At 40.9% G+C, this 57,671-nt stretch carries 50 protein-coding genes and 4 tRNA genes; 8 read left to right on the forward strand and 46 right to left on the reverse strand.

Annotated features, from left to right (window positions below; genetic code table 11):
* The coding region (locus ACFWE9_RS04710; RefSeq protein WP_377355861.1) for an IS3 family transposase at positions 1-88 on the forward strand (88 nt) is incomplete at its 5' end.
* Between the two features lie 66 nt (positions 89-154).
* Here ACFWE9_RS04710 and rbsB read toward each other — a convergent pair.
* The 12 genes from rbsB to ACFWE9_RS04770 form a co-directional block, all read right to left on the reverse strand.
* Complete coding sequence (gene rbsB / locus ACFWE9_RS04715; RefSeq protein WP_230161660.1) at positions 155-1,075, reverse strand: ribose ABC transporter substrate-binding protein RbsB; 921 nt, start codon at positions 1,073-1,075, stop codon at positions 155-157.
* Between the two features lie 15 nt (positions 1,076-1,090).
* Positions 1,091-2,035, reverse strand: coding sequence for an ABC transporter permease (locus tag ACFWE9_RS04720; protein ID WP_141992385.1), 945 nt, complete (start codon positions 2,033-2,035; stop codon positions 1,091-1,093).
* 1 nt (position 2,036) lies between these two features.
* Positions 2,037-3,518, reverse strand: coding sequence for a sugar ABC transporter ATP-binding protein (locus ACFWE9_RS04725; protein ID WP_377355819.1), 1,482 nt, complete (start codon positions 3,516-3,518; stop codon positions 2,037-2,039).
* 15 nt (positions 3,519-3,533) lie between these two features.
* A complete protein-coding gene (gene rbsD, locus ACFWE9_RS04730; protein ID WP_230161658.1) occupies positions 3,534-3,926 on the reverse strand; it encodes a D-ribose pyranase in 393 nt (130 codons plus the stop codon).
* On the reverse strand, positions 3,923-4,807 hold the full coding sequence (gene rbsK / locus ACFWE9_RS04735) for a ribokinase (RefSeq protein ID WP_230161657.1): 885 nt from the start codon (positions 4,805-4,807) through the stop codon (positions 3,923-3,925). Before rbsK ends, rbsD begins: the two co-directional genes overlap by 4 nt.
* A complete protein-coding gene (locus tag ACFWE9_RS04740; RefSeq protein ID WP_230161663.1) occupies positions 4,804-5,790 on the reverse strand; it encodes a LacI family DNA-binding transcriptional regulator in 987 nt (328 codons plus the stop codon). The genes rbsK and ACFWE9_RS04740 overlap by 4 nt, the downstream gene beginning before the upstream one ends.
* Before the next feature lie 342 nt (positions 5,791-6,132).
* Positions 6,133-7,944: an IucA/IucC family protein gene (locus ACFWE9_RS04745; protein ID WP_377355822.1), complete on the reverse strand. Its 1,812-nt coding sequence runs from the start codon at positions 7,942-7,944 to the stop codon at positions 6,133-6,135.
* A gap of 22 nt (positions 7,945-7,966) precedes the next feature.
* Positions 7,967-9,295 carry a lysine N(6)-hydroxylase/L-ornithine N(5)-oxygenase family protein gene (locus tag ACFWE9_RS04750; RefSeq protein ID WP_377355824.1) on the reverse strand — a complete coding sequence of 443 codons (1,329 nt, stop codon included), beginning with the start codon at positions 9,293-9,295 and terminating at the stop codon, positions 7,967-7,969.
* Complete coding sequence (locus tag ACFWE9_RS04755) at positions 9,270-9,854, reverse strand: GNAT family N-acetyltransferase (protein ID WP_230161654.1); 585 nt, start codon at positions 9,852-9,854, stop codon at positions 9,270-9,272. The genes ACFWE9_RS04750 and ACFWE9_RS04755 overlap by 26 nt, the downstream gene beginning before the upstream one ends.
* Entirely contained in the window at positions 9,844-11,649 is a 1,806-nt protein-coding gene (locus tag ACFWE9_RS04760) for an IucA/IucC family protein (protein ID WP_377355826.1), read from the reverse strand. The genes ACFWE9_RS04755 and ACFWE9_RS04760 overlap by 11 nt, the downstream gene beginning before the upstream one ends.
* A 2-nt stretch (positions 11,650-11,651) precedes the next feature.
* On the reverse strand, positions 11,652-13,160 hold the full coding sequence (locus ACFWE9_RS04765) for a pyridoxal phosphate-dependent decarboxylase family protein (RefSeq protein ID WP_377355828.1): 1,509 nt from the start codon (positions 13,158-13,160) through the stop codon (positions 11,652-11,654).
* Positions 13,161-13,167: 7 nt separating this feature from the next.
* Positions 13,168-14,520 (reverse strand): aspartate aminotransferase family protein, encoded by a 1,353-nt coding sequence (locus tag ACFWE9_RS04770; protein ID WP_230161651.1) that lies wholly within the window; start codon positions 14,518-14,520, stop codon positions 13,168-13,170.
* 257 nt (positions 14,521-14,777) lie between these two features.
* Between ACFWE9_RS04770 and ACFWE9_RS04775 the strand changes: the two genes are divergently transcribed.
* The 5 genes from ACFWE9_RS04775 to pepT all read left to right on the forward strand — a co-directional run bounded on the left by ACFWE9_RS04775 (position 14,778) and on the right by pepT (position 21,280).
* A complete protein-coding gene (locus ACFWE9_RS04775; RefSeq protein ID WP_377355830.1) occupies positions 14,778-15,461 on the forward strand; it encodes a polyphosphate polymerase domain-containing protein in 684 nt (227 codons plus the stop codon).
* 36 nt (positions 15,462-15,497) lie between these two features.
* Positions 15,498-16,190: a DUF4956 domain-containing protein gene (locus tag ACFWE9_RS04780; protein ID WP_377355832.1), complete on the forward strand. Its 693-nt coding sequence runs from the start codon at positions 15,498-15,500 to the stop codon at positions 16,188-16,190.
* Between the two features lie 69 nt (positions 16,191-16,259).
* Positions 16,260-17,996 (forward strand): CotH kinase family protein, encoded by a 1,737-nt coding sequence (locus ACFWE9_RS04785; protein WP_377355833.1) that lies wholly within the window; start codon positions 16,260-16,262, stop codon positions 17,994-17,996.
* A gap of 425 nt (positions 17,997-18,421) precedes the next feature.
* Positions 18,422-19,885: an alpha-amylase gene (locus tag ACFWE9_RS04790; RefSeq protein ID WP_230161645.1), complete on the forward strand. Its 1,464-nt coding sequence runs from the start codon at positions 18,422-18,424 to the stop codon at positions 19,883-19,885.
* Between the two features lie 159 nt (positions 19,886-20,044).
* A complete protein-coding gene (gene pepT, locus ACFWE9_RS04795) occupies positions 20,045-21,280 on the forward strand; it encodes a peptidase T (RefSeq protein ID WP_377355835.1) in 1,236 nt (411 codons plus the stop codon).
* A gap of 65 nt (positions 21,281-21,345) precedes the next feature.
* Here the strand turns inward: pepT and ACFWE9_RS04800 are convergent, their stop codons facing one another.
* Entirely contained in the window at positions 21,346-23,415 is a 2,070-nt protein-coding gene (locus ACFWE9_RS04800; RefSeq protein WP_230161640.1) for a catalase, read from the reverse strand.
* 379 nt (positions 23,416-23,794) lie between these two features.
* Positions 23,795-25,243, reverse strand: a complete 1,449-nt coding sequence (locus ACFWE9_RS04805) for a DEAD/DEAH box helicase (RefSeq protein ID WP_230161638.1) — start codon at positions 25,241-25,243, stop codon at positions 23,795-23,797.
* A gap of 298 nt (positions 25,244-25,541) precedes the next feature.
* On the opposite strand from ACFWE9_RS04805, the gene ACFWE9_RS04810 reads away from it, so the two are divergent.
* The gene (locus ACFWE9_RS04810; RefSeq protein ID WP_230161636.1) at positions 25,542-25,874 is read left to right on the forward strand and encodes a heme oxygenase; all 333 of its coding nucleotides are present in this window, start codon (positions 25,542-25,544) and stop codon (positions 25,872-25,874) included.
* A gap of 110 nt (positions 25,875-25,984) precedes the next feature.
* On the opposite strand, the gene rlmN is transcribed toward ACFWE9_RS04810, so the two are convergent.
* The 25 genes from rlmN to ACFWE9_RS04935 all read right to left on the reverse strand — a co-directional run bounded on the left by rlmN (position 25,985) and on the right by ACFWE9_RS04935 (position 48,585).
* Entirely contained in the window at positions 25,985-27,052 is a 1,068-nt protein-coding gene (gene rlmN, locus ACFWE9_RS04815; protein WP_230161634.1) for a dual-specificity RNA methyltransferase RlmN, read from the reverse strand.
* Between the two features lie 81 nt (positions 27,053-27,133).
* Positions 27,134-27,613 (reverse strand): 23S rRNA (pseudouridine(1915)-N(3))-methyltransferase RlmH, encoded by a 480-nt coding sequence (rlmH, locus tag ACFWE9_RS04820; protein ID WP_230161633.1) that lies wholly within the window; start codon positions 27,611-27,613, stop codon positions 27,134-27,136.
* Between the two features lie 518 nt (positions 27,614-28,131).
* Positions 28,132-28,293, reverse strand: coding sequence for a CxxH/CxxC protein (locus tag ACFWE9_RS04825; protein WP_230161662.1), 162 nt, complete (start codon positions 28,291-28,293; stop codon positions 28,132-28,134).
* Between the two features lie 176 nt (positions 28,294-28,469).
* Positions 28,470-29,690 carry a S1C family serine protease gene (locus ACFWE9_RS04830; protein ID WP_230161629.1) on the reverse strand — a complete coding sequence of 407 codons (1,221 nt, stop codon included), beginning with the start codon at positions 29,688-29,690 and terminating at the stop codon, positions 28,470-28,472.
* A gap of 262 nt (positions 29,691-29,952) precedes the next feature.
* Complete coding sequence (locus tag ACFWE9_RS04835; protein ID WP_230161628.1) at positions 29,953-30,747, reverse strand: MBL fold metallo-hydrolase; 795 nt, start codon at positions 30,745-30,747, stop codon at positions 29,953-29,955.
* A 6-nt stretch (positions 30,748-30,753) separates the two neighbouring features.
* The gene (locus tag ACFWE9_RS04840; protein WP_377355839.1) at positions 30,754-31,551 is read right to left on the reverse strand and encodes a two-component system regulatory protein YycI; all 798 of its coding nucleotides are present in this window, start codon (positions 31,549-31,551) and stop codon (positions 30,754-30,756) included.
* Positions 31,538-32,878, reverse strand: a complete 1,341-nt coding sequence (locus ACFWE9_RS04845; protein WP_230161624.1) for a YycH family regulatory protein — start codon at positions 32,876-32,878, stop codon at positions 31,538-31,540. The genes ACFWE9_RS04840 and ACFWE9_RS04845 overlap by 14 nt, the downstream gene beginning before the upstream one ends.
* Positions 32,875-34,707 (reverse strand): cell wall metabolism sensor histidine kinase WalK, encoded by a 1,833-nt coding sequence (walK, locus tag ACFWE9_RS04850; RefSeq protein ID WP_377355841.1) that lies wholly within the window; start codon positions 34,705-34,707, stop codon positions 32,875-32,877. Before walK ends, ACFWE9_RS04845 begins: the two co-directional genes overlap by 4 nt.
* A gap of 5 nt (positions 34,708-34,712) precedes the next feature.
* Positions 34,713-35,420 carry a response regulator YycF gene (yycF, locus tag ACFWE9_RS04855; protein WP_034316131.1) on the reverse strand — a complete coding sequence of 236 codons (708 nt, stop codon included), beginning with the start codon at positions 35,418-35,420 and terminating at the stop codon, positions 34,713-34,715.
* A gap of 280 nt (positions 35,421-35,700) precedes the next feature.
* Entirely contained in the window at positions 35,701-37,116 is a 1,416-nt protein-coding gene (locus ACFWE9_RS04860) for a peptidoglycan DD-metalloendopeptidase family protein (RefSeq protein WP_230161620.1), read from the reverse strand.
* Between the two features lie 411 nt (positions 37,117-37,527).
* A tRNA-Phe gene (locus tag ACFWE9_RS04865) sits at positions 37,528-37,600 on the reverse strand.
* Positions 37,601-37,630: 30 nt separating this feature from the next.
* Positions 37,631-37,706, reverse strand: a tRNA-Asp gene (locus tag ACFWE9_RS04870).
* Positions 37,707-37,734: 28 nt separating this feature from the next.
* Positions 37,735-37,806, reverse strand: a tRNA-Glu gene (locus tag ACFWE9_RS04875).
* A 9-nt stretch (positions 37,807-37,815) separates the two neighbouring features.
* Positions 37,816-37,891, reverse strand: a tRNA-Lys gene (locus ACFWE9_RS04880).
* Between the two features lie 259 nt (positions 37,892-38,150).
* Positions 38,151-39,443, reverse strand: coding sequence for an adenylosuccinate synthase (locus ACFWE9_RS04885; RefSeq protein WP_230161618.1), 1,293 nt, complete (start codon positions 39,441-39,443; stop codon positions 38,151-38,153).
* 293 nt (positions 39,444-39,736) lie between these two features.
* Positions 39,737-41,101, reverse strand: a complete 1,365-nt coding sequence (dnaB, locus tag ACFWE9_RS04890; RefSeq protein WP_230161616.1) for a replicative DNA helicase — start codon at positions 41,099-41,101, stop codon at positions 39,737-39,739.
* Between the two features lie 149 nt (positions 41,102-41,250).
* Positions 41,251-41,700, reverse strand: a complete 450-nt coding sequence (gene rplI, locus ACFWE9_RS04895) for a 50S ribosomal protein L9 (protein ID WP_230161614.1) — start codon at positions 41,698-41,700, stop codon at positions 41,251-41,253.
* The gene (locus tag ACFWE9_RS04900) at positions 41,697-43,667 is read right to left on the reverse strand and encodes a DHH family phosphoesterase (protein WP_230161612.1); all 1,971 of its coding nucleotides are present in this window, start codon (positions 43,665-43,667) and stop codon (positions 41,697-41,699) included. Before ACFWE9_RS04900 ends, rplI begins: the two co-directional genes overlap by 4 nt.
* A gap of 36 nt (positions 43,668-43,703) precedes the next feature.
* Positions 43,704-44,651 carry a YybS family protein gene (locus ACFWE9_RS04905; RefSeq protein WP_377355844.1) on the reverse strand — a complete coding sequence of 316 codons (948 nt, stop codon included), beginning with the start codon at positions 44,649-44,651 and terminating at the stop codon, positions 43,704-43,706.
* Between the two features lie 248 nt (positions 44,652-44,899).
* Complete coding sequence (gene rpsR, locus ACFWE9_RS04910) at positions 44,900-45,139, reverse strand: 30S ribosomal protein S18 (protein WP_230161608.1); 240 nt, start codon at positions 45,137-45,139, stop codon at positions 44,900-44,902.
* A 47-nt stretch (positions 45,140-45,186) separates the two neighbouring features.
* A complete protein-coding gene (gene ssb, locus ACFWE9_RS04915) occupies positions 45,187-45,717 on the reverse strand; it encodes a single-stranded DNA-binding protein (RefSeq protein ID WP_230161606.1) in 531 nt (176 codons plus the stop codon).
* Between the two features lie 69 nt (positions 45,718-45,786).
* Positions 45,787-46,071, reverse strand: coding sequence for a 30S ribosomal protein S6 (gene rpsF / locus ACFWE9_RS04920; protein WP_034316153.1), 285 nt, complete (start codon positions 46,069-46,071; stop codon positions 45,787-45,789).
* A gap of 190 nt (positions 46,072-46,261) precedes the next feature.
* The gene (ychF, locus tag ACFWE9_RS04925) at positions 46,262-47,362 is read right to left on the reverse strand and encodes a redox-regulated ATPase YchF (RefSeq protein WP_230161604.1); all 1,101 of its coding nucleotides are present in this window, start codon (positions 47,360-47,362) and stop codon (positions 46,262-46,264) included.
* 168 nt (positions 47,363-47,530) lie between these two features.
* Complete coding sequence (locus ACFWE9_RS04930; RefSeq protein WP_230161602.1) at positions 47,531-47,728, reverse strand: DUF951 domain-containing protein; 198 nt, start codon at positions 47,726-47,728, stop codon at positions 47,531-47,533.
* A 20-nt stretch (positions 47,729-47,748) separates the two neighbouring features.
* Positions 47,749-48,585 carry a mechanosensitive ion channel family protein gene (locus tag ACFWE9_RS04935; RefSeq protein WP_377355847.1) on the reverse strand — a complete coding sequence of 279 codons (837 nt, stop codon included), beginning with the start codon at positions 48,583-48,585 and terminating at the stop codon, positions 47,749-47,751.
* Positions 48,586-48,979: 394 nt separating this feature from the next.
* Here ACFWE9_RS04935 and yyaC point away from each other — a divergent pair, with 394 nt between their 5' ends.
* Positions 48,980-49,612: a spore protease YyaC gene (yyaC, locus tag ACFWE9_RS04940; protein ID WP_230161598.1), complete on the forward strand. Its 633-nt coding sequence runs from the start codon at positions 48,980-48,982 to the stop codon at positions 49,610-49,612.
* A 56-nt stretch (positions 49,613-49,668) separates the two neighbouring features.
* Here the strand turns inward: yyaC and ACFWE9_RS04945 are convergent, their stop codons facing one another.
* The 7 genes from ACFWE9_RS04945 to mnmE form a co-directional block, all read right to left on the reverse strand.
* On the reverse strand, positions 49,669-50,370 hold the full coding sequence (locus ACFWE9_RS04945) for a DUF554 domain-containing protein (protein ID WP_230161596.1): 702 nt from the start codon (positions 50,368-50,370) through the stop codon (positions 49,669-49,671).
* Positions 50,371-50,435: 65 nt separating this feature from the next.
* The gene (locus tag ACFWE9_RS04950) at positions 50,436-51,296 is read right to left on the reverse strand and encodes a ParB/RepB/Spo0J family partition protein (RefSeq protein ID WP_230161594.1); all 861 of its coding nucleotides are present in this window, start codon (positions 51,294-51,296) and stop codon (positions 50,436-50,438) included.
* Entirely contained in the window at positions 51,289-52,050 is a 762-nt protein-coding gene (locus ACFWE9_RS04955; protein ID WP_230161592.1) for a ParA family protein, read from the reverse strand. The genes ACFWE9_RS04950 and ACFWE9_RS04955 overlap by 8 nt, the downstream gene beginning before the upstream one ends.
* 264 nt (positions 52,051-52,314) lie before the next feature.
* Entirely contained in the window at positions 52,315-53,175 is an 861-nt protein-coding gene (gene noc, locus ACFWE9_RS04960; RefSeq protein WP_230161590.1) for a nucleoid occlusion protein, read from the reverse strand.
* Between the two features lie 408 nt (positions 53,176-53,583).
* A complete protein-coding gene (rsmG, locus tag ACFWE9_RS04965) occupies positions 53,584-54,300 on the reverse strand; it encodes a 16S rRNA (guanine(527)-N(7))-methyltransferase RsmG (protein WP_230161588.1) in 717 nt (238 codons plus the stop codon).
* Positions 54,301-54,330: 30 nt separating this feature from the next.
* On the reverse strand, positions 54,331-56,217 hold the full coding sequence (mnmG, locus tag ACFWE9_RS04970) for a tRNA uridine-5-carboxymethylaminomethyl(34) synthesis enzyme MnmG (RefSeq protein WP_230161586.1): 1,887 nt from the start codon (positions 56,215-56,217) through the stop codon (positions 54,331-54,333).
* Positions 56,218-56,238: 21 nt separating this feature from the next.
* Positions 56,239-57,624: a tRNA uridine-5-carboxymethylaminomethyl(34) synthesis GTPase MnmE gene (gene mnmE, locus ACFWE9_RS04975; RefSeq protein ID WP_377355851.1), complete on the reverse strand. Its 1,386-nt coding sequence runs from the start codon at positions 57,622-57,624 to the stop codon at positions 56,239-56,241.
* Positions 57,625-57,671 lie beyond the last annotated feature (47 nt).

A 57,671-nucleotide genomic window follows, 5' to 3' on the forward strand; every position in this document is an offset into this window, starting at 1 on the left:
CCATTACTACAATCATCAACGAATCAAGGTAAAATTAAAAGGCATGAGCCCGGTAGATTACCGGATTCATGCCCTCAAGGCTGCCTAATTAAATACAGTGTCTAACTTTTTGGGTTCACTTCAAAGTTCCGGCTCTCTTTTTGTTTGCAAACAATCATTCTTTGGTGACCAATTTCAATGGAACCGATATTGTGTCATCCACTTTGTCACCTTTTAAGATTTTTTCAGCCGCATTAACCGCTTCTTCACCGATAAGTGCCGGTTGTTGGGCGATTGTAGCTTTTAGTTCACCTTTTTCAACTGCTTTCAATGCATCATCATTTCCGTCAAAACCAACCACGATAATGTCTTTTCCTGCTGCCTTGATTGCTTCAATGGCTCCTAGTGCCATTTCGTCATTATGAGCGAACACCGCTTGGATGTCTTTATTACCTTGCAGGATATTTTCCATGACGTTAAGACCTTTTGTCCGGTCGAATTCTGCCGTTTGACTTGTCAGAACATCTAATTGCTTGTCCGCAATATTGTGGAAGCCTTCCCCGCGTTCACGAGTTGCAGATGCTCCAGATACCCCTTCAAGCTCCACTACTTTCGCTTTTTCGCCAAGCTCTTTAACTAGATATTCTGCAGCCATTTCACCGCCAGCCACATTGTCGGAAGCGATGAACGTTTCAATGTCACCTTCGTCTGAAGAACGGTCAATCGTGATAACGGGAATGCCCGCATCATTTGCATCTTGAACGGCTGAAGTTATTGCCGCAGAGTCAGTAGGATTCACAAGAAGGACATCAACCTCTTGAAGAATTAAATCTTCAATTCCGCTAATCTGTTTTGCTGTATCATCTTGGGCGTCAACAACTGTAACTTTCATGCCTTTTTCTTTTGCTTCTTTTTCAATACCATCTTTTAAGGAAACGAAGAATGGATTGTTTAAAGTTGAGATGCTGACTCCGACTTTCACGTCTTTCATGGAGTCTTTCTTTTCTTTTTTATCATCTTTTAGACCAGAATCCATTGAACAGGCAGCTAAGACCATTAAAGAAAGAACCATGATGATCGATACTATTTTTTTCATTGATTACACCTCTTCTTATGATTTTTTACGGTCAAGTAAGACCGCGATTAATATAACTGCACCTTTTACCACTTGCTGGTAAAAAGAGGATACACCAAGTAAATTCATGCCGTTATTCAAGGTACCGATGATCAGGACACCCACCAGCGTACCGAACAACCGCCCTTTACCGCCTGAAAGGCTCGTTCCACCTAGCACCACGGCTGCGATGGCATCCATTTCATAGGATTGGCCTGCCGTTGGCTGTGCCGAATTCAGACGGGATGTTAAAATGGCACCGGCAATTGCTGCCATCGTACCGGCCAGACCGTATATGGCCACTTTGACTCGGTCCACTTTAATCCCCGAAATACGGGAAGCCCTTTCATTTCCGCCAATGGCATATGTTTTACGGCCAAATGATGTTTTATGAAGCAGGAACCATAGGATGAAAAAAGCGATAACCATCACAACGGCTGGTACAGGCAGTCCGAGGAAGTAACCTCTCCCAAGCATTTGGAACATTTCAGAATCACCAATTCCAGTAATTGGCTTACCATCGGTATATACAAGCGTTAATCCACGGAAAATCGTCATGGTGGCCAGTGTTACGATGAAAGGGGCCATTTTCCCTTTTGAAACGAGAATCCCATTGATTACACCCATTATTGCACCTAGTAGAATGCCTACTAATATTGCTAAAATCGGATCTAATCCCGAGACCATCATACCAGCCATAAGTGCGCTGGATAGAGCTAAAATGGAACCGACGGACAAGTCGATGCCACCTGTCAATATGATAAAGGTCATCCCAAATGCAATAAGTGCATTGATGGAGGTTTGACGCAATAAATTCAAAATATTATTCGGTTCCATGAATGATGGATTTAAAACGGTTATTACGATGAATAATAGTACCAAGGCGAGTAAAGGTCCAAATTTCTGCCAAATCCCGCTTTTCCCTGTTGCCTCAAGTTTCATCCTAGTTCCCTCCTGTCGCCAATGCCATAATTTTTTCTTGCGTCGCTTCCTGCTTTAACAATTCCCCAGCAATCTCACCTTCGTGAACCACAAGGATTCGATCACTCATTCCAATGATTTCCGGAAGTTCTGACGAAACCATGATGACTGCGATGCCTCGCTCCGTCAATTCATTCATCAACTCGTAAATTTCACGTTTTGCACCAACATCTATGCCTCGGGTCGGTTCATCCATAATTAAAACTTTAGGGGAGGTGCCGATCCATTTGGCTATTACCACCTTTTGTTGATTTCCTCCGGATAGATTGCCGATGATCGTTTCAGCAGAAGATGTCTTCACATGAAGTCGCTTGATCATCATTTCGGCAAAGTTTATTTCATCTTCCGTTTTTACGATTCCGCTAGGAGCAAAACTCTTGAGATTCGGCAAGCCAATATTTTCCCTTACAGAAAAGTCCAGGATCAATCCCTCTTCTTTACGATTTTCCGTAATGAAAGCCAGGCCGTGTCGAACTGCATCCGTTGGTTTTCGTATGGAAACTTTCTTGCCTTCAATGGTAATTTCACCGCTGTCTATTTGGTCGACCCCGAACAGGGCGCGCATTATTTCTGTTCTGCCTGCTCCCATTAATCCGGCTACACCGACAATCTCACCTTGCCGAACCGCGAAATGGATATCTTCAAAAAGCCCCTTTTTAGTTAAACCTTTTACATCGAGGACTATGTCGCCAGGATTCGCTTCACGATGAGGAAAACGATCCTCCAGCTCCCGCCCGACCATTTTTTGCACGACTTCATCAAAATTTGTATCTGCAATTCTTTTCGTATCGACTGTTTTTCCGTCACGCATTACAGTGATCCTGTCACAAATGGCGAATATTTCTTCCATTCGGTGAGAAATATAAACAAGCGATACACCCTTATTGGTAAGTCCCTTCATCACTTCAAAGAGCTTTTCTATTTCTCTATCAGTTAAAGCTGCTGTGGGCTCGTCCATGATGATGACTTCCGCATCCGTCATCAACGCCTTGGCGATTTCAATCATTTGCTGTTCCCCGACAGAACAAAGTCCGGCTTCCTTATCAAAAGGAAGGGAGATATTAAGCGTTTTAAAAATCTCCTTTGCACACGCTTTCATTTGTTTATTCTTTAAGACACCGAAAGGATTAGACATTTCCCTGCCGATAAACAGGTTCTCTAGCACGGTCATTTCAGGCCAAATATTCAATTCCTGTCGAATAAACGCCATTCCCGACTCTTCCGCTTCCTTTGAATCCTTGAATGAGGTTTCTGTGCTGTTAATCTTAATCGTTCCTTGATCTTGCTTATGCAGCCCAGTCAAAATGTTCATCAAGGTTGATTTCCCTGCTCCATTTTCCCCCATAAGCGCGTGGATTTCCCCGGCTTCCAAAGAAAAATGAACACCTTCCAATACCTTGTTTTGACCAAATGCCTTATAAATATTGTGCATTTCGATTTGCATGCCTTTCACCTCTTTTTAAAAGAATACTCCAGATTGCAATATGCAATTTGAATACGGCGTTGTCTCTCCTGTCCGGATTATTGCCTTTGCGTTACTTGTCAGCTTTTTAAATTCCTCATGGGAAACATATTCAATGGGTTCTCTGAATTGCTGCTCCATATATTGATGCTGCTCTGGATTTTTCTCCTTCACTTCAGTTGCGGCAATAACTTTTTCAACAACCATATCTTCGTGAATGGCCCGAACGACATCTTGAAATGATGGTGTTCCAGGCGTTAACGCTAAATCTATCTTAGAAACTCCTGGAGGCACCGGGAGTCCGGCATCACCTATGACTATATAGTCCGTATGACCAAGGTCAACAAGGACCTTGGCTATTGAACTATTGATGATTCCTTGACGTTTCATGCTTCAAGGCCCCTTTCGACTTCTTCCCTTGTCGGCATGCCACCTTGAGCTCCTAACTTCGTCACAGAAATGGAGGCTGCCCGGTTCGCGAATAACAAACATTCGTCATAGCTTTTCCCTTCTGCCACAGCCACCGCGAAAGCTGCATTGAATGTATCTCCTGCGCCTGTTGTATCCACTGCTTCCACGACAAAGCTAGGAACAACCTTTTCTTCATGGCCATCAAAATAACGGACGCCATTTTTTCCTTCGGTAATGAATAATTTATTCGGATATTCAGTCAAGACCTTCGTTTGTTCTCTCCCATTGAACAGTATTTCGAATTCATGCTCATTCGGCGTGAGGAATGCTGCCTGTTGAATGACTCCCTCACTTAGCTTACGGGCTGGGGCTGGGTTCAAAAGCAATTTCTTTTGAAGCTTGTTACACAATTCAGCCAGGTATTCCACCGTTTCTTCAGGTATTTCCTGCTGAACCATGACGATATCCGCTTCCTCAATGACCTTTATCGCCTTTTGTACATATTCAGGCGTAATGAAATCGTTCGCTCCTTTTACGACAATAATACTGTTATCCCCTTCTGAAAGGGTAATGTGGGCGGTTCCGGAGGCAGACCCTGTAACCGGTTCCACATACTTCGTATTTACATGATTTTTTTTCAGGTTTTCTAAGATGATTTCCCCATAAAAATCATCTCCTACGCATCCTATCATCGATACTTCTGCACCTAGACGGGCTGCCGCAACAGCCTGATTGGCTCCTTTTCCTCCAGGAACCGTTATGAAAGAATCTCCTAGAACCGTTTCCCCTGCTATAGGACGCTTAGTTGATGTGACCACTAAGTCCATTGAAGAACTTCCCACTACTGCAATTTTAATCATGGCTTTTCCGCCTTCCTTCTCGTTGTTTCTCTTTCCACAAAAGAAACAGGGAGTTTTTTGTGTGTTTCTTCTATTTTTTCCTGATTGATCTTTTTAATAAGTAATTCCGCTGCCTGTGCCCCCATCTCATAGGCTGGCTGACGTATGGTCGATAATGGCGGGTGCAATAACGTAGTGAAAGCAATATCATCATAGCCAATCAATTGTATATCTTCTGGTATCCGTATACCCCTTTTTAAAATCTCTTGCAAGGCGGCTGCCGCAACAATATCATTACAGGCAATGATTCCATCAGTTTCCGGATAAAGCTCGAACAGTTTTTCTACACAAGCTTGTCCACCTTGAAGGGTAAGGGAAGAATCCATGACTTGCACATTCACTTTTGCTAGTGTCAATTCCTCCAATGCAGCCTTGTACCGTTCAAATACAGGTTTTATTTCGACTGGACCCCTAATAAGAACGATATTTGAACTGCCTCTATCAAGCAGTACACGAGCTGCCAGCTTACCGCCTGTCTTTTGATCAGAATAAACAGCTGGTAATTTCTCTGCTGTACGGTCGAGAAGGACAACTGGAATTTCCAGGTTATCGAAATTTTCATTGGCCTCTTCACTAGTTGAAGCAATCATGCCCACTACATTATTCTGCAGAAACGTGTCAATATATTCTATTTCTTTATCTCTCTTTTCATCGCTATTTCCAAAAATTAACCGATATCCAAATTGCTGCAGATAATCTTCTACACCTCTTGCCATTTCCGGGAAGAAGGGGTTCGTAATGTCCGGCAAAATCAAACCAACCAATTTGGATTTACGTTTGTAGAGGGATCTTGCTACTTCATTCGGTTTATAATTTAGTTTTTCTACAGCTGCCATGACCGCCTTTCTTGTGTCCTCATGTGCATAACCGCTGCCATTCATAACTCTAGAAACCGTTGCGACAGAAACTCCCGCTTCCTTTGCAACATCCCGAATCGTTGCCAATATATCACCCTCAATAATTTTGTGTAACCGTTTACACAATAGCTTATCACCAATTTATATGAACGGCAAGCCCTATTCCAAAGATAATTTTTAGGCAATTTGAACCAACGAGGATAACACAATGCTTTTTTAAGCGTACATTTAATATTTATCGAACTCTATCGTTTCTTTGCGTTACGCCTATATAGGCTTTATATCTCAAAGTTGATTGGATAGAGAGTGCCTGGAGTGGAAATCAACGTTCGGATTTTTACAAACCCTCAAAAAAACTGTAGACGTACTCAATTATTATCGAGTATGTCTACAGTCTGAAACTGCTCAAAGATCTGAGCCAATTTAACTTTATTGCGTTTTTGCAGGTAACTTTTCATAAAGGGCATTATTCACATACCCAAACTCAGATGCATGAGGACGATCCTCTCCATCGCTATATCCGTATTGAAGCATCCGATTTCTATTCAGGCAAAGCTTTGTTAATTTTGGCGCAAAGAAATTGAATGTATCAAAACGATCCTGTAACATAGGGAATTTTTTCTGATGTGAAAGGATTGTTTGAGCGACACCCTCCCAAAAAACATTCTCATCCAAAAGGGACCTCTTCATCAGAAGTGTTGACAAATATCGGAAATGACAGATGAATAGTCCCGTGAAAATGAATTGAACCAGCCCCTCGGGAGTTTCACTTCTCAGTACTTTTCTTAAATCATCAGGAAGGCTGCTTAATTCTGGAAGCGGCTGATCACTGACGTTTACATCATCCACAAAATCCTTGATGGCTAAACGGTGTGGCTTGTAATCTTTCAAAACTAAAATGGTATTTTGACCATGCGGCGAGAAGACCAATCCATATTGATAGATAAAATGTAATAATGGTGAAAGAATGACGTCGAATAATTGTGCTGTCCAGACTTCTGCAGTCAATCCGGATTTTTCAATAAGGCTTTCCACATATGGTTTCCCTTTGCTGTCCACATGTAAAAGGGACGCAAGCGTAATCGGCTTTTCGCCTTCTTCCATATAACTGTAAATGCTTTCTCTCCAAATTCCACCGAGCATCTCTAAATATTGGTAAGGTACATTCTCTAGCTTGGAAAAATACGGGTGATCTACGTTTAAACTGGCCACTTCACCAGGAAGCACTACTTTGCATTCTTCCTTCAAGAATGAATCATTTTCATAAATGTTCTTTATGTACGTTGTAATTTTTGGGGCAATGACTGTGCGCTCCGCTGGTAATCCACGGTAAACTAGCGTATTTAAAATGCTCATCGGCAGCTTGACGTGATGTTTATCCTTATTCGATACATTAACGAATGTCCGAATGGACTGTTGCGGCAGATACTCATCAGGTCCATTTCCCAAAGCTACAATCAGCCCTTTAGCCAAATCATCGGTAAAGTTCTGGATGATTACATTCTTCCACTGCCATTCATGGACGGGGAGATAGAAATAGTTTTCTGCGTTCAGCCCTTTCTCTGTCAATCTTTTTGCAAATGATTTTTGGGTTTCACCATCCAGTTCATTCTCCATCAATTGCTTATAGGATAGCGTTTCGATTGAATTGAACTCACCCCTCGTTTTATGTACAGCAATCCAAGATAACTGAACTTCTTTCTGGTTTTCTGGAGCAAACTTCAAATAATCATCAAAACCGAAACCGATTCTTCCTTTGTTATAAGCAATCCAAGGGTGACCGCTCATTTCTCCTTCAAGTAACGCATAATCCAGTTCGACTAAATCATCCGCGTCCTGTTCAGGCTTGGATAGTAATTGGAGATCCGCAAGCAGCGTATGATGGAATTCCTTGATTAAATGTCCTGTTGTTTCTGCAGTCATCCCAATTAACGGCTGGATGTCTAAAATGAATTGAATAGCATCAGTGGCCTGTGTTAAACCTCCCGTTTCACATACCTGGATCGAATCAGCTTGTACATCATAGCTGTCAAAAAGACGGGGCGACGCCAAAAATTGATAAGATTTCCCCTCATTTATCTTTAACTCATATAGGTTTCCTGCTGCATTTTCGTTCAAGACAGCTGGATGGATCATATCTTCATACATATATTCAGAAATCATCTTAGCTAGCAGTTTTTGGTTTACTATCGACCATTTTTTTTCCGAAACTGCCTGTTCCACTTCATTTATGAACTGCATATAATGCTCCCCTTCCCTTCTCTTAGTAAGCCATGACTGGTGATTTTACACGGAATGACTGAAAAGCACCCTTAGGCTCGGATGGATAAACTTCTTTACCTGCTAATTGATTGATAATAATGGAATTTCTGAATGCCCCTAAGCCGAGATCCGGAGCACCCACGCCATGTGTATGCATCTCGCCATTTTGAATAAACAGGTGATTCGGCGCAGATATGGCCGTTCCTACCCGATAGTCTTTCGTTATTGCAAGACGCCCCAAGTCATCACGGACTATAAGGTCTTCCATGGTTTCAAGGAATGCTGGAAGGGTTGATTTATAGCCCGTTCCAAAAACAATCGCCTCTGAGTCCACATCAAATTCGCTATCTTCCACCCACTGTCGGCATTTCACTCCCCAGCCAGTATCAGTGGGGGTTACCGCCGTAACTTCCGTCATGGCCCGAAGTTCAATGGAAAGTTCGGCATTTCCAATCGACTTTTCATACATCTTGTCAAAAATGGCTGCAATTGTCGTAGCGCTGATCCCTTTATACAATAAATCCTGTTTCGGCAGAATTTCATCCTTCTTTTCCTGTGGCAGCCGATAAAAGAAATCAAGGTAATCCGGAGTGAAGTATTCCAACCCAAGTTTTGAATATTCCATAGGGAAAAATCCCTTAGATCTTGTATACCAGTTTAACTGGTAGCCATATTTCTCCTGCTCATTCAGCAGATCCAGAAAGACCTCGGCTGCACTCTGTCCAGATCCGACAACCGTAACGGATTTTTTCTTTAAGATATTTTCTTTATTCCGTAAATAATCGGCCGAATGCAGGATACTCTCTCCCATATATGGATGAAAGGCCGACGGAACGGTCGGGGCGCTGCCAACTCCCATGACCACATGACGACTATAATAGACTTCGATCTTTTGTGTTTGTGCATCCCTTACACTGATTTGATAGAAGGGTTCATCTTGATCCCCTATATATTCAACCGCCTCCACCGCTTTTCCAAAACGGCAGCTATCTAGTTGATGGGCAGTCCAACGGCAATAGTCGTTATATTCTTTTCGTGGAATCAAGAATTTTTCAAGGAAGTAGAAATGATAGAGCCGATCATGCTGCTGTAAATAATTCAGGTAACTATAAGGGCTTGTCACATCTGCCATGCTAACTAGATCAGCAAAGAACGGTACCTGCAAAGTCGTCCCTTCCAACAGCATCCCTTCATGCCAATTAAATTCCTGCTTTTTCTCAAAAAAGACGGCATTCAACTCTGGGGTTTTCTCCAAAAGGGCCGCAAGCCCAAGGTTAAACGGACCTATCCCTATTCCTACCAGGTCATAGATAGATTGTTGCTTCTCCATACTTCCACTTCCTCTCGAAATTCCCTCGTGTACATGACATCAGTAATGCCTTTTTGTCAGGGAGCTCAATTTCTTTAATTGGGGTAAACCCGCACTTTTCAAATAAGTAAATCATTTTTTCATTTCGAATATCCGGTTCAGCCATCACTTTGCTTGTGGTTGAAGTCAGTAGTTGGAATTTCACCATCGCACGTAAAAACGGCAAAGCCAGTCCTTTTCCTAGATAATCCGGATCACCAATGAGTAAATGAATACCTTGATCTCCCTCTTCGGATTCATAATAATCTTCAATGATATCGCCTTTTACCCAATACGATTCCCAATAGCTCATGGGGATTGAGTCCAGGCATCCTAAATAGAGTGTTTGGTGTGCATCAGCCAATGCCTTTTTCAAATGGACGGCAAATTTTTCTTTTGTGAAATTTAAATTCCAGTAGGGTATCACATGTTCTTCATGCATCCATCCATGCAGGGTATCAATATCCCTTTCAAATTCAACTTTGACAAATGAAAGCTGTTGATTATGGTCCTTCAGCATTTCTTCATAACTATTTTTCATAGACGGCCATAACCCCCTGCGCGAACGGATTTTCAATCGTTGTATAAACGGATTGCGTCTCAAGTGAACCAACAAGTTCATCCATATCATGAAATCGCGTCAGTAAATTGGCCTTACAAGATAATTCCCGGGCATGAAGCAACTTTGAAACAACTCGATTCAACCCTTCATCTTCGCTCTCCCTGCTGCTTGCTTCCAGCTGTTCCTGAACGAGCTGTAACAGGGTTTTCTCTGATACTAATCCTTCCGTACCAAAATTATTGATCAAGCCTAATAAGTGATTAAAAAAGAAATAATATTGCAGTCTTTCTTCAGCGACTTCATCAGAACAAATCGTGAAGCTTTTTTCACTTAGTTCAGGCAAGATCTTCAGCAGCCTGTCCACTTTGGACTCACAATAGTAATACCCTTGATTATCACGATAATAATAAGTGGATGGATACCCATCTTGAAGTTGGATGATGGAATTTTGCTGATGGGCTTCTAAAACAATTCCATACTCTTCAAATAGCCAAAGCATCGGTTTTAATGTCATTGACAGATAGGTTTTGAACCAATCCTTACTTACTTCTTCGGTACTGCGGTTTTCTTCAGCTGATAATTTGCGGATGATCGCTCCAAGCCTTGACGGTGCACCGTAGGCATTATCCTGACATAAGCCGGCAATCAGGCTTGCTTGTTTATTATTTTCATAAAAAGGGTTTTCCCGAATATCAACATCGAATCCTGATTCCTGCTCAGTCGTTTTGATCGTTAGATAAGCAGGGTCCTTTATAATTCGGAAGGAAGGGTGCCGTTCTTTTAGATCGTCGCCCACTTTAGAATCTATTAATTTTGCAATTTCCACACCACGATCTAATTCTTTTTGTAGATTTGCACGTAAAGAATTTGTGATTTTAACCGGAACGGAAAATTTGTACATATATCTCGATGTGGCACTATATACCGTTCTAAAGGAAGAGGTAGCCGTGAATTTTTTCCCAAGAGGTCCCGCATAAACTAGTGTTCCTTGCTCGATTAGCTTCTTGACCTCTTCTTTTTCGATAAGCACTTTTGCCTGAAGCGGATGTGCTGGGATGATGATATAACGGCTTTCCTTTTGGCAATGCGTTGCACGGAATTCACTTGAAATTTCCAAGTCACCAGCTAATTCCTGTTTAATGATCTCACTTGCCGATCGGACTTCACTAGAATCTTGGATGACAATCGAAGGTTCCGCCAGGAAGTAGTGCAGCTGAAACTCCCCTTTTAATTCGGGTGAATAAATCCATTCATCTTTTTCAGAAATGCCCTGCTTACTTTTCGGTGTCGGGTGGAACAGGTGCCCGAATAAAAGCGACTGCTCTGCTTCAATGTAGGTAAAATCAGGACTTTGAAGTGCATCAATGTCTTCTGTCCTGGCTTCAACATATCGTTGAATATTTTGGCTGCTTAGGATGACACGCAGCATCAATTCATCTTCACTATCCGTTCGGCCCTGCTCATTCAATAATTCTTTGGAAACAATCGAGACCATTGTCACGTAATCTAATTCATGCACTTGTTTGGATGCCGTTTGGTAGTATATCGGGAAGTTGAAAATATGACGCCCCGTTTCAGACCAATATTTAAGCGGAACAAGCAAAGCAATATCTTGGGATATGAGCTTACTGACCAATAATGATGAATCCTGTATGGATCCCTCCAAATTTGGCCAGTTTTTCATTTCTTCTAAACTGCAATTTCCGGTTTCCCGGAAATAGCAATTCAGAAAGCTTTGCATCGTCGCCCTTTCAGCTATCTGCTTTCCATTCATCTTCATTCCTCCATCATCTTGAACATTTCACCTAATACTCGAATTTCGTCTAAAATGTCCTCTATGTGTTCAAGCCTTGTCATTGGATTCAATAGTGTCATTTTTAAATAAACTTGTCCTTCAAAACGCGTTTTCGCTAAAAAGGCCCGTCCGCTTTTCAGTAATTCTTGTTGAATCTGTTTATTTAATAGATTTACTAACTGATCACTTTCTCCCTCGGGATTATAACGGAATACAACCGCATTCAATTCAGGGTCTTTATTTAATACGGTGAATCCTTCCTCTTTATCGATCTTCACAGCCACTTCACGTGCAAGGTGACAAGTATAGTCAATCATTTCGGCAAAGGTATCCAGTCCAACGACCTTCAATGACATCCAGAGTTTCAGTGCATCGAATCTTCTCGTCGTTTGAACCGATTTATTGACTAAGTGAACCATGCCCTCCGCTTCATCTTCCTGTGGATTCAAGTAATCGGCATGATGCTGGATATATTGAAATGAGTTGCTGTCCGAGACAAGAAAAGCACCACAACTGATGGGTTGATAAAATAATTTGTGAAAATCAACCGTAATTGAGTCGGCCTGTTCAATTCCGCTGATTAACTCTTTGTAATCCTTACTTAAAATCATCGCGCCGCCATATGCGGCGTCGACATGCAGCCATATCCCATTCTTCCTTGCAGTTACGGACAATTCATGCAATGGATCGATTGATCCAAAATCCGTTGTTCCACACGTTGCAACGATGGCAAATGGAAGTAAATCCTGTTCCGCTAAAAGCAGCAGCTGATGATTTAATTCATCTATGGACAAACGATGATTTGAATCCGTTTTAATCGTGATGACGGCCTGTTCACCAAGCCCCAGCTGTGCCGCTGATTTACGAACCGTAAAGTGGGCAGCCTCGGAGCATAAGATCCGCAATTTTTTCGCCTCAGCCGGCAAGCCATGCTGTTGAACGTCCACTCCCCAGACACGCTTACAATAAGCGTCCCTCGCCAATAGCAGGCCCATATAATTAGATTGGGTTCCACCGCTTGTGAAAATCCCATCCGCTTGTTCCGGTAACCCCACCTGGCTGCACAGCCAATCTATTAAACGCTCTTCCACGAAGGTGGCCGTCGAACTTTGGTCCCATGAATCCATGGATTGATTCAACGTACCTATAACCATTTCGGCAGCCACGGCAGGTATTAATGTCGGGCAATGCAAATGTCCGATACAAGCAGGGCTTTGCACATTGATGCTGTCATTAATAACAAACTCTGCCAGCTCAGCCGCTACAGCTTCCATTGTCTCCCCCTTTGGAGAGGAGAGGTTCAGCTCGCTTAATCTTGCTTCTATTTCATACGGTTTTTTCCCAGAGTATGGTGAGCTGTTCCCTTTTAAAAAGTTCGTCAGCCTTTTTTCAATGATTTTTAATGACTGGCTGTAGTTATTGAAACCTTCTTCGTTATTCAAGAACAATGGAGAATAGGCAAAATCCGTTTTATTTATCGTTTCGATCATTGGTCATTCACCCTCTTGCAACAGCTGTACGAACAGCTTGTTCAAAAATCTCAGTGGCCTCGCGAAGCTGGGATTCCGTTACGATCAATGGAGGCAAGAACCTCACTACACTTCCATGTCTGCCGCCAACCTCCAGAATCAACCCTCTTTGAAAACATTCCTGTTGAATGGCACTGGCAAGTTCTGAGTTTGCAGGATAGCTTCCATTCGCATTTTGCGGTTCTTCATGATTGATCATTTCTACACCGACCATTAATCCTCGGCCTCGAACATCCCCGATCTGCTGAATATCTTTTTGCAAATCTTTAAGAATATCCTGTAAGATTTCTCCCATTTTAGCGGCATGCTCCACAAGATTCGTCTCTTTCATGTACCTTAAAGTTGCTGTTCCTGCCGCCATCGCCAATTGATTTCCACGGAACGTACCGATATGTGCACCTGGAGACCATAGGTCCAGCTCTTTGTTATAAATCACCACCGATAATGGAAGACTTCCGCCTATTGCTTTGGATAGTACAAGAACATCCGGAATGATTCCTGCGTGTTCAAAGGCAAACATTTTCCCTGTACGGCCGATACCTGATTGAACTTCGTCGATAATTAACGGAATGCCCTTCTCTTTTGTTATTCTTCTGATTTCCTTAAGCCATGGAATTGGAGCGGGAATAGAACCTCCCTCACCTTGTACTGCCTCTAAAATCATTCCTGCAGGTGCCAATAATCCGGACTCAGGATCGTTCAATAGGTTTTCGATATACTGGCTACTGATTTTATGACTTTCTTCTCCGCCTATTCCAAAAGGACAGCGATATTGATATGGATATGGAAGGAATTGTACATCTGGCATTAACCCTTGTATTTTTTCCTTCGGTTTTGTATTACCGCTGATTGACATGGTTGCATGGGTTGCCCCGTGGTAAGCTCCTTGGAACGATAAAATGCTTCTGTTGCCAGTGGCTGTTTTAACTAATTTAAGTGCTGCCTCAATGGCATCTCCGCCAGTAGGACCACAGAATTGAATTTTTGCATTTTTCCTAAATTCTTCAGGCAGGCTTTCAAAAATTTCATCAACAAACTGCTCTTTAATTGGCGTCGTAAAGTCCAATGTATGTAAAGGCCGTTTATCCTTAAGAACTTTTTCCATTTCTTCAAGCACAGCCGGATGATTGTGTCCGAGTGCTAATGTTCCAGCTCCGGCAAGAAAATCGATATATCGTTTTCCATCCATGTCTGTTAGGTAAATTCCCTCCGCTTGATCGATGGCCATGGGTAATCTTCTAGGATAAGATCGGGCATTTGATTCCCTTGTATTTTGTTGTTCCAGTAATTGATCATTTTTTGTAAGCATGTTCGTTACCATAGTAAACCCTCCATGTATTGAATTAGTTGAGAATAATTATCATTATCATGGAATTCATTTTACTGATAATGATAATTATTCTCAATGAGTAAATACACTCATTTTTCTTCTATTAATTCCCAATAAAATTAAGAAAAGGTTAAAACTGGGGCCTATTCTCTATTTATCTATTGAACAAAAAAATGTTCTTAAGGTTTTATTAAGATTCTGTTTATAAGCTGAACGCAGTAAAAATTCATAGAAATGGAGGAACAACAATGAATGGTTTAAAGGGCAGGCGGGAACTCAAACATGCAATCACCAAAGCGGATTGTCACTTATTAAGAAATAATCTGCAAAACTTCATGAGGCTTGATCCCCATGGGCTGGATGGGAAGTATTTAATTCGAAGTGTCTATTTCGATAACTTTGACAATAAAATCCTACGGCAAAAAACAGAGGGGTTCTATCATAGGGATAAGTTCAGAGCCAGACTTTATGATCATAATACTGATTTCATCAATCTAGAAAAAAAGAGTAAGCGGAATAACCTTACCTATAAACAGAAGTGCAGGCTTTCTGCTAGAGAATACGAACGGATTCGTTCAGGAGATATAGATTGGATGTCCGAAGATTCAAGGGATATCCTTAGGGATCTTTACGTTCAGATGACCCTTTTCCAAATCAAGCCTACAACCGTTGTTGACTATGAAAGGGAGGTATTTATCTATGAATACGGAAATGTACGGGTCACCTTTGACAGCAACGTGAAAACGAGCTATCGGGATACGGACTTCCTGAATCCCGAATTAATTATGGTTGATGCTTTAGACCCGGATTGGGTCATCCTGGAAATAAAGTTTGACGAATTCCTTCCGGATATCATCAAACAATTATTATCCATCATCGATACTAGAAAAACAGCTTTTTCAAAATATCAACTAAGCAGAAGATACGGCTGATTTCAGCTAAACATATAATTTTTGGAGGAATAGCACATGGATACGACGACCACTAGCACTTTTAATGACATTTTCAAATCAAGCTTTTTGGACAAGACCGAGAGCTTTTCCATCATTGACTCTCTAATTGGGTTACTGTTAGCATTTGCCATCGGTTTGTTCATTTACGTCATTTATAAGAAGACCTTTTCAGGTGTGATGTACTCACACAATTTCAATATTTCCCTCATCATCATGACAATGGCCACGGCTTTGATCATCATGGGTATATCAACTAATATCGTTATCTCCCTGGGTATGGTCGGTGCACTCTCCATCGTACGATTCAGGACGCCGATCAAAGATCCGATGGACTTGGTCTTCCTTTTCTGGGCAGCGGCGTCCGGGATTTTATGTGGGGCGGGATTGATTCCACTGGTTATCATCGGTGCCATTTTAATAGGTATCGTCATGCTCATATTTGCGAATCGAATCACTGTTGAAAATCCATTTTTATTAATCGTTAAATATTCAGATGCATCCATTGAAAAAACGTTAGAAGAAATGATATCCAACAAGGTGAAAAAGCATTCCGTCAAATCGAAATCCATCATGGCGGATAATAACCTCGAAGTGACCTATGAAATTCGATTAAAAGATAATAATGCGGAATTTATTAACCAAGTCAAGGACATGAACAGCGTGCACTCTGCCATCATGTTAAGTTATGATGGCAATTTTACAGCTTAAGATAGATGGCGGACATAAAAATCCATGCCCACCCCTCTATATAAGAATACAGGGAGAAGGAGCCTTGGCATGTTAAAGACAAGATATGTTGTAGCGACCATTGGATTACTGATAATAATTTTTATAGCAGTGATGTTTTTCCTTCCCAATCTTCAAGTTGAAAAAGCCACAAAAGGGAATACTTATACAGAATCTGTATTTGATCAAAGTAAGGTGACAACCGTAGATATAACACTGGCTGATGAAGATTTAGATTCCATCCTGGATAACCCCTCTGAAAAGGAAATCGTTGACGCGGATGTAACGATCGATGGGGAGACGGTTAAAAATGTAGGATTCCGTACCAAGGGAAACCTTTCCTTGAATTCCGTTGTTCAAATGGGAGATTCCGATCGTTACAGCTGGAAGATAGACTTTGATTATTATCAGGAAGATCAAGATTTACACGGCCTGAAAAAGTTGGCCCTCAATAATAATTACAGTGATCCCACCTATATGCGAGAATATCTTTCCTATGAATTAATGGACAAGATGGGCATAGCGACTCCAGGACATTCCTATATGTACGTGACCATCAACGGAAAGGAATGGGGCCTTTATCTAGGTGTGGAAGCAATAGAAGAAACCTTCCTAAATACCAATTTCACTGATGGCACTGGCGACCTCTATTATCCGGATGGTACAGGAAGCGATTTAAAGTGGATCAGCGAAGACATTGATGACTACACAGGAATAAACTTGAAAACAAACGATCATTCGGACCAATCCGCCATGATCAAAATGCTTGATGCCATCAATAATGGGGGGAATGTAGAGGAAGTACTGGATGTCGATGAAATGCTACGCTACTTCGCAGCCAATACTGCCCTTGTCAACCTCGATCACTATCAAGGAGATAAAAAGCACAATTACTACCTATATGAAGAGAACGGGATCTTTTCCATATTGCCTTGGGACTATAATATGTCATTTGGCGGTTATTCCGGTGGCGGCGGACGACAGGCGGGTGCCTTCGATCAAGAAAATAATAATGAAGGCAATGAAGGGGCCGCTGACCAAAAAGATGAAGCGACGGCTGAGAGTAACGGCGATACTGCTAAGCAGGATGACAAGGAACTCCTTGAAGAAGCCCCAAATAAGAACGGTGGGCGAATGATGGATATGAGTTCCAATTTCATGAATGAAAGTAATATCAACTTCAGCATTACTGAGCCCGTTTCCGGTACGACCCTTGAAGATCGCCCTTTATTGAATGCCCTGCTTTCCAAAGACGAGTACCGTGAAAAATATAATGATTATCTAGACGACATTGCCAAAGATTTTTTCTCTGAAGAAAATATGACAGCAATGACCACTGAAATCACAACATTAATCACACCATATGTGAAAAAGGATCCTACCAAATTTTATACAATGGACGAGTATACAGAAGCAACGTCAGGCGAGGATACCCTTGTCGACTTCGCTTCCCAACGAGCAGAATCCATCTTGGCACAACTTTCTGGCGACCTGGTTGTGGAAGCTGAGACAGAAAGCAGTATGAGCGGTGGAGCTCCTGATATGGGCGATGACGCAAATGACGGCCAGCAACCACCAAATATGGGCGGCGGCGAGAATGGGGCTGCTGCCATGGACCGCGGCGGCAATGGTGCACCTCCTGGCATAAACGGGAACATGGGCCAAAAGGGGGCAGATAACAGCGGCTCCTCCAAAGATACGATCATTCTATCTACCGTGCTCCTATTCTTATTATTTGGTGCAATGGCTTTCGCCCACTTCTTTAGACGAAGAGGTAAAAAAGGATAATAGACTAAAGAGATTCGATCTAAATTTTATAAAAAAGTTGATTGGAGCGTAAGCCGAGAGTTCTCTACTTTACAATCAACGGTCAAATTGTAAAAGCCATAAAAAAACGGTATACAAACGATTTTCATCGAGTTTGTCTACCATCTGAGGTATCCCAAAATATGCGGGATACTTTTTTTGTTGTATTGGCGTACAGCCTTTTCCGGGTTATTCCTCCACATTTGAATAATTTTTAGCTGCTAATCAATATAAAATACCCTTTTTTGGTATAAAATAGTAAAATAGAGAGGTAGATGAACCTCTATCCAGAGGATTGTTCACTTGTTTATCATTTGATTTTAGAGGGTAAAGGTTTCCATTATTACTTTATCCGATTGTACAGTTTCACTTTTGTTAAAAACGGGTCGGTGTCAGGGGGGAAACGGATGAAAAGAAATCATACGATGATGCAATTTTTTGAGTGGCATCTTGAGGCAGATGGTTCTCATTGGGACAGATTGAAGTATGCAGCCTCCAAGTTGAAGGATATAGGCATTGACTGCGTTTGGCTTCCGCCAGTTACCAAAGGGCAATCCGTTGGGGATAATGGATATGGAATATATGACGGTTACGATTTGGGGGAATTTGACCAAAAAGGAACCGTTCGTACCAAATACGGGACCAAAGATGAATTGCTGCAAGCAATAGACACCTGTCATAATTACGGACTTTGTGTTTATATCGATTTGGTCATGAACCATAAAGCAGGAGCTGACGGAACCGAAAAACTTGAAGTCATTGAAGTCAATCCAGACAACCGAATGGAGGATATCTCAGAACCATTTGAAATGGAAGGCTGGACAAAATTCGATTTTCCTGGCCGTAATAATCAATACTCTGATTTCAAGTGGAACCATACTCATTTTAATGGTACAGACTATGATGCCAAAAACGACAAAATGGGAGTATATCGAATCACAGGCGAAAATAAGCACTGGAATCAGCATGTCATCGATGAATTTGGAAATTATGATTATTTAATGTTTGCCAACATCGATTATAGTCTGCCGGAAGTTCGTCAGGAAATGATTAGCTGGGGGAAATGGATGGTTGATACGTTAAAGTGTGATGGTTTTCGTTTAGACGCCGTTAAACATATCGATTATGAATTCATCAATGATTTTCTCAAAGAGCTCATTCCTTATACAAAGGAACATTTCTTCATGGTAGGCGAATTTTGGAAAGCGGATGTTAAAGCTTGTCAAACATACTTAGAGCAAACCAATCATGACCTCAACTTGTTCGATGTTTCCCTGCATTATAAATTTCATGAGGCTTCAAACGCAGGAACAGACTTCGACCTCTCAACCATCTTTAATGACACCCTCGTCCAAACCAATCCGGCAGAGGCCGTTACTTTTGTCGACAACCATGATTCCCAACCTCATGAATCACTGGAATCTTGGGTAAAGGACTGGTTTAAACCATCAGCATATGCACTAATCTTACTTAGACTTTGCGGTTACCCCTGTGTCTTTTATGGGGATTATTACGGAATCGGCGGGCCTTCTCCGGTACCAGGGAAAAAGGATATATTAGATCGCCTCTTATATGCCAGGTATGAAAAAGCTTACGGAGAACAGAAGGATTATTTTGATGACAAAAATACGATAGGCTGGGTCCGTATGGGGATTGAAGAGCTACAAGGCTCTGGTTGTGCCGTCGTTGTCTCCAATGGAGATCACAACAGTGAAAAAAGGATGTTCGTCGGTGAACATCGAGCTGGCGAAGTCTGGAGTGATTTAACTTATCATAGAGATGATCACATTACCATTGAGGAAGATGGTTTCGCGACCTTCCCCGTTCATGGAAAAAGCGTATCCGTATGGGCCTTGAATAATCCACTCTAAAAAAGATAGCAAAGAACAGCATGTCATTTGCGGATATGCTGTTCTTTGCTGAGCTATCCTTCCCCCGCCATGGATGCAATAGTATGTTTTCCGGGAAAGATAATTTTTCCATTCTGACCAATCATGGTAAGATAAGGTAAAAAAGGAGCTGAAGGAAAAGTGAAAAATGATATCATTAAACGATTTACTTCCTATGTGAAAGTGGACACGCAATCGAATGAGGAAAGCCCCTCATGCCCCTCTACCCCCGGACAGCTAACCTTGGCAAATACATTGGTAAAGGAACTGCAATCCATTGGGATGGAGGAAGTAACAATGGATAAGAATGGCTATGTCATGGCGACCTTGCCTACCAATTCAGATAAGGATGTCCCGACAATAGGATTTTTGGCTCATATAGATACAGCAACGGATTTCACCGGCAAAGATGTAAAACCTCAGATTGTTGAAAACTATGATGGCGGTGATCTTACTTTACATGAAAAATTGGACGTCATCCTTTCACCGAATGATTTCCCTTCGCTTAAGGACTATATAGGGCATACATTGATCACGACGGATGGTACAACCCTGTTAGGCGCGGACAATAAATCCGGCATTGCCGAAATCATGACTGCCATGGATTATTTGATCCAACATCCGGAAATCAAGCATGGAAAAATCCGTGTGGCCTTTACCCCCGATGAGGAAATCGGCAGGGGACCACATAAGTTTGATGTAAAAACTTTTGGTGCCCAATTTGCCTATACCGTGGACGGTGGCCCACTTGGGGAACTTGAATATGAGAGCTTTAATGCAGCATCGGCCAAGATACTGTTCAAAGGAGCGAATATTCACCCTGGTACAGCCAAAGGAAAAATGGTGAACTCGGCTAAAATTGCCATGGAATTTCATAGCAAACTTCCAGTGGCAGAAGCGCCGGAATATACGGAAGGTTATGAGGGATTTTTTCATCTGCTTTCATTCCATGGCGATGTGGAAGAGACCAAGCTTTCTTACATCATCAGGGATTTCGACCGCCAAAAATTTAACGATCGTAAGGAATATATCACGAAGGTCATCGAAGAATTAAAAGAAAAATATGGTCAAAATCGCGTCCAGCTTAAATTGGAAGACCAATACTTCAACATGAAGGAAAAAATTGAGCCAGTCAAAGAAATCGTCGACATTGCCTATGAGGCAATGGATAAACTCGGAATAAAACCTAAAATCTCGCCAATACGCGGAGGTACGGACGGATCTCAATTATCGTATATGGGCCTCCCAACACCCAATATCTTTACGGGTGGCGAGAACTTTCATGGCAAATATGAATTTATTTCCGTCGATAATATGTTAATGGCCACCAAGGTGATTGTTAGCATTACCTCGCTCTTTGAAGAAAAAGCGAAGTAGCCTGAAATGAAATGTCTTTATTGAAAAACCCCCAGACTCCAAGTCCGGGGGTTTTTCATCCAAAATTAAAAGCGTGACCAGTGACGGTGTTTGGCAATTGCCTCGATAAAGGCAGAACCACTATTATTATCGGTAACAGTTACAATGCCCATGGCTAGATCAGTGGAAGCTATGCCTGCCATTGATAAGATTTCGGCTCCTTCTTTTCCCGCGCCAATCGCTTTGAAATGATTGTAAGCTTCCTCAACAAAGTACATGGGCTCCTTGGATGCCTTCAGAGCATCAACACTCTCCTGACCTCCTGCCACGTATACTGCATCGAAAAGTACCGAATCGGCTGTCAGGAATGTCTGATTCACCTCGATTTCCTGTCCTTTTGAACTTGTAATCATTCCTCGAGTATTACTAATGATCTCTGCAGTTACCCCTGCCGATTTAAATGATTCCAAGACTTGATTTACCTCGGAACCGTCGAAACCATCTGCAGCCAGGATTGCCACTTTTCTTGTTGCAGCCGTATTCACTTTCATTTGCTCTTGGCTTAAAGCAGAAGAAGACAAATCCATATCGACTTGATTCTTATTTGTTGGTGGATTCACTCCCACTCCAATGGCAATTGTTTTAGCCAGTTCAACATCTACATGGCTGAACATCTCGACAATTTGCTGCTGAACGTCCTTACTTTTCACTTTTCCCACTTCAAAGTGGAAAGCCTGAATAATATGCTCCTTCTCCACTTCCGTCATGCTATTCCAGAATAGTTTAGCCTGACTGTAATGATCCTTGAAGCTTTCACTGCGTTGACGTACCTTTCTGCCATCGACTTTTTCCTGGTAATGTGTATAGCCGCCCTCCTCTTCTGAAGCAGGTTCCGGAGAGTTACCTGCCAAGGAATTCTTATGATAACTGACCTGCCCCGGATTTATTGACATTCGGTGCATGCCATCGCGTTGATTGTTATGAACAGGCGCAACCGCTCTATTTATCGGAATCTCATGGAAGTTCGGACCTCCTAATCTGGATAACTGTGTATCGGTGTATGAGAATAAGCGTCCCTGAAGCAGCGGGTCATTGGAAAAATCAATTCCCGGTACAACATGCCCCGGATGGAAAGCTATCTGTTCCGTCTCTGCAAAAAAGTTATCTGTATTTTGGTTCAAAACCATTTTCCCGATTATTTTCACCGGGATTTGTTCTTCCGGCCATAGTTTAGTAGGATCGAGAACATCAAAATCGAATTTGAACTCCTCTTCCTCCTTAATCAATTGCACGCCAAATTCAAATTCAGGATAATTTCCTGCATCGATTGCTTCCCACAGATCTTGGCGGTGAAAATCAGGGTTTTTCCCTGCAATTTTCTGTGCCTCATCCCAAACAAGCGATTTAACACCCAGTACAGGCTTCCAATGGAATTTTACGAAATGGGCCACACCTTCTTCATTCACAAAACGGAATGTGTGGACACCGAACCCCTCCATCATTCGGAAACTTCTTGGTATGGCCCTATCGGAAAGATGCCACATGATCATATGTGCGGTTTCTTCATTGTTGGCGACAAAATCCCAAAAAGTATCATGGGCAGATGCGGCCTGAGGTATTTCATTGTGAGGCTCAGGTTTAACCGCATGAATTAAATCCGGGAACTTCATAGCATCCTGAATAAAAAATACAGGGATATTATTTCCGACCAAATCATAGTTTCCTTCCTCGGTATAAAACTTGGTCGAGAATCCCCTAACATCACGAACCGAGTCTGCCGATCCGCGGGATCCAGCTACAGTCGAGTATCGAACAAATACTGGTGTCTTGACTGAAGGGTCTTGAAGAAACTTGGCCTTTGTAAATTCAGCCATCGGCTCATACACCTGAAAGTATCCATGTGCTCCTGACCCACGTGCATGAACAATCCGCTCAGGAATCCGCTCATGGTCAAAATGGGTCATTTTTTCACGGAAATGAAAGTCCTCCATCAATGTTGGGCCGCGGGTTCCTGCTTTCAAAGAATGTTCATCCTCAGAAATACGCAAACCTTGGTTAGTCGTCATCTTTTTCCCGTTACCGTCGACTCGATATTGGGCCAACTGTCGATTCTTACTTTGTTCATTGACTTTTTTGCTTTCGTTTTCATTTGTCATCCTTTTCATTCCCCTCCATGTCTAAAAAAATTCAGTAAGTCGTGTTGTATGTATTTTCCTTATAATCTGGAATAATCGCGTTATCTTTCCTCATATACCACTCTATTTTGACAATTAAACAGAATTATAGAAAATGGTGCCTCCACTCCTATAAAATGAAAATCCCCAGTTATTAATCACTGAGGACGTTGCGACCGCTTCATTTCCAGGATCATATTTTACCTCCAGCGAGCCATAGGAGGAACTGACTGACAAGAATCGTTCATCAGGTGAAAAAATACGTAATGATATAAAAAAATGTTGATTCACTTAAAAATACATACAAAAAAGAAGCGGCAAGACAAATTTTCGTCTTGCCGCTTCTTTCTTTTGTAGACCTTTAGTTCTTAAAGGCTTCAGATACCTTCAAAAGTTTGCCTTTGACTTTCGTGTTTTTCATCACTTTCAACACAAGCGGTCCCTTTTCATTCAAAATCTCCACATAGGAAACATTGTCCTGAATCGTTATGATCCCGATATCCTCTGCATTCACTCCATCAATCTTGGCGATAGTGCCAACAAAATCAACGGCCCTGATTTTCTTTTTCTTTCCGCCATTGAAATATAGCTTCATGATTTGTTTATTCAATTGCTCACTTTTATCTTTTTTTATCTTTGGACGAGCTTCCAATTTCGCTTCGAAATCCGTTCGTTTATTTGAGACATCTTCTTTTAAAGGAACAGGTATTTTAGGGATTTCAAATCCGATATATTCTTGAATCTCAGTAAGGAATTTGTCTTCATATGGTGTCACAAAAGTAATCGCTTTTCCTTTTTTACCTGCACGACCCGTTCTTCCGGTTCGATGTACGTAACTTTCTTTTTCCAATGGCAGGTCATAGTTAATGACGTGGGTTATATTATCAATATCTATCCCGCGTGCAGCAACATCTGTCGCAACCAAATAGCGGAATTCACCTCTTCTGAATTCATTCATCACTGCAAGGCGGTCTTCCTGAAGCATCCCGCCGTGAATCATATCACAAGGATAATCCAGATCCATTAGCTGTTCACATACTTGGTCGACCCTATCTTTCGTCCGGCAGAAAATGATGCAACTATCAGGATTTTCCGTGATGGTGACGTCCCTAAGCAGGGAAAACTTATCATCCTCTTTCACTTCAATAAGAGCATGATCAATTTTCTCAGTGGTTAAACCCTTTGCTTTGATTTCAATATCCAAAGGATCTTTCATATATTGCTTGCAAAGCTTCTTTATACTATCAGGTAACGTAGCAGAGAACAGCATGGTTACTCGATCTTTCGGAAGCTCTTTAATAATGGCTTCCACTTGTTCAATGAAGCCCATATTCAGCATTTCGTCCGCTTCATCAATAACTAAATGAGTTAGGCGTTCCAAGACGAATGTTCCTTTCTCGATATGATCAAGAACACGGCCCGGTGTTCCTACGACTACATGGCTTTTTTGTTTCAATTCTGCTTTTTGCAGAGCAAAAGGATGTTTTCCATAAACCGCAGTAGCCTTGATCCGCTTAAATCTCCCTATATTCGTAATATCCTCTTTTACCTGCACAGCTAGCTCTCGTGTAGGCGTTAAAATAAGTGCCTGAGGCTTATTCTCCTCCCAATCGACACTTTCGCATATCGGTATCCCGAATGCAGCCGTCTTACCGCTTCCCGTTTGGGATTTTACGACAAGATCCTTTCTTTTCAATGCCACCGGAATCACTTCACGCTGCACTTCTGTTGGATTTTGATATCCCAAGCCTTCTAATGCCCTTACAATTTCATCACTTAATGTATAATCAGTAAAACTTAATTCATTCATATAACAGCCTCTTTTGTTGTTTAGTATCTTGCTTTATTGTTTCCATAATCGTAATTTCTCTATACAAGGTTCTATTATACGCGATATGAAACGATAAACCTTGTAATAACCAAATTCCATTGACTTATTTCAATATAATGAACCTTTCTCATCATTAAGAAGAATCGTCTTCCAGGTTATCATGATCGTGATTAACCAAAATGGACCATACTTCTTTCAATATGCTAAAATATGTATGATATATAAGCGGCAAAAGGGTGTAGATTAAATAACCGATATCCAAAAGGAGAGCTGATTTATGATAATCGTAACCAATAGAATCAGGGTCAAAAAAGGGATGGGGGCAGTCATGGCTCCAGGATTTACTGCACCAGGACCACTTGATACTACGGAAGGTTTTGTAAAAGTTGAAGTTTTATTAACGCAAAACTTATCGGATCACGACGAATTAAGCGTTAATATGTACTGGGAAAACCTTGACAACTTTACTGCTTGGAGAAATAGTGATGCGTTTAAAGCTGCACATAAACGACCTGAACCAAGTTCCGATGAAGTTAAAAAAGAATCTCCTATTTTAGGCAGCGAGCTTACCACGTATGAAGTTGCCTCGGTAAAAGAAATAGCTAAATAGTTAAAATCACACCAAAAGAGGCCGCCAATACTGCAGCCTCTTTTTTGATGCGGTTTTTTGGCCCATGACCGGGCCTTTCCAGAAAAAGTCGATTAAGGTCATCTAATAAATTATTGGGCTTCGGCTTTCTTGATTTGTTTGCTTCTTAGCTGTCCGCAAGCTGCATCAATATCCGTTCCATGCTCTTGGCGGATTTTACAATTTACGCCTCTTTTTTTCAACGTATCATAGAAAGAAAGTACGGACTCTTTCTCACTTCTTTGGTATTGACTATGTTCATCTACAGGATTATATGGAATCAGGTTGACATAGAGCCGATGTTTTTTGTCTTCAAGAAGATTGGCAAGTTGCTCGGCTTCTTCTTGATGATCATTGACATCTTTCAATAGGATATATTCAATCGTGATTCTCCTATTCGTATTCTCCAAATAATAGTCAAGTGATTTCATTAATTTTTCGATTGGAATACCTCGGTTTATTTTCATGATCCGGGTCCTGAGCTCATTATTCGGTGCATGCAATGAGATTGCCAGATTCACCTGTAATTTCGTATCGGTGAATTCATAAATCTTATTGGCAAGTCCACTCGTCGAAACAGTAATACGCCTTGCAGCGATCGCAAGACCCTTATGATCCATGAGCACCTTTAAAAAGTCTATCATATTTTCAAAGTTATCAAACGGCTCGCCAATCCCCATTACAACAACATGGCTGACAACATCTTCTTGTTCCAATTTATCTAGATGGAGTTGAACATTCATAATTTGCTCCACTATTTCGCCGCTGGATAAATCACGGCTTTTGGCCAATAATCCACTTGCACAGAAACTGCAGCCAATATTACATCCAACTTGAGTGGTGACACAAACTGAAATTCCATATTTATGTCTCATCATGACCGTTTCGATAAGATTCCCATCCTGTAATTTAAACAAGAACTTAATCGTACCATCCGCTGATTCTTGCTTAACGTGCTCAGTCAAAGTCTGGATGACAAAGTGTTCTTCCAGTAATTCAAGGCACTCTTTATTCACATCTGTCATTTCAGAAAAATTCGTCACACGAGTCCGATAAAGCCACTCCCATACTTGTTGTGCTCTGAATTTTTTATGGCCATGGTCCAATAGCCATGCTGTCAATTGTTCGAATGTTAAACCATAAATGGACTCTTTATTCATTCGTTACCCTCTTTTCCTTACATTAAGATTTAATAGTATTACCCATTTAACTTTACAAGCCATTCCTCTGAATTAGCTCATTCATTTATGATATGGTTCATTTCGATTTATCCGAAAAGCTCGGTAGATTTGCTCCAATAGGACCAGTTTCATTAATTGATGCGGGAAGGTCATTTTGGAGAAGGACAGTGCATAATCACTTCTTGATGTCACCTCAGAGCCAAGCCCGAGTGACCCGCCAATAATAAAGGCAATCTTGCTTTTCCCATAAGTAGCGAGCTGATCGATATGGGAGGCTAGCTGTTCGGAAGTAAGCTGCTTTCCATTGATTTCAAGCGTTATTACATAGGTGTCCGGGCTGATCTTGGCCAGGATTCGTTCACCTTCTCTTTGCTTTACAATGTCCATGTCCGCTGCACTCAGGTTCTCCGGAGCTTTTTCATCCGGGACTTCAACAAGTTCTATATTAGCATAAGCACTTAACCTTTTTGTATATTCAGCAATTCCTTGCTTTAAGTATTTCTCTTTTAGCTTGCCAACAGTAATAATCGTTATTTTCATATATATATCCTCTAACTTTCCTTATGTTGTCGTTTCAGTTGTAGGATTTACCTACCTATTATCATACCTTAGACTGACATATAAGCAAAACAAGCATATTCTTTCCAATATTTAATACATGCATTCCCTATTCATATAAATCCACCCGACCTTTAAAATAAAAACCGCTGCCCCTAAAACGGCAACGGCAACCTTCATGATTTTATTTCTCACGATCTAATGCAAATGGATGGCAAAAAATCGTCACCGCTGTACCTTTCTTCCCGTACTTACAAATTGAAATGTTGCCCCTTGTACTTTTCAAAGATAAGCCTATCATGTGCCTTTTGGCTTCCCAGCATTTATGGTCGTTTTTCCAAGAATCATTTGTAAAACATAAAGTTAAATCTACAGCAATTCCTCACTCCATTCTCGCCTTCGCAAAATGTTAAGAACAGGTTAAGAACAGGTTACAAACATGTTATCCACAAAAGTTATCCACATATCCACAATTTCTATCCACATCTTGTATGGGAATATTAGTTCCCTACTAGATATATTGCCACGTTTCGACAATATTCACAGGTTGTTGATAACTGTTTTTCTTCAGAAACCTGTGTTAAAACAGGGTATGTTTCACACTCGTAAACCACTTCATCCAGCGCCATGTCCACGTGTTCCTGACAGCAATATAATTTCATCACTAATTCCTCCTTCCTTACTCTTCATTCAAAGTATCGCGAACCCATTTATCCACAAGTAACGCTCATTTATCTTATTTCCGTATATATCCACAGGTAATCGTAACAAAAAATAAAAAAATCGCAAGAAAATACAAAGGACAGGAAGCATTCACCTGCCCCTGCCCTTTTGCGCTTTATATTTCGCTGCTAGAAAGCGTGACTTCCGTAGATTCTTTCTTTCCATCTCGATAATAAATGATTTTAACCTTATCACCGATTTTCTTATCATTGTAAAGGTATTTTCTTAATTCTACGACGTCATGGATTTTTTCATTATCCATTCCCACGATGACATCGAATTCTTTTAATCCTGCTTTAGACGCAGGAGAGTTGCTTTGAACACCTGTTATAGCAACGCCCGAAGTAACTTTCCTTGGCAGCTTTAAGGTATTCTGCTGATGGTATTGAGAAATTTCCTCAACAGATGCTAAATTAACACCCAAGTATGCACGTTTCACTTCACCAAATTCCTCTATATCATTAATAATAGGAATTACTGAATCGATTGGGATGGAAAGACCGATTCCTTCCACTGCATTTTCAGCAATCTTCATGGAATTTATTCCGATGACCTGCCCTGACATATTAACGAGTGCTCCCCCGCTGTTGCCTGGGTTAATCGCCGCATCAGTTTGAATGACCTCTGCGTTCCAATCCACTTGCCCGTCCTCATTGATATCCACCTCTATCGTACGCTCCAAACCGGAGATGATCCCTTGTGTGATCGATCCAGAAAATTGAAGGCCTAAAGGGTTACCAATAGCAATAACAGGCTCCCCAGGTTTCAATTTTTCAGATTTTCCGAACTCAGCAATGGTTTTAATTTTATCACCCTTCACGACAATGACTGCTAAATCTGTCCATGGGTCACTACCTTGTAGTTCCGCTGGCAACTTAGTTCCATCACTTAATGTCACTTCCAGTTCAGTAGCGCCTTCAATAACGTGATTATTCGTGACAATATAGGCCTTGCCGTCTTCTTTTTTGTAGACGACACCAGAACCAGTGCCAGCTTCTGCTGAACTGTCCTCTGCTTTGTCCCCTTGGCCCCAGAAGTTCGTCTTCTGAATGTTAGTGATGCCGACTACTGCGTCGCTGGCCTTATCAACAGCACCTGTAACGGCACTTGTTACATCTACAGTTAGACTTTGCTGGGACTGATTCGTCGGATTATTCCCCGTTGATTTCTCCGTTGTCATCTCGTTACGATCGTTATTTAACAGCCCACTTCCCGGAAAAACTAATAAAATAAGTAAGGCCCCGATGATGGCGCCTCCCAAGCCAGTTAGAAAATAGCTCGCATGGCTCTTTTTCCGCTTATTTTGGTTCTCATCATTCTGATCATAATAACCCAAGACCGCTCCATCCTCTCATTTTAGGAATGAATTATAGCAATTCTATTGTTTGGTATCCTCCTTCAATTATACTCATTTACCGAAATTTTTCTAAAAAAATGTATGCCTTCAAATGAAAACCTGACTAGAATTCAGCGATTTTTCTTTTTACCTATACAGTTCTAACCAAACGATACCCCTTTTAATCCGATTAGTAACTTACGAATTGAAATTATAAAAATAAAAAAGAATGAACAAGGTTCCCCTCATCCATTCCTTTTATTTATAACGTAACCAGTTCTGTTGGTCTTTTCGGGTCAGTGTCATATAAGGAAAATTGTTCTCCAACGACGATTCCCTTTGTTTTTAACGTCTGTTCTACCGACATTCTTGCTAAATCCTTCATATTGTTATCAAGACTTAAGTGGGCCAAGTAAATCCGCTTGGTCTTATCACCGGCCACTTCACTCATCGCAAGGGCGGCATCTTCATTACAAACATGTCCAACATCACTTAAAATCCGGCGCTTAATGCTCCATGGATATTTCCCCATCCGCAGCATGGACACATCATGGTTACTTTCGAATACATACGCATCGGCATTCGAGATGATCCCTTTCATCCGATCACTTACGTACCCTGTATCCGTGATGACCACGAGCTTTTTATCTTCATGATGAAAGACGTAAAACATCGGCTCTGCGGCATCATGCGAAACACCAAAAGATTCTATATTAAGGCTCCCGAACGTTTTGACTTGCTCCATTTCGAATGTGAATTTTTGTTCGGTAGCTATTTCTCCGATTGAACGTTCCATGGCATTCCATGTCTTTGCATTCGCATATATCGGGAGTTTATGTTTTCTGGCAACCACGCCTAGACCTTTAATATGGTCACTGTGTTCATGGGTGACAAGGATTCCGGATAGCTTAGACATATCACGGCCTATATCCTGAAACAATGCTTCCAACGCCTTACCGCTTAATCCGGCATCGACAAGAAAAGATTGATCCCCCGTCTCCACGAAAAAGGCATTTCCTGTACTCCCGCTCGCGAGAACACTAAAATGCATAGTCATCTATACTCACTCCAGTATTTTTTCTTCTGTATTTAATTCAATGACCTCTCCATCAAAAGCATTCACAAAGAGATCCGTTTCGTCATTAAGGACCACCCACCATGTTGGCACAAGTAAATGTGACACAGATGTCGTCTGCAACGAATTATAAAAACCCAGTTTTACATTGGTGACTTTGCTTTTAGGATCAATATCTCCATGATCATACAATGCTCTAATAGCAGTTAAGGCAGATACCAATTCTTTAGGTTTATTGAATTTCTCAATTCCCTCTAAGTACATCTGTTCATAGGAGACGATTTCACCCTTTTTGTTCAAATATAAGGTGACCTTCCCCTTACTATTGTTATAAAACATCTTTTTATCTTCCACTTGGTAGCAGATGATAGTCTGGTTGATTTGATCATAGCTCCAAAAGTGATACTCACTTCCCTTTAATATATACTCCTTCAGGAACATATCAACGTCTGCAGCTTGAATTTCCGCTTTCATGCCAACCGGTGTTTTAAATGTACCCACAAGCTTCTTATCATCGATGATTTTTGCTTTTTGATTTTTCAGGTACTGTAAATCTTTCTTATCGAAAGTCTTGCTTTTGGCAATCAGGAATTGATCCTTCAACTTTTGTTTCGGAAGTGGGAAATCGATTGAAATATCATCTTCCTTCAAAAGTTCATCCGTAGAGGACTCCGTAAAACTTTCATATTGGTAGTCATTGATCTTTTCCAGAAATTGATAAAGAAGAAAAATATTCAAAACGAAGAAAACCATGATGAAAATCGACTTTGTATTATTCCAATCCATTTTGATCGCCTCCCGTATCTCCTTCGAAAGGCACAATAAACCATTTATCGCCGATGCGATAATACCAAGTGGGTTCAAGTGTAACGAGGGTGACAAGTTTGGAATCAAGAGATTTATTCAATTTATAACCAATCGAGATGTCCTCAACGCTCTTGAAATCGATATTATCTTTTGCTTTCAACTGATTCAATACTTCTCTGCCACTTCGTAAAGGCACTTCCGATCCTTCCGAAGGAGGAAGGACTGAGGCAAGTGAAAAGTACGGGCGGTCATAACTATAAATTTCTTCTTTCCCCCAAATTTGCTCGATTTCAGTCATTCCGTATTCATTGAAGGCCGGATAACCATTTACGAATAAACGAAATACCACTCGTTGCTCATTCTCCGACATATAGGCAAAACGGTAATTGTTATCTTCCCAACCAGCGTGATCATTGATGAAATCAATGCTTTTTTGCAAAAGGTCACTGGAACTGCCAAATAACTTGCTCTTTTGGGCCGGATTGATATAAGAAATAAGGTAATTCTCTTTATTGATCGTCATCAGTCTTGTTCCATCCGTGTATTCCTCACCGACTGAAACGGATTCCTGACGTACAAACTTTGGATAATTAAATAACGCATTTTTCAGGTTTCCAATATCCAAATAATCAATATAATATTCAAATCGGTTTATCTTTACTGGATTTTCAGGAACGAACAGCGTCCTTTTGCTGTTGATGGTTACGGCCGTGTATTCAGGGTGCTTATTATAAGAACCGGTATAAAACTTATCCATAAACACTCTTAGTCTTTTAGAATCGACCATCCCTTGATAGATTTTCTCTTGATCGTAGGAAACAAAATAAACGGCGGATTCATTACCACTGATATCCTTTTGTTTTATGATGATTCGATCAAATGAAAATCCAGGCACTTCCTTATCCGTAATGTCCAATACCGTCTTATAGAGGGAGATGGGGATATCATCGGAAAATTCGATTTCAATCGACCCATCTTCATGGACAAACTCATCAAATTTCCTTTGCAGCCTTTTTACGGATACCTCTTTTACGCCGGTGAAGCTCCATTGAAAAAATTCTTTTTCCATTTTACCTATTTCCTCTGGATTGACAGTCCGGAAATGTTGCCCATTACCATGAAAAAGGATACTAACAGGTTTAATGACATCACTCACAATCTGAACATCGCTTTTAATCTTTATAAATTCCGACGATTGTTCAAACGGATCATATTCAGGCTCGTACGTCCAAATGCTCCATGTCAAAAATATGCTTGTCCCAACTAAAATAATCAGTATGATACTTTTTGCACGTTCAAAATTCATGACCAATCATCCTCTTCTTCCTGTTCGTAAGGAAGTGTAAAGAACACCGTAGTTCCTTTTCCATCCACACTTTCCGCCCATATTTTCCCGCCATGCGCCACGACCATTTCTTTTGCAATCGCTAAACCTAGCCCTGTCCCGCCTAAGTTTCGCGACCTCGCTTTATCCACACGGTAGAAGCGGTCGAATATTTTATCAATGACGTTTTTCGGGATACCCACTCCTTGATCAGTGATGCTCACAATGATAAAACCATCGGATGCCTTGACGCGGAAAGTCACTTGACCCCCTTCAGGTGAGTACTTCAATGAGTTGGAGATGACATTATAGAGAACCTGGGTGATTTTATCTTCATCAATATCGACAAAATAAGCTTCCTTAGGCAAATCACGCTTAAACGTGATGTCATCATTTTTCGTCATTTCAAAACGATCGATGATATGGTCATAGAATTTATTGAAATTCACCCAGCCCGTTTTAAGCCTGTAATCTTTACTGTCCATTTTCGAAAGCTGCAACAAATCATTAACAAGCCTGATCATCCGCTCCGTTTCATTTTGGGTCACACTTAAGAAGGATGGAGCGATATCCTCGTCCTTCCAAGCACCTTCAGCCAATGCCTCCAGGTAACTTCTCATCGTTGTAAGAGGAGTTCGCAGCTCATGTGACACGTTGGCCACAAATTCCCTGCGTTCATCCTCGATCTTTTCCTGCTCTGTTATATCATGCAAAACAGTAATCAAACCATTAACGAATCCCGTTTCCTTTTGAATGACCGAGAAGTTCCCCCTCAAAATGAAAGGCTGATCTTTTTTGCTGTAATCAAGGATAACGGACTCCCGCTCTTCCAGTAAATCCTCAAATTTATATTCTTCTTCAAGACCCAAAACCTCAATGATCGGTTGGTTCATGACTGTTTCACGCGAGACATTCAATAATTGTGCCGCAGGCTCATTAATCAAGTTCACCCGACCGCGCCTGTCGGTTGAAATTACACCATCCGTCATATTGGAAAGGACAGATGAAAGCTTACGCCGCTCTCCCTCTGTGCTTGATTGCGACTCTTGAAGCTTTTTAGTCAAATTATTGAATGTGACAGCAAGCTGGCCAATTTCATCATCGCCATATACCCTAACTTTTCTCGAGAAATTCCCTTTCGCCATCACCAGGGCCTGTTTTCTCATATCAGACATGGGGCGGGTGATCGTTCGAGCGAGCAGGATCCCCAAGATGGCCGTAATCGCCAGGGCAATGGCTGTACCCGTCATGAAGATACTATTGATTTCATCCATCTGTTCAAAGACATTTTCCATCTCAGCTATCACATAGACGGCACCAATGACCTCACCATTTGCTTCAACGGGTGTCGAAAGAACCCAGAGTCGTCTTCCTGTTTTCTGATCCCGAAACACGTCACTATCTTCTTTTCCATAAATCAGCGTATTCTTAATAAGGACTTCCGTTGTCTTTTTCCCTACAATGCCCTGGTTACTTGGTGCGGAGGTTCCAATTACCCGTCTGCTGCGAGTGTCGATAACACGTACTTCCGAAATATCATTCGATGAATTATCCCGGTCTTTCAGTATCATATCAATCGCTTCCTCGAGGGTTGGGTCTTCATCTCCCCTCTCTTTTTCCATTTCTTCACCAATACTATAGGTAAGCAAGTTAACGTGACCTTTAATTGATTTCGTGAAGTTCCCGACAAGATTTTCTTCCAATTCCCCAACAAAATATACCCCGATTATTTGCATCGCTACGAAAATGAGCAACACATATATCAGAACAAATTTAAAATGAATAGAGCGAAAAAAACCAACCTTTTTCATAGGAACTACTCCTGTTCAGGGTTACGCAGGTAATAACCGACCCCTCTTCTAGTTACAATCCAACCAGGATGGCTTGGATTGTCTTCAATCTTCTCGCGAAGACGTCTAACAGTTACATCGACCGTCCGTACATCACCAAAGTAATCATAGCCCCACACGGTTTGTAATAAATGCTCCCTTGTCATGACCTGACCAATATGCTTCGCTAAGTAATGAAGCAATTCAAATTCACGATGAGTTAATTCAATCGTATCGCCTCGCTTGGATACCACATAAGCATCCGGATGGATAGTGAGCGTGCCTATCGTAATTTCCTTCGGTTCATTTTCTTGATCCGGAACCGGGACAGCTTGCTGTCGTCTTAAATTAGCCTTAACGCGGGCAATTATTTCCCGGGTGCTAAATGGCTTTGTCACATAGTCATCCGCTCCAAGCTCTAATCCCAAGACTTTATCAATCTCTGAATCCTTAGCCGTTAACATGATGATTGGCGTTTCATACTTCTTCCTTACTTCTCTGCAAACTTCCATCCCATCGCGCTGTGGTAGCATGATATCAAGTAAAATCAAATCCGGTTGCCGTTCCTCTACCATTTTGAGGGCTTCATTGCCATCATAAGCACAAAAAACTTCATAGCCTTCTTTTTTAAGATTGAATTGTAAAATATCAGCAATTGGCTTTTCATCATCCACTACCAGAATTTTCTTATCCATGTACTTATCTCCTTTTTAATAACTAACCTGAATCTATTAAAAATCGTGTCCTTATCCGGGACTTTTTTTCACTTTTCCTTCTGATTCACCTTATCTAGCATCCTCGTTCAACAAATATCTATATATATACCCAATAAAAGGGGCTGAACACCCGAATGAAAGCAAATTGTATCTATTCTACTTTATCATTTTATAGGCATTAAATCACCTTTTTCCTATTATTCTCATCTATGTAGGAAGCAGAAGAAGTCTTCGAATATTCTCCGAAGACTTCCATCGATTACTGACTTATATAGTTTAGCGGATTTACAAGAGATCCGTTTTTATATACTTCGAAATGGAGGTGGACTCCGGTGGAGTGCCCTGTTGAACCCATCATGCCAATTTTCATGCCTTTTTCAATCTTTTGTCCCGGTTTTACATTTATTGAATCCAAATGGGCATATATTGTCTTATACCCATTATTATGATTGATCGTAATCTTATTTCCATACCCTCCGGAGTTCCCTGCAGTTTCAATTATTCCATGATCCGCTGCCGTGATGGTCCTGGTGGCTGGCCGGGCAATATCAATACCTTTATGAAGTTTCCCCCAGCGCTGACCCTGTTTACTGGAAATATAGCCCCCATCTGCAGGCCATGCATATGTACCGCTCCCCTGCGAAGGAATGACCTTCGTGCCTTTTCTGGTGATTTCCGTTTTAGCTTTTTCCGTAATTTCCTTTTTTACGATCGTTTCACTGATTTTTTTTCCGTTTGTTTCAGATACTGTATAGGTGAATGCTTGAATTCCTTCATTTCCTGCTTGTTCAGTAATAAGTTCACCCTTTGGAAGTTCGTCATCCTCCTTCACTTTCTTTTCAAAAGGAATCCGCTCTTCTTTCAATACTTCTCTTTCTACCATTACATCCACATAAGGCATAAGCTGGGTCACATAGAGGCGTTCCCCTTCTTTAATACCTTTACCCTCATCCTGTCCAGGATTTAGCTCCAACAGCTGATCCAGGTCCATATCATGACCAGCAGCAATTGCTTCAAGATCCTCATCTTCCCCAGCCTCATAGATAGACTTTTCTTCCTTGCCTTCTTCTATCATGGAAAGGGTTTTATCAACGGCCATGATCTCATCTGGATTGACCATCGTTTCTTTAAACGTAACCGGAACTGAAAACTCGATGTCCACAATTCTGCTTCCTGGTTCTTTTAACGATTCCGCATCATTTTCGCTTTTTTTAGCAGATTCATATTCAGCGTATTCCTCTTCATCTACATACAATAAGTTGATTTTCTTCAAAACTTCCTCAGCATCAGCCTTTGATGGAACATAGGCGACCTTCTGATTATCGATGTCGATTTCATATGCCTTTGCCTTTACACTCAACTGATCTTGAATTCCCTTGACAACCTGATCGTCTTTTACTTCTTCATCAAATACCTCTTCAGGTATAAACGTCAGCTGGGTCTCACTATCGAATGTATACTCAGGATAATCTTTCTGTGCTTTTTCTACTTTACCTGTTACAATCTTCTCTATTTCCGTTTCATCCGTCACACTTCCGATGAACTCGTCGTTCATATAAACATGCTGAATGGTTTTTGTTTCCGGTATCTCTGCAGCACTTGCCCGATTTCCCGCAAGCAATAAAATGACGGAAACCATCAACAGGATGATCCCCTTACCCTTTGAGCTAAACATATATTGTCCTCCTTAATGGCTCAGTCACCAATTAAGAAACTAAAAAATTTTATTTTGAGATTTATTAGTCCAATTTAAATATCCACGCGTATATGACTGATTTTTATAATTATTTTCCACTCATAACTCTACCATAATAAGAAAAAAAACAAGAAATAGACTTCATAATGTAATAGAACTGTATAAATGGTGTCAACAAGTACCAGTAAATATGTTTATAAGGTAGGAGGGATAAAAAATGAAAAAGGGGGTGGACGTAAGCCCAGTAAGGTTAGAAGCGATGTATATGCCCAATTGGTTTGAATTGGAATGTTACAAATCGTTAACAATCCATTAACAAGATTTCATTTACAATACATCTAGATATATAACAAAAAAAAACGCCCTTAAGGAAAGGCGTTTTACTAAGGATGGCTCAGGACGGAATCGAACCGCCGACACAAGGATTTTCAGTCCTTTGCTCTACCGACTGAGCTACTGAGCCATATATTCATTTCAAAACAAAAAAATAAAATGGCGGTCCCGACGGGAATCGAACCCGCGATCTCCTGCGTGACAGGCAGGCATGTTAACCGCTACACCACGGGACCAGTAATGAAATAATATTTTTTAAGAAAGTGACCCATACGGGATTCGAACCCGTGTTACCGCCGTGAAAGGGCGGTGTCTTAACCGCTTGACCAATGGGCCGAAAAAAAATGGTGAGCCATGAAGGATTCGAACCTTCGACCCTCTGATTAAAAGTCAGATGCTCTACCAACTGAGCTAATGGCTCTTACTATGAAATGTCACTTTGCAAGATGTAAACTTTACTTCGTCGTACATGTTCTATTGTGACGACGCTTTTTATAATATCATGATTAATATAGTTTAGGCAATAGTTTTTTAAAATAAAATTAATTTTTTCTTATCTTTTTCCTTCTCCAATACTGTTCCAACCATTAATATGGTAATTCCGGCTGATTTGAGGATGTGTGCATCCTAATAAAGAAAGAAGAAGCCGGCAGAAAAAAAGCCAGCTTCTTTTTCATGAATTACGCTAGACGCCAAGGGCTTCTCACGACATTTGTTTGGTTACGGTCAGGACCGACAGAGAAAGTAGTCAAAGGAATGCCTACTAATTGAGATACGCGCTCTACATAGTGGCGGGCATTCTCTGGAAGCTCATCCAATGATTTGCACCCTGTGATGTCTTCTGACCAGCCTGGAAGCTCTTCATAGACTGGTTTACATTCGCCGATTGCTTTCAAAGTTGCTGGAACCTCATGAATGACTTCGCCTTTGTATTCATAAGCTACACAAATCTTGACAGTTTCAAGACCTGATAATACGTCAATCGAGTTCAATGATAAATCGGTAATCCCGCTGACACGGCGTGCATGGCGAACGACAATAGCGTCAAACCAGCCTACACGGCGCGGTCTGCCTGTAGTTGTCCCATATTCACGACCAATTTCACGGATTTGGTTGCCGACTTCATCATGCAATTCTGTAGGGAAAGGACCATCACCAACACGGCTTGTATATGCTTTACATACACCAACCACATGGTTAATTTTCGTAGGACCTACACCAGAACCGATCGTAACACCACCTGCAACCGGGTTAGATGAAGTGACGAATGGGTATGTTCCTTGATCGATATCAAGCATAACCCCTTGTGCCCCTTCGAATAATACCCGTTTCCCTTCATCAAGTGCATCATTTAATACAACGGATGTATCACAAACATACTTCTGCACTTGTTGTCCGTACTCATAGTATTCTTCCATGATATCTTCGATTTTGAAACCTTCCGTCTCATAAAAACGTTCAAACATACGGTTTTTCTCGACAAGATTTTGAGACAATTTTTCCTCGAAAATTTCACGGTCTAAAAGATCTGCCATGCGGATTCCGTTACGAGCGGCTTTGTCCATATAAGCAGGGCCAATTCCTTTTTTTGTCGTTCCAATTTTATTAGCGCCTTTACGATCTTCTTCAACTTCATCCAATTTGATATGGTAAGGAAGAATGACATGTGCACGGTTTGAGATACGAAGATTATCCGTACTCACTCCATGACTATGTAAATAAGCCAGCTCCTCAACAAGAGCTTTTGGATCAACTACCATACCATTTCCAATGACACAAATTTTATCACTATAAAAAATCCCTGACGGAATTAAATGCAGTTTATAGGTAACACCGTTAAATTTTATTGTATGCCCTGCATTATTTCCACCTTGGTAACGAGCAATGGCTTCTGCATTCTGGGATAGAAAATCTGTTATTTTACCTTTACCTTCGTCTCCCCATTGTGTACCGACTACTACAACTGATGACATCTGAATAAAGCACCTCCAAAGGTTCACGTAATACCGATTATTAACCGGTTCTTATCAAACAAACCTATTTTATCAATAATCCAAAGTGGAAGTCAATACAAAATCCGAACATTACACATTTTAAAAAATAATTTGTTCGTAAATATCAAAGGTGTGAATTATTTTCGTTTTTTAAATTGGATTTGGATTGTCAATCTTTATTCTACCCTTGCGTTTCTTATATTATTATCAATGTCCGTTGCTTTTTTTCAAAATAAGAACAGCCCGCCATTGCATGAATGGCAGGCTGTTCCCTACGCCCCGGGAGACATCGAATCATCATCGAAGCGCCGTTCCAGGTTAACGAATTTATTGTATTCTTTTACGAATGCAAGCGAAACTGTTCCTACAGGACCATTACGCTGTTTCGCAATAATAATTTCAATGATATTTTTATTCTCGGATTCTTTATCATAATAATCATCACGATATAGGAATGCCACAATATCAGCATCTTGCTCAATACTTCCTGATTCCCGGATATCAGACATCATCGGGCGCTTATCCTGGCGTTGCTCCACTCCCCTGGATAACTGGGAAAGGGCTATGACAGGCACTTCAAGTTCACGAGCCAACGCTTTGAGTGAGCGTGAAATCTCGGAAACCTCTTGCTGACGATTATCGCCTGAACGGCCATCGCCTTGAATCAACTGCAAGTAATCGATCAAGATCATGCCAAGGCCATGTTCCTGTTTCAAACGGCGGCATTTTGAACGGATCTCACCAATCCGCACTCCTGGCGTATCATCTATATAAATGCCGGCATTGGACAAGCTTCCCATCGCCATCGTCAGTTTGCGCCAATCCTCATCTGTTAAGGAACCTGTCCGTAAATTCTGGGCGTTAATATTTCCTTCAGCACAGAGCATACGCATAACGAGCTGCTCTGCACCCATCTCAAGACTGAAAATCGCTACATTCTCTTCCGTTTTGGTCGCAACGTTTTGAGCGATATTCAGCGCAAAAGCGGTTTTACCTACCGAGGGACGTGCACCAACTATGATGAGATCATTACGTTGGAAACCCGCAGTCATTCGATCGAGTTCAGCAAATCCGGTCGGGATTCCTGTGACATCACCTTGACGGGTAGTTAAAACCTCTATGTTATCGTATGTCCGGACCAATACGTCCTTAATATTTTGAAAAGCCCCGGAATTCTTACGCTGGGCCACTTCCATGATCGTTTTTTCTGCTTCCCCGAGCAGCTCCTCGACCTCGTCCTCGCGGCTATACCCTTCCTGAGCAATATTGGTTGCAGTCCTGATCAAACGACGAAGCAATGACTTCTCCTCGACGATGCGAGCATAATATTCAACATTGGCCGCGGTAGGAACAGATCCAGCCAACTCACTTAAATATGATACCCCGCCAACTTCTTCAAGGTTCTTTGCGGCAGCCAGTTCTTCTGTCACCGTAATTAAATCGACAGCTTTACCTTCATCATTCAATTTGATCATCACATTAAAGATTTTCTGATGTGAGCTTCTGTAAAAATCCTCCGGAATCAAAACCTCCGAAGTAACAGTCAATGAAGAGGGCTCAAGAAAAATGGCACCTAATACGGCTTGTTCCGCTTCTATATTTTGAGGGGGAATCCTATCCTGAAATTGTTCTATCATATCTTAAAACCTCCCATTCTAAGAGGATACCTTTTTGCTTATTAATAAGTTTCTAGTTAAAAAGAAAAAAGTGAAAGGACAACATGCCCAATCACATTTTTCGTCTATCTCTATTTTATCAATTTTTCACAGATATGAAACAACTAAAATTAGTTAATTTCTTTCACATGCACAGTCAGTGCCGCAGTGACTTCAGGATGAAGCTTGACAGGCAGTTTGGTATGCCCTAAAGAACGGATACCGTCAGCAAGCTCCATTTTCCGTTTATCAATCTTGATGTCATGTTTTTTCTGAAGCTCTGATGCAATTTGTTTAGTCGTGATGGAACCAAATAAACGCCCGCCCTCACCGGCTTTAGCAGATAGTTCAACTGTTAATTTCTCCAATTGCACTTTCAATTCTTCTGCATGTTGCAGTTCTTCTGCAGCAAGTGATTGTTCTTTATTTTTCTGAGCTTCCAACGTTTTTACATTTGTATTATTTGCTTCAACGGCCAATCCTTGTTTAATCAGGAAATTATGTGCATATCCATCTGCAACATTTTTAACTTCCCCTTTTTTTCCTTTACCTTTAACGTCTTTAAGAAATATTACTCTCATTCTTTTTGTCCCCCTTCTAAATATTCATCTATCGCTGCTTTTAATCGACTTTCAGCTTCACCAATGGAACATACTTGCTGTGTAGCGGCATTTGTTAAATGTCCGCCTCCATTCAACATTTCCATGATCACCTGTACATTGATATCGCCGAGAGAACGCGCACTTATGCCTACTGTATCATCCGATCGCTTAGCCATTACGAATGAAGCAACAACGCCATCCATGGTCAAAAGCGTGTCTGCAGCCTGAGCAATGAGCACCTGATTGTGGATCTGATCGGTTTTTGCCGAGGCAATGGCAATTCCCTTTTTATAAAAGATAACTTCTTCAATGAGCTTCGATCGTTTAATATAAGTGTCCACGTCTTCTTTTAAGAATTTCTGGACAAGTACCGTATCCGCTCCATGTGCCCTTAAGTAAGAGGCTGCATCAAAAGTACGTGAACCCGTTCTTAATGTGAAGCTTTTCGTATCAACTATGATACCGGCAAGAAGCGAGGTAGCTTCCAGCATATCAATTTTTGAGCGTTTTGGCTGATATTCAAGCAGTTCGGTTACAAGTTCTGCTGTTGAAGATGCATATGGTTCCATATAGACAAGCAATGAGTTTTTGATGAACTCTTCACCTCGGCGATGATGGTCAATGACTACAACCTTATCGATCCGATTCAATAACCGCTCTTCAATGACCATCGAAGGTTTATGTGTATCGACTACAACCAGCAAGGTCTCATCCGTAATCATTTCAAATGCATCATCAGGTGTTATAAACCGGGCATGCAGTTCTTCTTTATTCTTGATTTCCTCCATTAACCGAAGGACACTGCTATCAAGCTGCTGGGTGTTAATGACAATATAGCCTTCCCGTTCATTCATTTGGGCAACTTTCAAGATGCCAATTGCCGAACCGATTGCATCCATATCCGGGTTTTTATGGCCCATGACAATGACTTTATCGCTATCAAGGACTATATCCTTCAATGCATGGGAAATCACACGTGCACGTACCCTCGTGCGTTTTTCCATAGGATTGGTTTTACCGCCATAGAATTTCACTTTTCCATTCGCTTGCTTTATGGCTACCTGATCACCGCCCCGTCCCAAAGCTAGATCCAGGCTTGACTGTGCAAGCGTCCCCAATTCTGGTAAGGACGATACGGCCGAGCCAACTCCAATGCTCAAAGTCAACGGTACATTTTGCTTGGCCGCCGTTTCCCTGATTTCATCCAAAATCGAGAATTTCCCCTTCTCAAGTTGATGAAGGATGTGTTCATTAAATACCGCAATGAATCGTTCCGACGAAACCCGTTTAAAGAATACACCATTATCTCTTGCCCATTTATCAAGAAGTGAGGTAACCAGGCTATTAATGCTGCTCTTACGCTGATCATCCATCCCTTGTGTCAAATCATCATAATTATCAAGGAGAATGATTGCAATTGCCGTCCGCTCATCTTCATATAACTTCTCAATTTCCACTTGCTCCGTCACATCGAAAAAGTAAAGGAGTCTTTCCTCTCGCTTATGGACCACTTTGAATTTCCGATCATGAAGCGTAAGTGTCTCTGTCTCAATCTCTTGCTTAATTAACGGAACAATCGAGTCTGCGACATCGTAAAGCGATCTTCCCGCCAAGGAATCTTCACTAAAACATGAAGCCAGGAATGGATTGGTCCATTCAATGTAATAATCTTCATTAAAGAGCATGATCCCAATTGGCATCTCCAATAACGCTTCCTCGCCAACCTTCTTTAAACGGTAGGATAAAGTCGTTATATACTCTTCTGTCTTACGTTGTTTTTTTTCTTCCATTCTTAATGTTAAATAAAATAAACCAGCAAGAATCAGCAGTCCAATAAGTGCAATAACCCAATTATAATAAGCCAGCACGCCCAAAAGTAACACGCCGGCGGCCAGCATCCCATACAAAGGGGACTTAATCGAGTATTCTTTCAAATAAGATGGCATAGTTTCAGCTCCTAAAAGCATCTGTTTTACAAAAGGCTATTCCCTCTTCTTGATTTTCTCCCTAAAAGGAAAGCCTAAATCTATAATACCTAAAAATCGTATGACCGTAGTGATAATCGGAAGCGGCAGCAGCAAGGAAACAACCAAGATTGAAACAGGTATGGCCTTAGCCCATGACTTCACATGAGCGAAATAAAAAATCAGAGAATATCCTTGTAACAATATGAAGAACTGCAGAATGAAAAATAGGTTCGTTATGGCCATATATACAAAACTGTTCTTATCCGTATTCACAAATAGGGCAAGAAGCATCGTAATTAAATAATACCATAAAAGGCTTTTCGGGAGTCGAAGATCTCGAAAATGAGGCCATTTTAACGTCTTTTCACTGAACCTCTTCAAAATGGGGTGCGCAGCCAAGAAAATCAATAACACCATGATGACGGACATCAGCACAAATAAACTTGGCATTAGCGTGTTCAACATATCGATCGATTCATACAAACGCTTTTTGACTTGTTCTGTCGGTTCCTGTCCAAAAGATTCCATGATGCCCACTGAATGATCAAAAGACTCCTTGACCATGACCATCGATTCTTCTATGTAATTAACATCCGTTATTAATACTGAAGCTGCATATATTACTAAAGTGCCTCCAAGAAAGACAAGGACTGCGCCTATGAACATAGGTGCCATCGGTTTGTCTTTTTTCAAAAAATAGCCGATCGCAATACCCGTTGCTCCCATAAGTAAGGTCAAGGGAACAGACAATATCGTCGCGATGAGGATCGTCAATAGCGATGCAATAAATAGGTAACCAAGGCTCCACGATAACTTTTGTTTGATTGTGACCAGAATGAAAGGAATGGGTAAAAAGAAAAGAGTGATGATACCCACTATCGGGACATGAATGGTGATGAACAATAAAATGCAATATAGTGCCAAAAGGGCTCCGCCCTCCGCAATTCGTCTCCCGCTATTCATCTATTTTTTTCACCCCCCTGTTATTAATATGAATGTCTTATCTTCATCTTTATATTGTATCCGTTACGGCTAGGATATTTCAAACATCACAATCTTTTTTCAAAATATGATTATTTTTTCGATGAAAAATCTCCTTTTAACAAGGAATATTCTTTATAAAAAAAAACCGCATTTTTGCGGATTTCAGGAACAAGAACATATCTAATAAAAAAGGCACATAAAGGATAACTCCTCAATGTGCCAATTTATTATTCACCAGATACATATGGTAGTAATGCCATAGTACGTGAGCGTTTAATAGCAATCGTTAATCTACGTTGATATTTAGCGCTTGTACCAGTTACACGACGTGGTAAAATTTTACCGCGTTCTGAGACGAATTTTTTAAGAAGATCTACATCTTTGTAATCAATTTTAGTGATTCCGTTAGATGTGAAATAACAAACCTTTTTACGCTTACCGCGTCCTTTACGTCCACCCATTGCCATAATAAATTTCCCTCCCTGCTTTTTAAATTTTCATTTTAAACGGCTGTTTAAAACGGAAGATCGTCATCTGAAATGTCGATTGTCTTGCCGTCATTTGCAAATGGATCATCATCTACACGAGTGTAGTTGTTGTTGCTCCGTTGATTCTGATTAGGATTTTGTCCATACGAATTGTTGTCATTTCCGTTATTATTGTTGCTATAACTTTTTTGACCCCCACCGTAAGAACCGCCTTCATTTCTTTCACCCGCTGAACTGCTTCGTGGTTCAAGGAATTGAACGCTCTCAGCCAGAATCTCCGTCACATATACGCGTTTGCCGTCTTGTCCTTCATAATTACGTGTTTGGACACGTCCATCCACGCCAGCTAAACTGCCCTTTTTCAAGAAGTTAGCTACATTTTCTGCCGGTTTACGCCAAACTACACAGTTAATGAAATCCGCTTCACGTTCACCCTGCTGATTCGTAAAACCACGGTTAACAGCTAAAGTAAAGGTAGCTACGGGGACTCCATTAGGTGTATATCGTAATTCAGGATCTTTAGTTAAGCGTCCTACCAAAACTACGCGATTCATCATCAGAATCAACCCCTAAGTTTCAAGCTTGTTTCATGTGAAACAAGATTAGAATTTATATTAAATATCGGATTATACTTCTTCTCTAGTAGCCATATGGCGAATAATGTCTTCACTGATTTTAGCAAGACGATCGAATTCTTGAATCGCAGCACTTTCAGCGTTAACTTTAAGAAGCATGTAGTAACCATCACGGAAATCATTGATTTCATATGCTAGACGGCGTTTACCCCATTCTTTTGCTTCTACTTCCGCACCATTATCAGAAAGGATTGTGTTGAAACGTTCAACTAAAGCTTTTTTAGCTTCTTCCTCAATGTTTGGACGGATGATATACATAATTTCGTATTTTCTCATCACTGTCACCTCCTTTTGGTCTAAGCGGCCCAATTGGGCAAGGAGCAATTATTTATAATTACTCACAAGATAAAATTATAGCATAGTTAATGAGGCTTTGCAACGAACGGTTTGACTTATTACAAATTATTGAAATCTAGTGATTAAAGAATCAAAAAACCCTACAAATGAACTGTAGGGTCTTTACATCTTAAACGTTAAAACGGAAATGAATTACATCGCCATCGTTAACGATGTATTCTTTTCCTTCCAAGCGAACTTTTCCTGCTTCTTTTGCAGCACTATGACTACCCGCTTCAAGCAAATCGGTATAAGAAACCGTTTCGGCACGGATGAAACCACGTTCGAAATCCGTGTGAATGACGCCTGCACATTGAGGGGCTTTCATACCTTTTCTGAATGTCCAAGCGCGCACTTCCTGTACCCCAGCTGTAAAGTATGTTGCCAATCCAAGCAGATTATATGAAGCACGAATCAATTGGTCAAGACCTGACTCCTCGATGCCAAGTTCAGAAAGGAACATTTCTTTTTCTTCACCTTCAAGCTCTGCAATCTCTTCTTCGATTTTGGCACAAATTACGATCACTTCTGCATTTTCCTTCGCAGCATAGTCACGAACTTGTTGAACATATTCATTATCGTCGGCATTAGCCACTTCTTCTTCGCTCACATTTGCCACATAAAGCGTCGGCTTCGCTGTAAGCAAATGCATGCCCTTCACGATTTTTTGCTGTTCTTCAGTAAATTCAACTGAACGAGCTGGTTTTTCATTTTCCAATGCTTCTTTCAAAGCTACAAGAATTTCATGTTCAGCCACTGCGCCTTTATCTTTTTGCTTGGCCATTTTTCCGACACGGTCGATGCGTTTGTCAACGGATTCCAAATCGGCAAGAATCAATTCAAGGTTGATGACTTCAATATCATCGATTGGATTTACCTTTCCAGAAACATGAGTAATGTTGTCGTCAGCGAAACAACGAACGACTTGGCAAATTGCATCCACTTGACGGATATGGGAAAGGAATTTATTACCCAATCCTTCTCCTTTGCTCGCTCCTTTTACAATCCCGGCGATATCCGTGAATTCAAATGCTGTCGGTACCGTCTTTTTTGGTTGAACCAATTCAGTCAATTTTTGTAAACGATGATCTGGCACTTCCACAATCCCGACGTTTGGGTCAATCGTACAGAAAGGATAGTTGGCAGATTCCGCACCTGCCTGTGTTATTGCATTAAATAAAGTGGATTTACCTACGTTAGGCAAACCAACTATACCAGCTGTTAAAGCCATTTATATTTCACTCCTTCAAGATAATTCGTACATATGGAAAAAGACTGGTCCACAAAAACAGACCATCCAATTACCTAAACCTTTCCCAATTATAGATTTCGCTTCCTAAAAAGACAAGTAAATCATTGTGATCGCAAAACTAGTTTCTTTCCAAAAAAAAAAGCATGATCACTCCTCATGCTTTTGTAGAACTTTTTTCATTTTCTTCGCGAATTCACGTCGAGGCAACATTACGCTATGACCGCAGCCTTCACATTTTATCCGGATATCCATACCAAGTCGAATTATTTTCCACTTATTTATTCCACAGGGATGTGGTTTTTTCATTTCCACAATATCCTTAAGCGCAAATTCTTTTTCTTCCATACCCATGAGCCCCCTAATTTCTACGACTCGCTGCCATTATACGTGGATTTAATCCCACTTGAATCAAGAGCAGCACTTATTTCTTTCCTCAATATCCTACTGATTTCGACATGGCGCATAGGCTTTGTCTCCGCTGTAATCCGCAGGACGATTTCTTCACGACTTATTGTTTCGATACCCAAAAATTCAGGTGCATTAACTAAGGCTTCATATTTGCCTTCCATACTGTTTAAACGATCAATCAGCAACTTTTCGGCAAGCTCCACAGATCCATCATTAGGTATCGTCACATCAACAACAGCCTTACTGTTCAAAATGGAGTAATTCGTAACTTGAATGATGCTGCCATTAGGTATGAAGTGCAATTCCCCTGCACTGGTTTTGATCTTCGTTGTACGAAGCCCAATCTCAATGACTTCCCCTTCAAAACTATTGATTTTAATATAATCTCCAACCGAGAATTGGTCTTCAAAAATCACGAAAAATCCTGTGATTATATCCTTGACCAAACTTTGAGCTCCAAACCCAATGGCCAAACCGATTACACCCGCACCAGCAAGTAATGGCATTACGTGAAGTCCGAAAATTTCCAAAATCATCATCAATGCGATGAAATTGATAACATAGGTAATGATATTTTCAAGCAACTTAATGAGTGTCGTTTCCCTGCGCTCTGAAACACGTATGGGACTTCTTAAACGAGCTTTGAAAAATTTATTTAAAATGGTCTTTCCTATTGTAATAATAATACGTGATAACAACAGAACAAGGAAGATTTTAATAATCCCCTCGCCCACCAGCAACCATATTTTTTCATCCAAAATCTCTTTAATAACGTCATCATAAATGCGATCCATCTTTTCCTCCTGCCCATTGCAAAATACTGCAAAACTTTAATATCTTCTCTTCTCTATGAAATTCCATATAGAGATATTCCTCTACCCCTCATGCTGTGAAATAACCATCATTAAGAGAACTTTTATCTATTTTATCAATAAATAAGGGTTTCTGTACAAAAAAAATATGGGTATATAGGTAAAAGAATTAGAAGTTTTTTCCCAGATAATCAAATAATCTATTAATAGAATGTATAAATGAAAGCAGTTGGTAGAGGTAGAAACATCAATCCATTCCCTTTCACCTGTTTGCATGCTCTACAAAATATTCCCCGATCCATTACGTTAAATGCCGTATATTTTTTCCTTTTTATCCGTATACTGTAATATCGAATAAAGTAAAGGAGTTGAGCCGATGAATCTGAATTCTAGTCTATTTAATAATAAAAATAGAATGAGTCGCATCCTGCATGAAGATACGGATGCATCCAAACAAATTTCCCAGGAATTAATCAACCTTCTACCAACCGGAAAGCTTCAACCTATCGTCATTGTCTGTATAGGCACAGACCGTTCTACAGGCGATTCCCTCGGACCACTTGTCGGCACTCTGCTTAGTGAAAAAACTGAAAACAGCTCTTCTTCATTCCATGTTTATGGTACTCTAGATGACCCTATTCATGCGATGAATTTACAGGAAAAATTAAATGAGATAAAAAAGCTTCATACCAATCCCTTTATAATCGGAATTGATGCTTGTTTAGGGAAAATGAAAAGCGTCGGGATTGTTCAAATCGGCCAAGGACCAGTGAAACCCGGTGCTGGGGTCAATAAAGATCTTCCTTCCGTTGGTAATGCCCATATTACAGGAATCGTGAACGTAAGTGGGTTCATGGAGTTCATGGTCTTGCAAAACACTCGTCTTAATCTTGTTCTAAAAATGGCCAAAATCATCGCCGAGGGGATTTACGAAGCACAAAGTCTTTATCCAGCAAATCCTGCCATCACTCCTTTCACTTGGTCATTCAAGCAGGAAAAAACCCTTTGAAAGGGTAAACGGATTATAAAAAAAAGAAGGAAGGGAATATCCCTTCCTTCTTTCTTTTATACATAATACATAATAGTAACTAGAATGGCTGTAATCATTATGCCCGGAAGCAGATTAGCCACCCTTATTTTGGTGACACCAATAATATTCAAGCCAATTGCTAAAATCATGACTCCCCCAGTTGCCGTCATTTCCAATATGAAGGAATCCATTAATGCAGTCGGTATCATCGTATTGATTTGCCTTGAAAAGATCGCTATGAAGCCTTCATAAAGAATGATGGGTACTGCCGAAAAAAGTACACCGATGCCAAGCGTACTAGCGAGGACTAGTGCTGTAAAACCATCAATGATCGCTTTTGTTATCAAAACATCATGATCATTCCGGATACCACTATCCAGGGCACCGATAATGGCCATGGCTCCGATGCCAAATATGAGCGTAGCCGTTACGAAGCCCTGAGATATCGAAGTTCCTTCCTTTGCTTTCATCCTCCGCTCAATCCAATTCCCTAAGGAATTAAGCCTCGCCTCAAGATCCATCCATTCCCCAAGGACGGCCCCTCCAACCATACTTAAAATGACGATTAAGAACTGATCACTTTTAAATCCCATCTGCAAGCCTAAGACTATAACGGCTAAACCAATGCCACTCATGACCGTTTCTTTTATCTTTTCAGGTATATGTTGTAAAAACCTTCCCAAAATCGCACCGATTAAAATACAGGCACCATTTACCAAAGTCCCTAATAATACCATCTCAACCACCTAATTTTCTACAGAACACACTGCTGTTTTTCCTCAATTCTTTCATAAAGAGGGATTTAAGAGGAAAGGTCCTCTTGATCGATCAAGCCCAAAATTCTCTCTAAATCTTCTTTTGAAAAGAATTCGATTTCTATTTTCCCTTTTTTCTTGCTTTGTTTTATCGTTACACTCGTTCCTAGTCTTTCACGTAGACTTGATTCCCGTTGCTTTATGAAAATATCTTTTTTCTCTTGTTTCTTAGGTTTGGTTTCACGTGAAACAGTATCATTCAATTGATGTATATATCGCTCTAGCTGTCTGACATTCATTCCTTCTTTGAGGATCTTATCCACTACTGGATTAAGCAACTCTTTTTTCTTTAAACCTAGTAATGCACGGCCATGCCCCATGGAAATTTTGCCTTCAGAGATGTAACTCCTTATCCCTTCAGGCAAAGAGAGTAATCGAACATAGTTCGCAATATGTGGTCGGCTTTTACCTAACCGGCTGGCCAACTGTTCTTGTGTGAAATCCAATTTTTCTAGCAAAGTTTGATAAGCTGCCGCTTCCTCAATCGGATTTAAATCTTCCCGTTGCAGGTTTTCCAAAATAGCCAGTTCCATCATTTGCTGTTCATTCAATTCCCTTACCACAACCGGAACTGTCTTTAAACCAGCTTCGTTCGCAGCGCGATAACGCCTCTCTCCAGCCACGATTTCAAAACCCTTAATACTTTTCCGGGCAATAATCGGCTGTAATATCCCGTGTTCCATGATCGATTGCTTTAATTCTTCTATAGCTTCAAGTCGGAAGCTTTTTCTGGGCTGATAAGGATTTGGCCTTAATTCCCTTATTTTGATTTCCCGCACGATTTCATCTTTACTGATCTCACCATTGTTGAAAATTGCGTTAAGTCCTTTGCCAAGTCCTTTAGCCATTTGATACCACTTCCTTTGCCAGTTCTAGATAGACCTCCGCTCCTCTTGACTTTGGATCATATATAATTATTGGTTCTCCATGGCTCGGTGCTTCACTCAATCGGACATTGCGGGGAATGATGGTTTGATACACTTTATCCTGAAAGTATTTTTTGACTTCCTCTATAACCTGGAGACCTAAATTTGTTCTGGCATCCAACATCGTCAATAGCACACCTTCAATTTTCAAATCATGGTTCAAATGCTTTTGGACGAGACGGACCGTATTTAATAATTGACTCAAGCCCTCCAATGCATAGTATTCACATTGTACAGGGATCAAAACGGCATCAGCCGCTGTTAATGCATTCAGCGTAAGCAATCCTAATGATGGAGGACAGTCGATTACAATGTAATCATATCGACTTTGCACCTCTTCCAATGCCCTTTTTAATCGGACTTCCCTTGAAATGGTTGGTACCAGTTCGATTTCCGCACCTGCAAGTTGAATTGTCGCAGGTATAACATATAAGTTTTCAACCTTTGTTTCCAAGATAACGGTACTGGCTTCAACATCATCGACCAATACATCATAAATACATTGTTCCACATCCGCTTTATCAATACCTGCACCGCTTGTCGCATTTCCCTGCGGATCAATATCGACCATTAAGACTTTCTGTCCTATGTATGCAAGACAAGCACTTAAACTGACAGAAGTTGTCGTTTTTCCAACACCGCCTTTTTGATTGGCAATGGCGAGAATCTTACCCACGAATTCACCTGCTTTCAACTATATTCATAACGTTATATTTAATCAATTTTACCGTAAATTCATTTATTTTCTTTCTATTTTATCATGAATGCTACAGGAAGAAATCGTTTTCTTAAATTACTCCTGATATTTGAAATTTAGCTAAACCTTACAAAAATCCCTAAAAAATTGCACCACTTTTCACGTAACAGATGCTAGTGTTATCTAGAAAATAAAAAAAAGCTTGGTAATCGGAGACTACCAAGCGGGGCTAAGGATAGAGGATCAAGTTTTTTTCTTGGGTATTTTAATCGTGAATTGATAATACTCCTCGAATTCTTCTTCCTCTGCATCCAGATTTATTCCATTGTCTGTAACCATACTGAGTGATTGACGTATCGTATTTACGGCAATTCTCATATCTTTACTAAACGCCTTTCGCTTAGGTTTCGGCTTTTGAACCGTACCCGTTAAGAGCTTGACGACCTGCTCTTCTGTTTGCTTGACGTTTAACCCTTTTTCGATGACTTCCGAAAGTAGTTTAATCTGCTTTTCAGGACTTTTTAATGGTATCAACGAGCGGGCATGGCGTTCCGTAATTTGCTTTTGAAGAAGTGCATCTTGAACTTCCTGGGGCAGCTTAAGCAGCCGAAGCTTATTCGCAACGGTAGATTGTCCTATTCCCAGTCTTTGTGCCAAGGCTTCTTGGGTTAAACTATGCAACTCCAATAGTTTACCGTAAGCCAATGCTTCTTCAATCGGTGTAAGCTCTTCACGCTGAAGGTTTTCTATCAGCGCAACGGAAGCCGTTTCTGTATCGGTGAAATCTTTAATAATTGCAGGTGCCAATTCCCAGCCCAGCTTTTGCATAGCCCGAAAACGGCGCTCACCTGCAATGATTTCATATTTTCCCTGTCCATAAGCCCTTACTACAATTGGCTGAATGATCCCGTGTGTATGAATCGTTTGAGCCAATTCCGCAATTTTATCGTCATTAAAAACGGTCCTTGGTTGAAATCGATTAGGCACAATATCAGAAATTGAAATTTTTCTAATCTCTTCATTATTATTGCTAGGTGTCTCCATCTCTAGTTGCTGTTCTTCTTTTTCGCCAAACCCAAAGAACCGCGAAAAAGGATGCTTCATCTTCCTACACCACCTTTTAAAACTCCCAAATAACATATTCTCTATTTAAAGGACAAGTCCTGCATACATTTCCCGACATGGTTATACAAATGGTCCTTCACTGTAAAAAACATGTCGACTGGCGTCATCAAGGCAATAATGAGGATGAGACGGCCAGTAATTACATATCTCAGCCGGCTTGCCCAAGATTATTTCCCTGAAAACAAAAAGAAAAATCGCCGACCTTCTAGCCCTGCTTTGAAAACCTGGCACACGATTGATATTGCACCTGAAAAATTGCCTTCATGTTTGCTTAATATGATTAATGAATAAAGTCATACCTTTATAGTAAAAGAAAATTAGGACAAGTACCAGCCAAATATATGAATCATCTACGTCCAATATGGAAACATCGAAGTAGTATATAGGTCATTCAATAGGCTGTTTATTCGGTGTCCCTGGTTTTCTTGGGTATTTTTTAGGCGTTTTCTTCACTTTTTTAACGGTAATGATGTTTCTTTCACTATTTTCCTCTGGCAATGTGAAGGGATGAATTTCTTCGATTTTTCCGCCTAACGTAAAAATGGCTTTCTTCCCTGTGTCCATTTCATCCTGTGCACTAGCCGCTTTCATGGCAATAAACGTCCCATCCGGTTTAACAAGCGGCAAACATAGTTCACTTAAAACGGACATCCTAGCTACCGCCCTTGCCATGACAATATCATAGGATTCGCGATGCTCCGGTTTTTGCGCGAAGGTTTCCGCCCGGTCATGATAGAAGGAAACACCCTTTAATTGCAATGAATCAGCAAGGTGATTCAAAAAAGAGATTCGCTTATTCAACGAATCCACAATCGATACGTGGATATCAGGGAAACAAATCTTCAATGGAATACTCGGAAACCCAGCGCCAGCCCCAACATCGCAAATCCGATAAGATTTGTTAAAATCGAAATAAAAGGCAGCACTGATTGAATCATAAAAATGCTTTAGATAAACTTCTTCTTTATTAGTAATGGCGGTCAAGTTCATCTTTTCGTTCCATTCCACCAATAAACGATAATATGTGTCAAACTGATCAAGCTGGTGAGGAGAAAGCTCAATTCCCTTCTCCTGCAGTGCTTGTTGGAACTGTTCTATATTCATGTTTTCTTCAATCCTTTTCGGGTATTTCCATTACTGAGATACTCGGGCTATCTTACCTTGTTCCAAATAAACAAGCAAAATGGAAACATCAGCTGGATTCACACCGGAAATTCTTGAAGCCTGAGCTACTGAAAGCGGGTGGACCAACTTTAATTTTTGACGTGCTTCCGTTGCTAGACCAGAAATTGCATCATAATCTATATTCTCTGGAATCTTTTTATTCTCCATTTTTTTCAGACGATCGACTTGTTGCAAGGATTTTTCAATATATCCTTCATACTTGATCTGGATTTCGACTTGTTCCGTCACTTCACCGCTCAGTTCGACATCACTTGGAGCCAACCTCTGAATATGGGAATAATCCATTTCAGGTCGTTTCAATAAATCAGACGCACGGATTCCATCCTTCAACTCACTGCCACCACTTGCAGTAATGACTTCTTGAACCTCTTTAGTTGGTTTGATGAAATTTGATTTCAGGCGTCCTTTTTCCATTTCAACCGCTTCTTTTTTCAAAAGGAAACGGTTATAGCGTTCTTCCTTGATCATTCCAATATTGAAACCAATTTCCGTTAACCTTAAATCGGCATTATCGTGACGCAATAATAAACGATATTCTGCACGTGATGTCAGCAATCGGTAAGGTTCATTCGTACCTTTGGTTACAAGGTCATCAATGAGTACACCAATATAGGCATCCGAACGGCTTAAAATCAGTTCTTCTTTACCTATCGCATTCAATCCTGCATTAATGCCGGCCATCAGCCCTTGTCCTGCAGCTTCTTCATAGCCGGACGTCCCGTTAATTTGGCCTGCTGTATACAAATTTTTGATTTTTTTCGTTTCTAGAGTAGGCCATAGCTGTGTAGGAACGATTGCATCATATTCAATTGCATATCCGGCACGCATCATTTCCGCCTTCTCGAGACCTGGGATCGTTTGAAGGATTTTTACTTGTACATCTTCTGGCAGACTTGTAGACAGCCCTTGTACATAAACTTCCTTTGTATTGCGACCCTCAGGTTCAAGGAAAATTTGATGGCGTGGTTTATCATTGAAACGGACGACCTTATCTTCTATTGATGGACAATAACGAGGTCCAGTTCCCTTTATCATTCCGGAATACATCGGTGAGCGGTGCAGATTATCATCAATGAGCTGGTGTGTACCCTCATTTGTGTACGTTAGCCAGCATGGTAATTGATCAGTGATGAACTTAGTGGTTTCATAAGAAAAAGCACGTGGTACTTCATCACCAGGCTGAATTTCCGTTTTGCTGTAATCTATGGATGAACTATTGACACGTGGTGGTGTTCCTGTTTTAAAACGAACCAAATCGAACCCTAATTGCTCCAAGTGTTCAGAAAGCCTGATGGAAGGCTGCTGATTATTTGGACCGCTTGAATATTTTAGTTCCCCTAAAATGATTTCACCACGTAAATAGGTACCCGTCGTGATTACGACAGTTTTCGCACGATATACTGCGCCTGTTTTAGTAATGACACCGGTACAAACATCATTTTCTACAATTAATTCCTCTACCATCCCTTGAATCAATGTCAAATTTTCTTGGTCTTCTATCGTCTTTTTCATTTCTTGTTGATAGAGAAATTTATCTGCCTGCGCACGCAATGCACGAACAGCCGGGCCTTTGGCAGTATTCAACATCCTCATTTGAATATGGGTCTTGTCGATGTTTTTCCCCATTTCACCGCCTAAAGCGTCAATTTCCCTAACGACTATACCTTTTGCCGGCCCGCCAACGGACGGATTACAAGGCATAAAGGCGACCATATCCAAGTTAATGGTGATCATCATCGTTTTAGCCCCAACTCTTGCAGCTGCAAGGCCTGCTTCACTACCAGCATGTCCAGCACCAATTACAATGACATCATAGCTACCTGCTTCGTATTGCATGTTCTTTTCCTCCTTTTACAATTATTTTCCTAAACAAAATTGTGAGAACAATTGGTTGATTAAATTATCCTGTACGCTTTCACCAATGATTTCTCCAAGGAGCTCCCATGCTTTCGTGAAATCAATTTGAACCAAATCAATTGGTGTACCCATTTCAATCGCTTCAACTGCATCTGAAATTGACTGTAATGCCTGTCCTAGCAAGGCTATATGCCTGGCATTGGACACATAGGTCAAGTCTCCCGTTTCTAAAGAACCTTCAAAAAATAAAGAAGCGATGGCCTTTTCCAATTCATCGACCCCTTTATCCTCAAGCAATGAAGTGGAAACAACTTTATGGGATGTTGAATTTTCTTTAACCTTAGCCAAATCAATTTTCTGTGGAAGATCGGTTTTATTGATAATAACGATAACATCCATTCCCTCGACAGCTTGGAATAGTTTCTCATCTTCAGCGGTAAAATCATCTGAATAGTTCAATACCAGTAATATTAGATCAGCCTCTTTCAATACCGCACGAGACCGTTCAACTCCAATTCGTTCAACGATATCTTCCGTTTCTCTAATTCCAGCTGTATCGACAAGCTTAAGCGGTACACCGCGAACATTGACATACTCCTCAATTACGTCACGTGTTGTACCAGGAATGTCAGTTACAATCGCTTTATTTTCATGGACTAAGCTGTTTAGTAAAGAAGACTTCCCGACATTCGGGCGTCCTATGATAACCGTTGCCAGTCCATCCCGCAGGATTTTCCCTTGCTGGGCTGTGTGAAGCAGTTTCTCTATTTCAGTCTTCACATAACTGCCTTTTTCCAAAAATAAACGATGCGTCATTTCTTCGACATCATCATATTCCGGATAATCTATGTTTACCTCGACTTGAGCGAGGGTCTGTAAAATTTCTTGACGCAGGTTTTGGATTAATTTCGAAAGCCGGCCCTCCATTTGACCTAATGCGACATTCATGGCTTTATCCGTTTTAGCCCTGATTAAATCCATAACGGCCTCTGCTTGAGAAAGATCGATCCTTCCATTCAAAAAAGCTCGTTTCGTAAATTCACCAGGTTCTGCTAAACGAGCTCCTTGTGAGAGAATAAGTTGTAATACCCGATTGACGGAAACGATTCCACCGTGACAATTTATTTCAACTACATCTTCTCTTGTAAATGTCTTTGGACCTTTCATGACCGAAACCATGACTTCCTCAATGATTTCACCTGTTTTAGGCTGGATAAGGTGGCCATAATGAATCGTATGTGAGTTCACTTCAAGCAATCCTTTTCCTCCTGGTCCTTTAAAGATCCTATCGGCTATTTCTATGGCCTCATCACCGCTGATTCTAACGATGGCGATTGCCCCTTCCCCTAAGGGCGTAGAGATAGCGGTGATTGTATCGAATTCCATGCTTTCACCTCTTATATATTGATGTTTCTATTTTTTTCTGATAATAA

The sequence above is a fragment of the Peribacillus sp. NPDC060253 genome (assembly GCF_042727425.1).
Taxonomy (GTDB): Bacteria; Bacillota; Bacilli; order Bacillales; family DSM-1321; genus Peribacillus.

Coding starts and splice junctions, on each gene's coding strand:
- rbsB (WP_230161660.1), bottom strand. CDS start 1,075: ATGAAAAAAATAGTATCGATCATCATGGTTCTTTCTTTAATGGTCTTA.
- ACFWE9_RS04720 (WP_141992385.1), bottom strand. CDS start 2,035: ATGAAACTTGAGGCAACAGGGAAAAGCGGGATTTGGCAGAAATTTGGA.
- ACFWE9_RS04725 (WP_377355819.1), bottom strand. CDS start 3,518: ATGCAAATCGAAATGCACAATATTTATAAGGCATTTGGTCAAAACAAG.
- rbsD (WP_230161658.1), bottom strand. CDS start 3,926: ATGAAACGTCAAGGAATCATCAATAGTTCAATAGCCAAGGTCCTTGTT.
- rbsK (WP_230161657.1), bottom strand. CDS start 4,807: ATGATTAAAATTGCAGTAGTGGGAAGTTCTTCAATGGACTTAGTGGTC.
- ACFWE9_RS04745 (WP_377355822.1), bottom strand. CDS start 7,944: ATGCAGTTCATAAATGAAGTGGAACAGGCAGTTTCGGAAAAAAAATGG.
- ACFWE9_RS04750 (WP_377355824.1), bottom strand. CDS start 9,295: ATGGAGAAGCAACAATCTATCTATGACCTGGTAGGAATAGGGATAGGT.
- ACFWE9_RS04755 (WP_230161654.1), bottom strand. CDS start 9,854: ATGAAAAATAGTTATGAAGAAATGCTGAAGGACCATAATCAACAGCTT.
- ACFWE9_RS04760 (WP_377355826.1), bottom strand. CDS start 11,649: ATGAATGGAAAGCAGATAGCTGAAAGGGCGACGATGCAAAGCTTTCTG.
- ACFWE9_RS04765 (WP_377355828.1), bottom strand. CDS start 13,160: ATGATCGAAACGATAAATAAAACGGATTTTGCCTATTCTCCATTGTTC.
- ACFWE9_RS04770 (WP_230161651.1), bottom strand. CDS start 14,520: ATGGTAACGAACATGCTTACAAAAAATGATCAATTACTGGAACAACAA.
- ACFWE9_RS04775 (WP_377355830.1), top strand. CDS start 14,778: ATGAATGGTTTAAAGGGCAGGCGGGAACTCAAACATGCAATCACCAAA.
- ACFWE9_RS04780 (WP_377355832.1), top strand. CDS start 15,498: ATGGATACGACGACCACTAGCACTTTTAATGACATTTTCAAATCAAGC.
- ACFWE9_RS04785 (WP_377355833.1), top strand. CDS start 16,260: ATGTTAAAGACAAGATATGTTGTAGCGACCATTGGATTACTGATAATA.
- ACFWE9_RS04790 (WP_230161645.1), top strand. CDS start 18,422: ATGAAAAGAAATCATACGATGATGCAATTTTTTGAGTGGCATCTTGAG.
- ACFWE9_RS04800 (WP_230161640.1), bottom strand. CDS start 23,415: ATGACAAATGAAAACGAAAGCAAAAAAGTCAATGAACAAAGTAAGAAT.
- ACFWE9_RS04805 (WP_230161638.1), bottom strand. CDS start 25,243: ATGAATGAATTAAGTTTTACTGATTATACATTAAGTGATGAAATTGTA.
- ACFWE9_RS04810 (WP_230161636.1), top strand. CDS start 25,542: ATGATAATCGTAACCAATAGAATCAGGGTCAAAAAAGGGATGGGGGCA.
- rlmN (WP_230161634.1), bottom strand. CDS start 27,052: ATGAATAAAGAGTCCATTTATGGTTTAACATTCGAACAATTGACAGCA.
- rlmH (WP_230161633.1), bottom strand. CDS start 27,613: ATGAAAATAACGATTATTACTGTTGGCAAGCTAAAAGAGAAATACTTA.
- ACFWE9_RS04825 (WP_230161662.1), bottom strand. CDS start 28,293: ATGAAATTATATTGCTGTCAGGAACACGTGGACATGGCGCTGGATGAA.
- ACFWE9_RS04835 (WP_230161628.1), bottom strand. CDS start 30,747: ATGACTATGCATTTTAGTGTTCTCGCGAGCGGGAGTACAGGAAATGCC.
- ACFWE9_RS04840 (WP_377355839.1), bottom strand. CDS start 31,551: ATGGATTGGAATAATACAAAGTCGATTTTCATCATGGTTTTCTTCGTT.
- ACFWE9_RS04845 (WP_230161624.1), bottom strand. CDS start 32,878: ATGAATTTTGAACGTGCAAAAAGTATCATACTGATTATTTTAGTTGGG.
- walK (WP_377355841.1), bottom strand. CDS start 34,707: ATGAAAAAGGTTGGTTTTTTTCGCTCTATTCATTTTAAATTTGTTCTG.
- yycF (WP_034316131.1), bottom strand. CDS start 35,420: ATGGATAAGAAAATTCTGGTAGTGGATGATGAAAAGCCAATTGCTGAT.
- ACFWE9_RS04860 (WP_230161620.1), bottom strand. CDS start 37,116: ATGTTTAGCTCAAAGGGTAAGGGGATCATCCTGTTGATGGTTTCCGTC.
- ACFWE9_RS04885 (WP_230161618.1), bottom strand. CDS start 39,443: ATGTCATCAGTTGTAGTAGTCGGTACACAATGGGGAGACGAAGGTAAA.
- dnaB (WP_230161616.1), bottom strand. CDS start 41,101: ATGATAGAACAATTTCAGGATAGGATTCCCCCTCAAAATATAGAAGCG.
- rplI (WP_230161614.1), bottom strand. CDS start 41,700: ATGAGAGTAATATTTCTTAAAGACGTTAAAGGTAAAGGAAAAAAAGGG.
- ACFWE9_RS04900 (WP_230161612.1), bottom strand. CDS start 43,667: ATGCCATCTTATTTGAAAGAATACTCGATTAAGTCCCCTTTGTATGGG.
- ACFWE9_RS04905 (WP_377355844.1), bottom strand. CDS start 44,651: ATGAATAGCGGGAGACGAATTGCGGAGGGCGGAGCCCTTTTGGCACTA.
- rpsR (WP_230161608.1), bottom strand. CDS start 45,139: ATGGCAATGGGTGGACGTAAAGGACGCGGTAAGCGTAAAAAGGTTTGT.
- ssb (WP_230161606.1), bottom strand. CDS start 45,717: ATGATGAATCGCGTAGTTTTGGTAGGACGCTTAACTAAAGATCCTGAA.
- rpsF (WP_034316153.1), bottom strand. CDS start 46,071: ATGAGAAAATACGAAATTATGTATATCATCCGTCCAAACATTGAGGAA.
- ychF (WP_230161604.1), bottom strand. CDS start 47,362: ATGGCTTTAACAGCTGGTATAGTTGGTTTGCCTAACGTAGGTAAATCC.
- ACFWE9_RS04930 (WP_230161602.1), bottom strand. CDS start 47,728: ATGGAAGAAAAAGAATTTGCGCTTAAGGATATTGTGGAAATGAAAAAA.
- ACFWE9_RS04935 (WP_377355847.1), bottom strand. CDS start 48,585: ATGGATCGCATTTATGATGACGTTATTAAAGAGATTTTGGATGAAAAA.
- yyaC (WP_230161598.1), top strand. CDS start 48,980: ATGAATCTGAATTCTAGTCTATTTAATAATAAAAATAGAATGAGTCGC.
- ACFWE9_RS04945 (WP_230161596.1), bottom strand. CDS start 50,370: ATGGTATTATTAGGGACTTTGGTAAATGGTGCCTGTATTTTAATCGGT.
- ACFWE9_RS04950 (WP_230161594.1), bottom strand. CDS start 51,296: ATGGCTAAAGGACTTGGCAAAGGACTTAACGCAATTTTCAACAATGGT.
- noc (WP_230161590.1), bottom strand. CDS start 53,175: ATGAAGCATCCTTTTTCGCGGTTCTTTGGGTTTGGCGAAAAAGAAGAA.
- rsmG (WP_230161588.1), bottom strand. CDS start 54,300: ATGAATATAGAACAGTTCCAACAAGCACTGCAGGAGAAGGGAATTGAG.
- mnmG (WP_230161586.1), bottom strand. CDS start 56,217: ATGCAATACGAAGCAGGTAGCTATGATGTCATTGTAATTGGTGCTGGA.
- mnmE (WP_377355851.1), bottom strand. CDS start 57,624: ATGGAATTCGATACAATCACCGCTATCTCTACGCCCTTAGGGGAAGGG.